This is a genomic window from Paraburkholderia sp. J76, assembly GCF_905220295.1.
Lineage (GTDB): Bacteria > Pseudomonadota > Gammaproteobacteria > Burkholderiales > Burkholderiaceae > Paraburkholderia.
Genome location: NZ_CAJMZJ010000018.1, coordinates 112,315 through 154,860 on the forward strand (window position 1 = coordinate 112,315; position 42,546 = coordinate 154,860).

Here is a 42,546-nt window from a genome sequence, read left to right on the forward strand (position 1 = left end):
GTGGTGTCGATCTCGGCGGCATCGGCCTGAGCCAGCGTTTGCAACTCGCGTTCGAGATCGATAAGGACACCTTCCAGATCGGTCGCCTCGCTTATCACGTAGCGAATCTGGTTTTTCACGTGCACGCTCTTCGCGAACGGGCAGAGATTCAGGCCAATCACGGCGCGCGTGAGCCAGTGGCGGGTGGCTTCGAGAATGGCGGCGTGTTCGGGGGACGGAGCAGCGGTTTCGTTCATCGTGTCATTTTACGGGCGGCTGGCGCCCGGACATGCCGCGTCGATCAACAGTTTTGCCATGCGGGGCGCCGCGAGAATCGCGCCGCACCCCGGCCCGAAAGTCTGGCTCGCGGCATAGACGCCTTCGACGAGCAGCGCGAGTTCCTCGGCGAGCGCAACCGGATCTTTGACTCGCGCTTCCTGCGCGAGCGCCGTGAGCCGCGCCATGAGCCTCGTCTTGTTGTTGTCGACGCTGCGCCGCGCGGGATGGGTGGCGTCGGGAAATTCGGTCGCGACATTCACAAACGGGCAACCGCGATAGTCCGGTGCCGAGGCGCGCCGCGCAAGGTCCTCAAAATATTGCACTAACTGCTTGGCCGGTTCGCCCGGATGCTTCGCGAGACTTTCGTCGAAGCGCTCGAAAAAGCGCGCATCGCAGCGCTGTAGATAGGCGACTACGAGATCGTCCTTCGATGAAAACTGCCGGTACAGGCTCATCTTGTTGACGCCCGCGCGCTCGACCACGGCCTCGATGCCGACCGCGCGCACGCCCTCGCGGTAGAACAGTTCGTCGGCGGCGCGCAGCAAATTCTCTTGCGCGCGCGCGCCGGCCGTCTGCGCGCGGGGGCGGGGCGTGCGCGCAGCGGCGGGAGAGGTTTCGTCGTGGCCTTCGTGTTTCATGAGGGCATCTCGTGATCAGGGGAACACTTGACATGTTACCGAGCGGTCACTACTATCGCAACACACTTGTGACCGATCGGTAACAATAGGGCGATGGCGAATCGTCGCAGCTTGCGGTCATACCAACGAAAACAATTGGCGTGTCGAAAACCGGACGCGCCTGGGCAGGAGCACCAATGAACTGGGCAGCGAGGCGATTAGTCGGGCGTTTCCACTACGGATGGCTCGTCGTGGCAGTGGTGTTTCTGGTGCTGCTGGCGGCGGCCGGCACGCGCGCGACGCCCAGCGTGATGATGGTGCCGCTCGAACATCAGTTCGGCTGGAGCCGGGCGACGATCTCGCTCGCCATCTCGGTGAACATCGCGCTTTATGGGCTGATGGGCCCGTTTGCGGCCGCGGCCATGCAACGCTTCGGCGTGCGGCCCACGCTGCTCGCGGCGCTGGGCACGATGGCGGCGGGCGTGGCGCTTTCCGCGCTGATGACGCATCCCTGGCAGATGATCCTGATCTGGGGCGTGATGGTGGGCGGCGCCACGGGCGTGGCGGCCCTCTCGCTCTCGGCCACGGTCGTCACGCGCTGGTTCCACTCGCACCGCGGGCTTGCCATGGGCATCCTCACGGCGAGTTCGGCTACAGGTCAGCTCGTGTTCCTGCCGCTTCTCGCGGCGATCGTGGAGAAACACGGCTGGCAGTCGGTGGTGCTCGTGGTCGCCGCGGCGGCCACGCTGGTGCTGCCGCTCGTCCTTTTCCTGTTGCCCGAGCGGCCCGCAAGCGTGAATCTGCGTCCCTTCGGCGAGGACGAAAGCACGCCCGTCGCGCCGCCCGCGCCGCAGCAAAATCCGCTGAAGATCGCCTTCGACGCGCTCTTCTCCGCGAGCCGCACGCGCGACTTCTGGCTGCTCTTTTTCAGCTTCTTCATTTGCGGCGCGAGTACGAACGGCTATGTGGGCACCCACCTCATCGCCATGTGCGGCGACTACGGCATGACCGAAGTGCAGGGCGCGTCGCTGCTTGCAACGATGGGCATTTTCGACCTGTTCGGCACGACGCTCTCGGGCTGGCTTTCGGACCGCTTCAATAGCCGCTTGCTGCTGTTCTGGTACTACGGGCTGCGAGGACTTTCGCTGATCTACCTGCCGCACGCATTCGGCATCGACTTTTTCGGGCTGCCGATTTTCGCGGTGTTCTACGGCCTCGACTGGATCGCGACGGTGCCGCCCACCGTGCGACTCGCCACCGACGTCTTCGGCAAGGAGCGCGCGCCGATCGTGTTCGGCTGGGTGGTAGCGGGGCATCAGCTTGGCGCGGCATTCGCGGCGTTCGGCGCGGGCCTGCTGCGCTCCAGCCTCGGCACCTACACGGTGGCGTCGATGATTTCCGGCGGTTTGTGCCTCGTGGCCTCGTTCCTCGTGCTGCGGATCAACCGGGGGCCGCGCGCCGTCGGCGTGCAAACGGCGTGACCAGGCGCTTGTGCGCCACTCTGGAACCCGGCGGGCGACGGATGAGCGTCGCCCGGTGCGTTTGAGCGCGTTTCACGCGCTGCGGTTATTCTAGTGACCCCGGGCACGCCGCCCGCCACCCCAAGGACACACAAGGCATGACGAAGCACAAACCCGCACCGACAGCCGTGCCCATTCACGAACTCATCGCCGGCCGCTGGAGCCCGCGCGCCTATTCGAGCGAGCCGGTGAGCCGCGAGGCGCTGCACGCGGTGATCGAGGCGGCGCGCTGGGCGCCCTCGGGCTACAACCTTCAGCCGTGGCGCTTTATCGTGTTCGACCGCAGCGCCGACGAAATCGCGTTCAAGCGCGCATTCGCGACGCTCGTGCCGTTCAACCAGCAGTGGAACGCGCCGGCGCCCGTGCTGATCGCCGTGACGGCGCATACGCTCAACTCGAAGGGCGAAGTGAATCGCACGGCGCAATACGATGCGGGCGCAGCGGCGATGTCGCTCGTGCTCCAGGCGCATGCGCTGGGTCTCGCCGCCCACCAGATGAGCGGTTTCGACGTGCAGGCGTTCCGCAAGGAATTCGCGCTGCCGAACGACGTGGAGCCGCTCGCGATCATCTCGATCGGCCATTACGGCGAAGCCGAGAAGCTGGAACCGGTGCTGCGCGACCGCGAAAAGGCGGAGCGCACGCGTTCGGCGGTGGGCGAGATCGCCTACGCGAACGCGTGGAAGCAGCCCTACAAGGGCTGAGCCGAAGGTCGCCCCGCGCTGCTCGGGCTGCGGGCTTCCTTCCGGAGTGAAGACGCGCGGCATGGTCCGCGTCTTTTTATACGGGGCGCCATCATGGGCCTGCGGTTGCCCCGTTTCGCCCTTTCGTGCTACAAAGCCGATCCCCCCGACCTTTCCTCTCCTGCGCGCGCATTCGCTGCGGCGCGCTCTTGCCATGACCAGCTTCTGCGCGATTGACTTCGGTACCTCCAATTCGGCGGTGGCGCTCCCGGCAGCGGCCGACGGCGCAATGCGCCTCGCGCCGGTGGAAGGCGCGCACACCACCTTGCCCACGGCGGTGTTCTTCAACGTCGACGAACACACGCGCGAGTTCGGGCGTGCGGCGCTCGCATCCTATATCGACGGCTTCGACGGCCGGCTGATGCGCTCGATGAAGAGCATCCTCGGCTCGCCGCTCGCCGAGAGCACGACCGATCTGGGCGACGGCAGCGCCATGCCCTATACCGAGATCATCACGATCTTCCTGGAGCACCTGAAGCGCAGCGCCGAACGTTGCTCGGGCGCGCCGGTCACGCGCGCCGTGCTGGGCCGCCCGGTGTTCTTCGTCGACGAAGACCCGCGCGCCGACCAGCTCGCGCAGGACCAGCTCGAAGCGGCGGCGCGCCGCGTGGGCTTTCGCGAGATCGAGTTCCAGTTCGAGCCGATCGCGGCGGCATTCGACTACGAGTCGCGTCTCGCGAAAGAAGGGCTCGTGCTCGTGGCCGACATCGGCGGGGGTACGTCGGACTTCTCGCTCGTGCGCGTGGGGCCGGACCGCATGACGCGGCTCGAGCGCAAGGACGACGTGCTCGGGCATCACGGCGTGCACGTGGCGGGCACCGATTTCGACCGCCGCGTCGAACTCGCGACCATCCTGCGCGAACTGGGCTACCAGTCGCTCGATCCCGAAGGCCGTGAGGTGCCGAACCGTATCTACTTCGATCTGGCGACCTGGCACCTCATCAACACGATCTACACGCCCAAACGCGCGACCGAGCTGAAGCTCATGCGCCATCTGTATCGCGACGCGCGCCATCACGACCGTCTGATGCGGGTGATCGACGAGCGACTGGGCCACGCGCTCACGGCGCGCGCCGAGGAGGCGAAGATCGGCGTTTCGGCGGGCGGAGAGACGATGATCGACCTCGAAGCCGTCGAGGCGGACCTTCGCCTGGCATTCGGCGACGCGCAGCTCGTCGAGGCGGGGCGCGAGGAGACGCGGCGCATCGTGCAGGCCGCGCGTGAGACGGTGCAGGCCGCGGGTGTGGCGCCGGCGCAGGTGAGCGCGCTTTACTTCACGGGCGGCTCGACCGGCCTCCTGTTCCTGACGCAGGCCCTGGCGGAGGCGTTCCCGCAATCGCAGGCCGTGTTCGGCGACCGTCTTGCCAGCGTGGCAACGGGCCTGGGCATTCACGCGCAGCGCCTTTTCGGCTGAGCGCGCCAGGCGCTAAAGCGCTTTTAGAAAACACCGGTCAAGAAAAAACCCCACCTTCGCGAAGAAGAGTGGGGTTTTTAGGTAAGCTTGCCAGACAGGTACTACGCAGGCATTCCGCAGAAGCCGCGCTCAGTCCTGAAAGCCGTAGCAGACCAATGAGCGCAGTACTTAGACCGGCTTGATGTTGGCAGCTTGCTTGCCCTTCGGACCCGTGCGGACTTCGAATTGAACCTTTTGGTTCTCTTGCAGCGTCTTGAAGCCGTCAACCTTGATTTCCGAGAAGTGCGCGAACAGGTCTTCGCCGCCGCCGTCCGGAGTGATGAAGCCAAAGCCCTTTGCGTCATTGAACCACTTGACGGTACCGGTTTCCATATTACTTTCCTAAAAATGAATGAAGTGGCCGAAGCCTGAGATGTGCACGAAAATCAAGGAAGGGGTATGGGACCAGCCGGAGTACCGTTGATGGGCGAACTACGAAAGACCAATTCACACTCGCCGCTTGAAATCCTGCCCGAACTTTATACGGCTAAATGGCAGGAAGGTCAACTAGCTCCCCGGGAAAGTTCGTATTTTTTTGCCGCAGGGTCGAAACGAACCCTTACAAAGCTTGATAAGCAAATGACTTTTTTGTATTAAGCCGATATTTTTGGCGCCCTTCGCTGGTGCAACCGGTTAAACTACGCGCCGCACCGGAGTTGCGCCTGCGGGCGCAATCTTTTGTGTGGAGGTACGACAACCGCAGGAAACCCGCCCGCAAAAACAGACGGGATAAATGCGGTGTGTCGAGCAGCTCTTGAAACAGGAGAAGACGTGAAAAGTTCTATTCAACGGAACATCGGCCCGTTCGCGCTGATGTTCACCGGCCTCGGGTCGATTATCGGTTCGGGCTGGCTGTTCGGCGCGTGGAAGGCGGCGAAAATCGCAGGTCCGGCGGCCATCTGCGCCTGGATCATCGGCGCCGTGGTCATTCTGGCCATCGCGCTCACCTACGCCGAACTCGGTGCGATGTTCCCTGAGTCGGGCGGTATGGTCCGCTACGCGCGGTACTCGCACGGCGCACTGGTGGGCTTCATCAGCGCGTGGGCCAACTGGATCGCCATCGTCTCGGTGATCCCGATCGAAGCCGAAGCCTCGATCCAGTACATGAGCACCTGGCCCTACGACTGGGCGCACGCGCTCTTCGTCGACGGGTCATTGACACACTCGGGGCTCGGTCTCTCGGCGATTCTCGTGATCATCTACTTCATGCTCAACTATTGGGGTGTGAAGCTGTTCGCGCGCGCCAATAGCGCGATCACGATCTTCAAGTTCATCATTCCGGGCTTGACGATCATTGGCCTGATGGCGGGAAGTTTCCACCACGAGAATTTCGGCCAGACCACGACGTTCGCGCCGTATGGCTGGTCGGCGGTGTTCACGGCGGTGGCGACGAGCGGCATCGTGTTCGCGTTCAACGGCTTCCAGAGCCCGATCAACCTCGCGGGTGAAGCGCGCAATCCGGCGAGGAGCGTGCCGTTCGCGGTCATCGGCTCGATTCTCTGCGCACTCGTGATCTACGTGCTGCTGCAGATCGCGTATATCGGCGCGGTCAATCCCGCCGACGTCGCGAAGGGCTGGAACACGTTCAACTTCAAGTCGCCGTTCGCGGAACTCGCGATCGCGCTGAACCTGAACTGGCTCGCGATCCTGCTCTACGTCGACGCATTCGTGAGCCCGAGCGGCACCGGTACGACTTACATGGCGACGACCTCGCGCATGATCTACGCCATGGAGCGCAACAACACGATGCCGAAGATGTTCGGCAACGTGCACCCGTTCTACGGCGTGCCGCGTAACGCGATGTGGTTCAACCTGGTCGTCTCGTTCATCTTCATGTTCTTCTTCCGCGGCTGGAGTTCGCTCGCGGCGGTGATCTCGGTGGCGACGGTGATCTCGTACCTCACGGGTCCGATCAGCCTGATGGCGCTCAAGCGCGCCGCCACGGACATCGAGCGCCCGCTCTCCGTGCCGTTCATGAAGGTAATCGCGCCGTTCGCATTCGTCTGCGCGTCGATGATCCTGTACTGGGCGAAGTGGCCGCTGACCGGCGAAATCATTTTGCTGATGGTCGTCGCGCTGCCGGTGTACTTCTACTTCCAGGGCAAGCAGGGCTTCGAAGGTTGGGGCCAGGATCTGAAGGCTGCGTGGTGGCTGTGCGCCTATCTGCCGATCATGGCGCTGCTCTCGCTCCTCGGCAGCAAACAGTTCGGCGGCAGCGGTCTGCTGCCCTACGGCTGGGACATGCTGGTCGTCGCGCTGATCTCGCTCGTGTTCTATTACTGGGGCGTGCATTCGGGTTACCGCTCGCCGTACCTCGATGAACGCCAGGAGCACGACGAAGTCCTCGAAGGCATCGGCGCGCACTAAGTGTCGAACTGAGCGTCGCGTAATACAGAAAACCCGCCTGAAGCCATTCAGGCGGGTTTTTTCATGTCTGAAGCCAGCGCTGCGGCTTTACTGCACGGCGCTGCCGAATACGTAATTCGTCATCGCGAGCGCGCGCTGGTAAGTGCCAAGCGATTGCACGCCGAGCGTGTAGTCGTCGTCGGCTGCGCCGAGCGCCGCGAAGACGGGCAGCAGGTGTTCGTCGGTCGGGTGCATTAGCAACGCATGCGGGCCGCGCTGGCGATAGTCGAGCAGCGCTTCGATGTCGCGCGCGGCGAGGCGATTCTCGAACCACTCCGTGAATTCGGCCACGCGCGGGTCGGCGTCTTCCGGGCGCGCCGAAAAGTCCGCCTCGCGCAGGTTATGCGTGATCTGGCCCGAGCCGATCACCATCACGCCGTCGTCGCGCAGCGAGCGCAGCGCGCGGCCCAGCGCGAAGTGATGCGCGGCGTTGGCGCGCGGCTGAATCGAAAGCTGGGCCACGGGCACATCGGCCTGCGGGAACATCAGCAGCATCGGCACCCACGCACCGTGGTCGAGCCCATGCGCTTCTTCATCCACGGCAACGCCGTGCTCGCGCAGCAGCGCCGCTGCGCGCTGCGCCACCTCGGGCGCGCCCGGCGCGGGGTACTGGATCTCGTAGAGTGCGCGCGGGAAGCCGTAGAAGTCGTGGATCGTCTCGGGTTGCGCCGCCGTGCTCACCACGGGCCGCATCGTGCCCCAATGCGCGGAGAGCATGAGCACCGACTGCGGACGCGGCAAATGCTCCGAGAGCACCGTGAAACCGCCAGATGGCAGCGACGGGTCGATCGGCAGCGTAGGCGCGCCGTGCGAGAGGAAAAGGGTAGGCGTGCGAGTGGTCATGATCGTCGGCAGGCCGCGTCGTGCGCGGCCCGAAAGTATCGTGGTGCGATCAATATAGGACCCTACCGTCGCGAATTAAACGGGCAGAAGGGGAATTGATTGTGTCGCCGACGTTGATAATCGGCTGGCGGCGAGAGGCGTTGCGGCCGCTTATTCGTCGGCGCTGCGCAGTCCTGGCCACGCCGGCGAGAGCGCCGGTCCGAGCGCGAACAGGTCGAGCACGCGCGCGACCGTGTGATCGACCATCTCTTCGATTGAAGCGGGCTGGTTGTAGAAGGCCGGCAACGGCGGGAAGATCACGCCGCCCATTTCGGTCACGGCCGTCATGTTGCGCAGATGCGCGAGATTGAACGGCGTTTCGCGCACGAGCAGCACGAGACGGCGGCGTTCCTTGAGCGTGACGTCGGCGGCGCGCGCGATCAGGTTGTCGGAAAGACCGTGGGCGACGCTCGCGAGCGTCTTCATCGAGCAGGGCGCGACGATCATGCCGTCGGTCGCGAAGGAGCCCGACGCGATGGTCGCCCCGACGTCGCGCACGGAATGTACGACATCCGCACGCGCGTGCAGATCGTCCTTGCCCAGTTGCAGCTCGTGCTGGATGTTGAGCCAGCCCGCGGCCGAAACGAGCAGATGGGTTTCGACGCCGCCCAGCCGCCGCAGCATGTCGAGCATGCGCACGCCGTAGAGCGCGCCCGTGGCTCCCGTGATCGCGACGATCAGCCGGCGTTGCGGCAGTTGTGCGGCAGCGGGGGAGGCGGGGAGGACGGTATTCACGTCAGGCGGGAGTCGAAGCGAAGGTGGGAAGGCGCCTCATGAAAAGCGCCGGCGCGGCTTGCCGTGGCTCGGGACGGCGCGGGCGCCGCGTAGCGCCCGATGCCGCCCCGTGGAGCAATTACGCCGCGGCGAAGAGCTGCTGCAGTTCGCCGTTCTGGTACATCTCCATCATGATGTCCGAGCCGCCGACGAATTCGCCCTTCACGTAAAGCTGCGGAATGGTCGGCCAGTTCGAGAATTCCTTGATGCCCTGGCGGACTTCGTCGTCCTCGAGCACGTTGACGGTCTTGAACTGATCGACGCCACACGCCTTCAGGATCTGCACCGCGCGACCGGAGAAGCCGCACATCGGGAACTGCGCGTTGCCCTTCATGAAGAGGACGACGGCGTTTTCGTCGACGATCTGCTTGATGCGTTGTTGGGTGTCCATGACTGACCTTGCGATTGAATTGATGCGGAATACGTTGGATTGCAGGATGAAATGATAGCGGATTTCGCCTGAGCGGGCCGGGCGCTACCGGGAGCGCTCCTGGCCGGAGGGCGGCAGCAGACGGCCTCCGCTGATGCGCTCGATGCCGGCCAGATCGCGCTCGGAGCGCACCTGGGCGAAACCGGCGCTTTCCAGCAACGCCCGCACCGCCGCCGCCTGGTCGTAGCCGTGCTCCATCCAGAGCACGCCGCCCGGCGCGAGCCACGCGGATGCGCCCGCGACGATCGCGCGCAGGGCGGTGAGACCATCGGCTTCGTCGGTGAGCGCCCCGCGCGGCTCGAAGCGCAGGTCGCCTTGCTCCAGATGCGGATCGCCGCTCGCGATATACGGCGGATTGCTCACGATCGCCTCGAATCGCAAGGCCGGGTCGAGCGTGTCGTACCAACTGCCCGCGACGAACGCGAGCGCTGCGCCGGGACGCCGCGCGTCGAGCAGCTTCGCGGCGTTGCGCGCGGCGACTTCGAGCGCGGCCGCAGAGCGATCGACGGCCCAAACGCGCGCGTCCGGACGCGCCGAAGCGAGCGCCACGGCAATCGCGCCGCTGCCGGTGCCGAGGTCGAGCACGCGCGGCCGGGCAATGCCTTCGAGCGCCGCGAGCGCGGTTTCCACCAGCAACTCGGTATCGGCGCGCGGAATCAGCACGTCGGGCGTCACGTCGAAGTCGAGGCCGTAGAACTCGCGCGCGCCCACGAGTTGCGCGATGGGCTCGCCTCCCACGCGCCGCGCTTCGAGTGCGCGGTAGGCCGCTGCGGGGCTGGCTTCGAGCGCCTCGTCGCCGCGCGTGATGAGTTCGGTGCGCCGCCACCCGAGCACGTGCATCAGCAGGATGCGTGCTTCGAGGGCGGGCAGCGGCGAGGCGCGCAGCAGAGCCTCGGCGGTAACGGCTTCGCTCATTGTCGACGCGCGCTCAATCCGCGTCGCCCAGCGATGCAAGCTGCTCGGCCTGATGCTCGGACACGAGCGCGCCGATCAGCTCGTCGAGGTCGCCGTCCATGATCCCTTCGAGGCGATACAGCGTGAGATTGATGCGGTGATCGGTGAGCCGCCCCTGCGGAAAGTTGTAGGTGCGAATGCGCTCCGAGCGGTCGCCCGAGCCCACGAGGCTCTTGCGCGTGGCCGCTTCCTTCGCGTGCTGCTCCTGATACTGCTTGTCCTTGATGCGCGCGGCGAGCACCTTGAGCGCGCGGTCCTTGTTCTTGTGCTGCGAGCGGTCGTCCTGGCACTCCACGACGATGCCGGTGGGAAGGTGCGTTACGCGCACGGCCGAATCGGTCTTGTTGATGTGCTGGCCGCCCGCGCCCGAGGCCCGGAACGTGTCGATGCGCAGGTCGGCGGGATTGATCTCGACTTCGCCGATCTCGTCGGCTTCGGGCATCACCGCGACCGTGCACGCCGACGTGTGGATGCGGCCCTGCGTTTCGGTCGCGGGCACGCGCTGCACGCGATGGCCGCCCGACTCGAACTTGAGCGTCGAGTACGCGGCCTCGCCCGCGATGCGCACGATCACTTCCTTGTAGCCGCCGAGATCCGACTCGCTTGCCGACATCATCTCGATTTGCCAGCGGCTGCGCTCCGCGTAGCGCAGATACATGCGCAGCAGGTCGCCCGCGAAGAGCGCCGATTCGTCGCCGCCCGTGCCCGCGCGGATTTCGAGGAACACGTTGCGGCCGTCGTTGGGGTCCTTCGGCAGCAGCATCATCTGCAATTCGTGCTGAAGCTGGGCCATGCGCTCGCGCGCGGCCTTCATCTCGTCTTCGGCGAAGTCGCGCATCGAGGCGTCGGACAGCAGATCTTTGGCGGCGCCCTCGTCGTCTTTGGCCTGACGCCACTGGCCGTAGTGCTCGACCACGGGCCCCAGTTCAGCGTGCTCGCGCGTGAGCTTGCGGTACTGATCGCGGTTCGAGGTCACATCGGGACGGCTCAACAGGTCGTTCAGCTCGGCCAGGCGCGTAGTCAACTGGTCGAGCTTCGATTGCATGCTCGTTTTCATCGGGCGGTGCGGAGCGGGCTCCGGATAGAACTGCGAGAAAGAAGAAGAGGGCGGGCGGCCCGCTCGTGCGGGGCACGCACGGCGCGCGCCCGGGCGCGAGCGCCGCTAACGGTCCGAAGAACCGGAAAAGTCGGACGAGTCGGAGGCGTCCGGCGAATCCGCGGAACGCGAGGCGGCGCCGTCGACCTTGACGGGCTGGCCGTGGCGGTAGAAGCCGCCCATCAGTTCGATGAGCGAGTCGCGCTGATCGCCGCTCGACGTGTTGAGCGCATGCGTCGGACCGTGGATCAGCTTGTTGGTGAGCGACTGCGACAGCGCTTCGAGCACGGCCGCCGGGTCGTCGCCGCGCGCGAGCATCTTGCGGGCGCGTTCGAGTTCGGCGCGGCGCAGCGCGTCGGCCTGCGTATGCATGTGGCGGATGACCGGCACGATGCTGCGCGAGTCGAGCCACTGCATGAAGTTCGCCACGCGCGATTCGATGATCGTTTCGGCTTGCGCCACGGCGGCCTGGCGCGAAGCATTGCCTTCGCGCACGATCGTGCCGAGATCGTCGACGGTATAGAGGAACACGTCTTCGAGCTGGGCGACTTCGGGCTCGATGTCGCGGGGCACCGCGAGGTCGACCATGAAAATGGGGCGGTGACGCCGCGCCTTCACCGCACGCTCGACAGCGCCGAGCCCGATGATGGGCAGCGTGGACGCCGTGCACGAAACGATGATGTCGAACTCGTGCATGCGCGTGGGCAAGTCGGAAAGCGGAATGGCGCGGCCGCCGAAACGTTCGGCAACGTAACGCCCGCGCTCGGCGGTGCGATTGGCGACCACCAGTTCGCGCGGCTGCTGCGCGGCGAAGTGCGCCGCGCACAGTTCGATCATTTCGCCCGCGCCGATGAAGAGCACGCGCTGGTTGGCGATCTTGTCGAAGATGCGCTGCGCGAGACGCACGGCAGCGGCGGCCATGGAAACCGACTGCGCGCCGATTTCGGTCGAGCTGCGCACTTCCTTCGCCACGGCGAAGGTACGCTGGAACAACTGGTTCAAATAGGTGCCGAGCGCGCCAGCCTCGGTCGCGGTGCGAACCGCGTTCTTCATCTGGCCGACGATCTGGGTTTCGCCGAGCACCATCGAATCGAGCCCCGAAGCCACCCGGAACGCATGACGTACCGCTTCGGACTGCGGCAGCGTATAGACGTGCGGCGCAAGTTCCTCTTCGCGGATGCCGTGATAGTGCGAAAGCCAGCTCACGGCGGCGTCGCGCGAGCTTTGCGCGTCGGTCGCGCAGTACAGCTCGGTGCGGTTGCAGGTGGAGAGAATGGCGGCTTCCGGCGCGCTCAGTGAACGCTTGCCGGACCACGCTTCCTTGAACAGGGCGAGCGCGGGCTTGATCTGTTCGAGCGGAAACGCCACGCGTTCGCGCAAGGCGACGGGCGCGGTGTGGTGATTGATTCCGATCGTTAGAAGCTGCATACCATGGGGGCGAGATTTAGGCGGATATTATAACTTTTCCTCGCTTCCGACATTCGCGGCGACAGAGTCCGACATTCCGGTGGTTGATATGGGGAGCCTTTCGAGCTGGTAGCCGAAGCCGTACAACGTGGTCAAACGCCAGCCGTGCTCGGGTCCGAGCTGTAATTTGCTGCGCAGCCGCGAGGCGTGCGTGTCCAGCGTGCGCGACCGAACGTCGCGGTTCAGGTTCCACACCGTTTCGAGGATGCGCGCCCGAGAAACGGGGCGCGATGCGTTGGTGAACAACAGCAGCGCGAAGCGGTATTCCTTGGGCGTGAGCGTGACGGTCTGGCCCCGAAACGACACTTCGTAGCGGCCCGAATCGAAGAGGTAGTCCCCAAAACCATGACGCGCGCGGTTGCGCGGCCGGCGCACGCCGGCGCGGCGCAGGAGGGCGTCGATGCGCGCGAGCATTTCCGGGCCGCGCACCGGTTTGGCGATGCAATCGTCCGCGCCGGCCTGCAGGCTCGCGACGATTTCGCTCTCGTGCGGCGCGAGCATCAGCGCAATGGCCGGCAGACCGGGGAGCAGCTTGCGTGCTTGGGGGATGAGGTCGTCGGCGCCGGCGTCGCCGCACCACCATGCCGCGATCAACAGGTCGAAGGTTTCGTCTTCGAGCGTTTCGAAGAGTTGCGCGCCGAGCGGGAAGTGGTGGCATGCGTGCCCACCCGCAATGAGCAGGCGGACGATCGTTTCAGCCTGACGGGCGTCTGGTTCGACAAGGGCGATTCGCATACGAGAGAGTGCGGCTGGGGTGGCCCGGACGCGCTTGCGTTGCGCCATCCTGCCCCCTACACTCAAGCGCTACGCGGGAAGCGCCGAGCCGACCGTTTTCCAGTTTTAATAGAGACTAACCAAGTTACAAATGCTAGCTCCCGTGCTTCGGCAGTCCTATCAGACTTATCTGAAAACCTATAGGACAAGTCTTTAATGGGCTGGCCTGGTATCGCCCTGCTTGGTCTGGTGGTGGGCTGTGCGGGATGGTGGCTCCATCCGTTGCGCCGCGCCGCGCGTCCTTCGCTCGCGCTGGCGGTCGTCGCCGGCGTGCTGGGCGCGACGCTCGCGAACGCGGCGGGCAGCGCGACCGGTCTTTTCTACGATGGTGAACTGCTCCAGTGGCCGCTTTGCACGGCGCTCGCGCTCCTTTTCGTGGGCGTGTGCGTGGCGGTGCGCGCGCGACGAAGCTAGCCCGAGACATCGCCCCGGTTATCCGCTTGGAATTCTTCGCAGGTGAAAACATGAACGCCCGACTCCCCGAAACCTCTTCCATTCCCGAACGCATCGCCGCCTTGCGCGCCGCGATGGCGCGCGCCGGCGTGGACGCCGCCCTCGTGCCGTCCGCCGATCCGCATCTGTCCGAATACCTGCCGCGCCGCTGGCAGGGGCGCGAGTGGCTGTCGGGCTTTACCGGCTCGGTGGGCACGCTCGTGGTGACGAAGGATTTCGCGGGCGTCTGGGTGGACAGCCGCTACTGGGTGCAGGCCGGGCAGCAACTCGCGGGCACCGGCATCCAGCTCATGAAGATGATGGGCGGCCAGCAGAGCGCGCCGCACATCGACTGGCTCGCGCAGAACGTCAGCGCGGGCGGCGCGGTGGCCGTGGACGGCGCCGTGCTCGGCGTGGCCTCGGCGCGCGCGCTGGCCGACGCGCTCAAGGCGCGCGACGTCGCGCTGCGCACGGACCTCGATCTGCTCGACGACGTCTGGCAGGGCCGCCCGTCGCTGCCGCTCGAGCCCGTGTACGAGCACGTCGCGCCGCACGCCGACACGAGCCGCGCCGGCAAGCTCGACCAGGTGCGCCGCGCGATGCAGGAAAAGGGCGCGCAGTGGCACTTCGTCTCCACGCTCGACGACCTCGCCTGGCTCTTCAACCTGCGCGGCGCGGACGTGAACTACAACCCCGTGTTCGTCGCGCACGCGCTGATCGGGCCGGACGACGCGACGCTCTTCGTCGCCGACGGCAAAGTGGGCGACGCGCTCGTGCAGTCGCTCGCGAAGGACAACGTGCGCGTCGCACCGTATGCCGAGGCCGCCGCCGCGCTCGCGGCGCTGCCCGCCAAGGCCGCGCTGCTCGTCGATCCGCGCCGCGTGACGTATGGCTTGCTACAGGCGGTGTCGTCGGCGGTGAAGCTGGTGGAGTCGGTCAACCCGAGCACGTTTTTCAAGTCGCGCAAAACCGCCGCCGAAGCCGCCCACGTGCGCGCGACCATGGAGCAGGACGGCGCGGCGCTTGCCGAATTCTTCGCGTGGTTCGAGGCGGCGCTGGGCCGCGAGACCATTACCGAGCTGACCATCGACGAAAAGCTTTCCGCCGCGCGTGCGCGCCGCGCGGGCTTCAAGTCGCTCTCGTTCGCGACCATCGCGGGTTTCAACGCGAACGGCGCGATGCCGCACTACCGCGCCACGGCCGAATCGCACAGCGTGATCGAAGGCAACGGCCTGCTGCTCATCGATTCGGGCGGCCAGTACCTCGACGGCACCACCGACATCACGCGCGTCGTGCCCGTGGGCACGCCGAGCGCCGAGCAAAAGCGCGATTTCACGCTCGTGCTCAAAGGCATGATGGCGCTCTCGCGCGCGAAGTTTCCGCGCGGCATCCGCTCGCCGATGCTCGACGCCATCGCGCGCGCGCCAATCTGGGAAGCGGGCGCCGATTACGGTCACGGCACGGGCCACGGCGTGGGCTACTTCCTGAACGTGCACGAGGGCCCGCAGGTCATCTCGCACTACGCGCCGGCCGAGCCGTGGACCGCGATGGAGGAAGGCATGATCACTTCGGTCGAGCCGGGCATCTACCGGCCGGGCAAGTGGGGCGTGCGCATCGAGAATCTCGTGCTCAACCAGCCCGCCGAAACCACCGAATTCGGCGACTTCCTGAGCTTCGAGACGCTCACGCTCTGTCCGATCGATACGCGTTGCATTGATCTCGCGCTCTTGCGCGCGGATGAGCTCGAATGGCTCAATGCGTACCACCAGACGGTGCGCGTGCGCGTGGCGCCCCATGTGAGCGGCGACGCGCTCGCGTGGCTAAAAAAGCGCACTCAGCCGATCTGATTTCCCGGTATTCAGACAAGCGGAGCGAGATACGCATGACGATCAAGGCAGTGGTATTCGATTTCGGCGGGGTGCTCGTGGACTGGAGTCCCGAGTATCTCTATCGCAAGCTGATTCCCAACGACGACGAACGCCGCTGGTTTCTCACGCACGTCTGCAAGATGGATTGGGTGGTGCGCCAGGACGGCGGCGAGCCCATCGCCGTGGGCACCGACGAACTGGTCGCGGCGTTTCCCGCGCATGAAGCGCTCATTCGCGCGTTCTACGAGCGCTGGCACGAGATGATCGGCGGGCTGCTCGCCGGAGGCGTAGCGACGTTCGAGCGGCTGGAGGCGGCGGGCATGCCGATCTTCGGCCTCACGAACTGGTCCGCCGAGACGTTTCCGTGGGCGTGGGAGCGCTTCGGCATCCTGCGGCGCTGCCGCGACATCGTTGTCTCGGGCCGCGTGAAGCTCGTGAAGCCCGATCCGGCAATCTTCCACGAGATGTTTCGCCGTATCGAAGCGCAGTTGCCGGGCGTAAAGCCCGCGGAACTCGTTTTCATCGACGACAACGCGCACAACGCCGCCGCCGCCACGGCGCTCGGCTGGCACGGCGTGCACCACACGAGCAACGCCGCCACCGACGCGAAACTGCGCGAACTCGGCCTGCCGGTCTAACCCCGCCGAAGCTGGCCCCCGCGCGTTATTTCGATGCGGGCGCCGGCGCCGCCGGCTGCAGCAGACTGCGCAGCGCATCGGCGATGCCCTTCGCGGTTTGGCCGGCACCCTTCGCCACGCCCTCCGCGCTCACGCCGAGCGCCTGCGCAAAGCCCGCGCGCAGCTCCGTTGTCAGGTTTTCGTTCAGCCTGAACTTCGGGTCGCGCAGGTTGCCGTCGAGTACGAAATGCAGCGTGATCTCGCCCTTGTGCGCTTTCAACGCGGCTACGGCGGCGCGCGTCGGAATCGACAGGAAGGTATCCACGGCGTCGCCGCTTTCCGCAAGTTGCAGGTTGTGCAGCGTAACGGTGCCCGGCGCGTGCAGGTGATAACCGCGCACGGTCGAGGTGAGATCGAGGTCGAGCGTGCCGCCCGTCACGTTGGCCTTGGCTCCAGCTTTTTTCAGCAGATAAGGATCGAGCGTGCGCACATCGACGCCGCGCAGCGTCGTGTGGAGTTGCGAGTCCTTGCTCGCGATCTGCATCCAGCCGTTGAACGTCACGCGCCCCGTGTGCTGCGGGCCGACGACATTGCCCGTGACCGAAACGCGAGTGGGCTCCGTCAGCGCGGGCAGATGGATGTTGTCGACGCTTGCCTGCGCGCCGTTCACCGTGACGCGCCACGGCGGATTGCTGGCCGCCCGGTCGTAAAAGTCGAATACGCCGTTTTCGAAAGCGATATGGTCGATGATCTTTTCCGGCGGCAGACCGCTTTCTCCCTGCGCGCCGCCCGCGGACGTACTTTGCGACATCTCTTCGCGCAGATTCGGCAGGATCAGGGTCGAGCCGCTTGCCTGGCGCAGCACCGTCAACGTGAAGTCGCTCACGGTGATCTCGCGAATATGCACGCGGTGCGAGAGCAGCGCGCGCAGGTCGGGCGTGATCTTGATGCGCGCGGCGCGCAGCGTGTCGGGGGTGGGCCAGTTGGGCGGCGGCCGCAGGTGTACGTCGGTGAGTTCGACGGACGAGAGATCGAACGCCACGTTCACGCTGGCGGCCGTGCCGACAGGCGCAAGCGCGCGCTCCACGTAGGCTTTCGCCTCGCGCTGCAGCGCGTAGAGCGTGCCGAGCGCCGCGAGCGCGAGCACCGCGACGACGATCGCCACGATGAGGAGAACACGGTTGCGCAGCGGCATCGCCATACGGAATTCCTTTCGTGGACGGCCGGAGTTCAGGCTCGGAGTTTGGGTCTTACGTGACCCTGGGTGCCACCAAGCGTAGCGCTTTCAAGCAACCGCCATGCCGCGCGTGCCGCTGGAACGGCAACGGCGGCACGCGGGCCGCCGTTGTTGCCGCCGTTGTCGCTATCGATCCAGCGCGCCAGCCGGCCGAGCGGTTGCCGGTTAGCGGCTGATCGGCTTGTAGCGCAGACGCTTCGGACGCGCCGCTTCCTCGCCCAGACGCTTGATCTTGTCGGCTTCGTATTCCTGATAGTTGCCGTCGAAGAACGTGACCTGCGAGTCGCCTTCGAACGCGAGGATGTGCGTCGCGATACGGTCGAGGAACCAGCGATCGTGCGAAATCACCATCACCGAACCCGCGAATTCGAGCAGGGCGTCTTCGAGCGCGCGCAGCGTTTCGACGTCGAGGTCGTTCGACGGTTCGTCGAGCAGCAGGACGTTGCCGCCCGAAATCAGCGTCTTGGCCAGATGCAGACGGCCGCGCTCGCCGCCCGAGAGATTGCCGACGATCTTCTGCTGATCGCCGCCCTTGAAGTTGAAACGGCCGATATAGGCGCGCGACGGCGTTTCGTACTTGCCCACCGTCAGCACGTCCGCGCCGCCCGAGATTTCCTCGAACACGGTCTTGCTGGAAGCCAGCGCGTCGCGGCTCTGATCGACGTAAGCGAGCTTGACCGTCGGGCCTTGCACGATCTCGCCCGAGTCCGGCTGCTCCTTGCCCGTGAGCATGCGGAACAGCGTGGACTTACCGGCGCCGTTCGGCCCGATGATGCCGACGATCGCGCCCGCCGGAATCTTGAAGCTGAGGTTGTCGATCAGGAGACGATCGCCATACGACTTGCTGACGTTCTTGAATTCGATGACTTCGTTGCCCAGACGCTCGCCCGCCGGAATGAAGATTTCCTGCGTTTCGTTGCGCTTCTGGTAATCCGAACTCGACAGTTCCTCGAAGCGCGCAATACGCGCCTTCGACTTCGCCTGACGGCCCTTCGGGTTCTGGCGCACCCACTCCAGTTCCTTCTTGATGGCCTTCTGGCGCGCCGATTCCGTCGCTTCTTCCTGCTTCAGGCGCTCTTCCTTCTGGTCGAGCCAGCTTGAATAGTTGCCCTTCCAGGGAATGCCGTGGCCGCGGTCGAGTTCGAGAATCCACTCGGCGGCGTTATCGAGGAAGTAGCGGTCGTGGGTCACGGCGACGACGGTGCCCGGGAAGCGCGTCAGGAACTGTTCGAGCCACTCGACCGATTCGGCGTCGAGGTGGTTGGTCGGCTCGTCGAGCAGCAGCATGTCGGGCTTTTCGAGCAGCAGCTTGCACAGCGCGACGCGGCGCTTTTCGCCGCCGGAGAGATTGCCGATCTTCGCGTCCCAGGCCGGCAGGCGCAGCGCATCGGCGGCGATTTCGATCTGCTGTTCCGCGCTGCCGTCGGTCGTGGCGAGAATGGCTTCGTACTTCGCCTGTTCTGCGGCGAGGGCGTCGAAGTCGGCGTCCGGCTCCGCGTAGGCGGCGTAAATTTCGTCGAGCTTCTTCTGCGCGTTGAACACGTCGCCCAGACCTTCTTCCACGGCTTCGCGCACCGTCTTTTCCGGATCGAGCTGCGGTTCCTGCGGCAGATAGCCGATGTTGAGGTTGGGCATCGGCGTGGCTTCGCCTTCGATGTCCTTGTCGACGCCAGCCATGATCTTGATGAGCGTGGACTTGCCCGAGCCGTTCAGGCCGAGCAGGCCGATCTTCGCGCCCGGGAAGAACGACAGCGAGATGTCTTTGAGGATCTGGCGCTTGGGCGGCACGATCTTGCCGACCCGGTTCATGGTGAAGACGTATTGGGCCATGAGTGTGTCTTTGGAAAACGGAAAAAAGGGGAGCGCCCGGCGCGACTGCGTTGCCCGAACCTCGAATGGGGTGATGCTTCAACGCGCTATTGTAAAGCGCGCGCGGGATATCGTGATTTGATGGCGAAGCCCGCTTTCGAGCGGGCTTTTTTGTCGGCGCTTTGAGACCTGGGCGGCGCGCGATGCGCGCTCACAGCCACTGCGCGACGCCGCCGTGGCGCGAACAAGTGCCGCTGTGGTGGCGGCTGAAACTGTATGTGCCGTCGCGGCATTGCGCGCTCGCGCCTTCGGGCGCGCGGCCCGAGCGCGTATGCGCGGGCGAGTGAACGGCTTGACCGTCGCGGTTCACATAGCCGCGATGGTTGTCGAGATCGGATTCGTCGGGCGCGGCGTAGGTGCCCGGCGACGGCTGGAACGCGAAGGCCGGCGCGGCGAGGCACAGCGCGAAGGCCGCGGCGGCGAGCCGCGCGGAAAGTCTCGTTGTCATTGTTCTTCTTGGTGGGCGCGGCGGTTCGCGCGCGAATCGCCGCTGTAAAAAAGCCCGCTCGAAAGCGGGCTTGCGCATTGCCTTTAGACGTTGAACAGGAAGTTCATCACGTCGCCGTCGTGCACGACGTATTCCTTGCCTTCGGCGCGCATCTTGCCGGCTTCTTTCGCGCCGGTTTCGCCCTTGAACTGGATGTAGTCGCCGAACGCGATGGTCTGCGCGCGGATGAAGCCGCGCTCGAAGTCGGTATGGATCACGCCCGCGGCCTGCGGGGCCGTATCGCCCACGTGGATCGTCCACGCGCGCACTTCCTTCACGCCCGCGGTGAAGTAGGTTTGCAGGCCGAGCAGCTTGAAACCCGCGCGGATCACGCGGTCGAGCCCCGGCTCTTCCATGCCCATGTCGGCGAGGAACGCGATCTTGTCTTCGTCGTCGAGATCGGCGATTTCGGCTTCGATCGCGGCGCACACGGCCACGACCGGCGCGCCTTCGGCTTCGGCGTGCTTGCGCACGGCGTCGAGGTACGGGTTGTTCTCGAAGCCGTCGTCCTTCACGTTCGCGACGTACATCGTCTTCTTCGCCGTAATCAGGCAGAACGGCTTGAGGAGCGCCTGTTCGTCCTCGTTCAGGTCGAGCGCGCGCACGGGCTTGGCCTGATCGAGCTGCGCGCGCACTTTTTCCAGCACGGCGACGAGTTTCGCGGCTTCCTTGTCGTTGCCCGATTTGGCCGCCTTCGAGTAGCGCGTGAGCGACTTTTCGACGGTGCCGAGGTCGGCGAGCGCGAGTTCGGTGTTGATGACTTCGATGTCGGAGAGCGGATCGACCTTGCCCGCCACGTGGATCACGTTGTCGTCCTCGAAGCAGCGCACGACGTGCGTGATCGCATCGGTTTCGCGGATGTTCGCGAGGAACTGGTTGCCCAGACCTTCACCCTTGCTCGCGCCCGCCACCAGACCCGCGATATCGACGAACTCGACCACGGCCGGCACGACGCGCTCAGGCTTGACGATGTCCGAGAGCGCCTTCAGACGCGGATCCGGCACTTCGACCACGCCGACGTTCGGCTCGATGGTGCAGAACGGGTAGTTTTCGGCCGCGATGCCCGCCTTGGTCAGCGCGTTGAAAAGGGTGGACTTGCCGACGTTAGGCAAGCCGACGATGCCGCATTTGAGGCTCATGAAAATCTCTGCATGTCAGGGTGGTGACGTGCGGCTCGCCGCGCGCGAAGCGCCCGAGCCGGGCGTCTCGCGAAAGCGGGAGCGGCGGGCGGGGCGGCGCAGGTGGCACGTCGGGGGGCGTGACGCGGAGTCACGAAAACCGTAATTGTAACCTCGTCCGGGTAAGGGCTCGCGGCGGCCGTCGCCGCGCGCCGGACGCATCGGCGCGCCAACTCTTGCTGCGCCGCAACACCGCGCCCATCCGACCCTGTCGCAAAAGCGCCCGCGGCTATAATGCGCGCATGACTGCAAGCAACCAGACCTTTGATGTCGCCGTGATCGGCGGCGGCCTCGTCGGCAAGTCGGCGGCGCTCGCGCTCACCTTGAGCGGCCTGCGCGTGGCGCTGCTCGCGCAGCCATGCGCGCCGCTGCCTGCCGGCGCCATGTTCGACGCGCGTGTGTACGCCTTCTCGCGCAGCTCGCAGGCGCTGTTCGAACGGCTGCGGGTCTGGCAGGCCGCCGACGCCGTGCGCCTCACGCCCGTGTACGACATGCACGTGTTCGGCGACGCCGCGGCGGAACTGCACTTCTCAGCGTACCAGGCGTCGGTTGCGCAGCTCGCGTGGATCGCCGAATCGTCGGTCATCGAGCGCGCGCTCGACGCCGCGCTCCACTTCCAGCCCAATCTCGCGTGGATCGACGCGCGCGCCGAAACGCTCGACGTGAAGCCCGACGCGGCCGTGATTGGCCTCGCCAATGGCCGCACGATCGAAGCCGATCTCGCGATCGGCGCGGACGGCGCGCATTCGTGGGTGCGCGCGCAAATCGGCTCGAAGGTCGAGCGGCGCGATTACCGCCAGACCGGCGTGGTCGCCAATTTCCGCGCGCAAAAGCCGCACGGCGAAACGGCGTACCAGTGGTTCCGCGAGGGCGAGATCGTCGCCTTGCTGCCGCTGCCGGATCAGCACGTGTCGCTCGTGTGGTCGGCGCAGACCGAACACGCCGACGCGCTGCTCAAGCTCGAACCGGAGCAGCTCGCCGCTGAAGTCGAGCGCGTCTCGCAAAGCCAGTTGGGCGCGCTCGAATGCGTGACGCCCGCGCGCGGCTTTCCGCTTTCGCTCCAAACCGTCGACCGGCTCGTTGCGCCGCGCGTCGCCCTGGTCGGGGACGCCGCGCATCTGATTCACCCGCTCGCGGGCCAGGGCGTGAACCTCGGTTTGCGCGACGTGGCCGCGCTCGTCGACGTCGTCACGAAAAAAGAGGCGTTCCGCGACCTCGGCGACATCGTGCTGCTGCGCCGCTACGAACGCAGCCGCCGCGAGGACATCCAGAAGCTCGTCGTCGCGACCGACGGCCTGCAACGGCTCTTTTCGTTCCCCGGCACGCTCGCCCGCGCGGTGCGCAATACGGGCATGGCGTTCGTGGGCGCGCAGCCGCTGCTCAAGCGCTGGCTCGTCGCCTCGGCGCTCGGCTAATCTCCGCGGTTTTTCCGGCGCAGCTTAGAATGGACGTATTGGCCGCGCCCGCAGCGCGTCCCCGCCGCCCCGGCCTTCAATGGAACTCTGTGCGCGCCGTCTTTCTCGCGGCGCGCCTGAATCAGGAATGCATCCCATGCAAACGCGTATTCGATTTGCCGCGCTCGTGATCGCGGTAGCCGCCTCGGCGCTCGGCTGCTCGGCCCAGGCCGACCAGACCACCGACAAGATCAAATCGGCGCTGCAAACGCGTCTGGGCATCGACGCCGGCGACATCAAGGGCATCAGCAAGGCGCCCATGCCCGGCCTCTACGAAATCAATCTCGGCACGCAGATCGTCTACAGCGACGCCAACGGCGACTACGTGCTCAACGGCGAACTCATCGACACCAGGGCGCACCGCAATCTCACCGAGGCGCGCCTGAACGAAATCAACAAGGTCGATTTCGCGAAGCTGCCGTTCGCGAACGCGGTCAAGGTCGTGAAGGGCGACGGCAAACGCAGGATGGCCGTGTTCTCCGACCCGAATTGCCCGTACTGCCATCAACTCGAAAGCACGCTGAAGTCCATCGACAACGTGACGGTCTATACCTTCCTGTATCCGGTGCTTTCGCCCGATTCGACGGCGAAGGCCAAGCAGATCTGGTGCTCGTCGGACCGCGCGAAGGCGTGGGAGTCGTGGATGGTGGACCGCAAGGCGCCCACGGCCGCCGGCACCTGCGACACCGCCGCCATCGACAGCAATCTCGCGCTCGGCCAGAAGATGAACGTGACGGGCACGCCCACCGTGATCCTCGCCGACGGCACGCGTCTGCCGGGCGCGGTTAGCAGCGACCGGCTCGAAAAGGCGCTGAGCGCCGCTCACTGAAGCAAAGCCCCGATCCGCCGGCCGCCTTCGCGGCCGGTGCTTTTTTGCCCGGCGCTTTTTGTGCGTTTTTGTCTGCCGGGCACGTCTGCCGACCGAATTTTTCACCATTCCCGCCGATGAAGCCGATCCGATACACCATCGTCCCGAAGAATCCTGCCGCGCATCTGTTCGAGGTGACGCTCACCGTGGAAGACCCCGCGCCTGAGGGCCAGCGCTTCATGCTGCCCGTGTGGATTCCGGGCAGCTACATGGTGCGCGAGTTCGCGCGCAACATCGTTACGCTGCGCGCCTTCAACGACGCAGGCCGCAAGGTGCGCGTGACCAAGACCGACAAGCATTCATGGCAGGCCGCCCCGGTCAAAGGCGCGCTCACGCTGCGCTACGAGGTGTACGCGTGGGACATGTCGGTGCGCGCGGCGCACCTCGACGACACGGTGGGCTTCTTCAACGGCACGAGCGTGTTTCTCGCGGCGCTCGGCCATGAGCAAGCGCAGCACGCGGTCGATATCCAGCGTCCGGACGGGCACGCGTATCGCCACTGGCGCGTGGGCACGGCGCTCACGGAAGCGCGCGGCACCAAGCGCTACGGCTTCGGCGAATACACGGCCACGAATTACGACGAGCTGATCGATCATCCGGTCACGCTGGGCGAATTCACGCTCGCGAGCTTCAAGGCGCACGGCGTGCCGCACGACATCGTGATCGCGGGCCGCGTGGTGGCGCTCGACACCGAACGTCTCGCCGCCGACCTGAAGAAGATCTGCGAAGCGCAGATCGCACTGTTCGAGCCGCGCACGAAGCGCGCGCCGATGGAGCGCTACGTGTTCATGACCCAGGCGGTGAGCGATGGGTACGGCGGCCTCGAGCATCGCGCATCGACGGCGCTCATCTGCAATCGCACCGATCTGCCGGTGAAGGGCAAGCCGGAGACGTCGGACGGCTATCGCACCTATCTCGGCCTGTGCAGCCACGAATATTTCCACACGTGGAACGTCAAGCGGATCAAGCCGGCGGCGTTCGTGCCGTACGACCTCACGCGCGAGGACTACACCTCGCTGTTGTGGCTGTTCGAGGGCTTCACCTCGTACTACGACGACTTGATGCTCGTGCGCAGCGGCCTCATTCCCGCAGACGAATACTTCGGCCTCCTTGGCAAGACGATCGCGGGCGTCCTGCGCGGCGCGGGACGCCTGAAGCAGAGTGTCGCGGAAAGCTCGTTCGACGCGTGGGTGAAGTACTACCGGCAGGACGAGAACGCATCGAATGCGATCGTCAGCTATTACACGAAGGGCTCGCTCGTGGCTTTGGCCTTCGATCTGTCGATTCGTGCGCAGACGAACGGCCGCAAATCGCTCGACGACGTGATGCGTTTGCTGTGGCAGCGTTACGGGCGCGACTTCTATCGCGGCAAGCCCGCGGGCGTGGGCGAGGACGACGTCGAGGCGCTGATTGCCGAGGCGACGGGCGTGGAACTGGGCGCGCTCTTCAGCGACGCCGTGCGCGGCACGCGCGACCTGCCGCTGGCGGCGCTGCTGGAGCCGTTCGGCGTGGCGCTCGAAGGGGAGCCGGAGCGCGGCGCGAAGCCGTCGCTTGGCGCGCGGCTGCGCGGAGGTGCCGAGGCGACGCTTGCCGTGGTCTATGAAGGCGGCGCGGCGCAGAAGGCGGGACTTTCGGCCGGCGACGCGCTCGTCGCGCTCGACGGTCTGCGCGTCACGGGCTCCAATCTCGACGCGCTGCTCTCGCGCTATCAGCCGGGCACGAAGGTCGAAATCCATGCGTTTCGCCGCGACGAGCTTCGCGTGGCGCGTCTGACCCTCGACGCGCCCGAAGTCGCGCGCTACAGGCTCGCCGCCTCCTCCGACAAGCGTGCGCCAGCGCGCGGCTTGCGCGAGCGCTGGCTCGCGGCGTAAGACTCGCTGCACCAAACGGCGTGGGCGAGCGATCCCACGCCGTTTTTTCGTGCCGACGATTGTTCTATCGCTGCAACAATCCGTCATCGGCGGACTACTTTTTCGGGACGCGGTAAAAAAACACAATGCCTTCACTCGCGCAACATTGCGCAACCGAGACCGAAGGAGCCACCATGACCACGATCCTGCAAATCAATTCCGCCGCCCGCTCGCAAGGCGCCCAGTCGACGCTGCTCGTCAACGAATTGACGGCCAGGCTGCAACAATCGAATCCGGGCGCGCAAGTCGTCACGCGCAACCTGCAAGCCGATCCGCTGCCGCACCTCGACGACGCCGTGCTCGGCGCCTTCTTCACGCCGGCCGAGCAGCGCACACCGGAGCAGCAGGCCATCGCCGCGCGCAGCGACGCGCTGATCGCCGAACTGCAGGCAGCGGACGTCATCGTGATCGGCGCGCCGCTCTATAACTTCGGCATCTCGTCGCAACTCAAGACGTACTTCGACTGGATTGCACGCGCCGGCGTTACGTTCCGCTACACCGCGAACGGTCCCGAAGGCCTCGTGACTGGCAAGAAGGTGTTCGTCGTTTCGGCGCGCGGCGGCAAGTATCAAGGCACCCCGCACGACAGCCAGACGCCGTACCTGAAGTCGTTCCTCGGCTTCCTCGGCATGACCGACGTGAACTTCATCTACGCCGAAGGCCTGAACCTGGGCGCGGACGCGGCCAGCGCGGCGCTCGCCAGCGCGCGTGAGGCGATCGCCGCAGTGTAAAGCCGCGCGATTGGCCGATTAGCCGATCGACGGCGATCGACGGCTGCAAAAACAAAACGCCACGAGAGCGATCTCGTGGCGTTTTTTCGTTGCGCGGCGCAAGGCGCAAGGCGCAAGCGGCGTTCAAGCGAGCACGAGGCCTTCCTCCGGCAAACGCCAGTCGATCGGCTGGCGGCCGTGCGCGCGCAGATAGTCGTTGGCCTGGGCGAAATGCCCGCAGCCGAGAAAGCCGCGATGCGCGGAAAGCGGCGACGGATGCGGCGCTTCCAGCACGCAATGCGCGCCCGAGAGCAGCGCGCGCTTGTTCTGCGCATGCGCGCCCCACAGCATGAACACGAGATTCTCGTGACGCGCGGCGAGTTGCTCGATCAGCGTATCGGTGCAGCGCTCCCAGCCTCGCTTCGCGTGGCTCGCGGCGCTTGCGCGCTCGACGGTGAGCACCGTGTTCAGCAGCAGCACGCCCTGGCGCGCCCAGGCGTCGAGACAGCCGTGCGCCGGCGCCTGGATGCCGAGGCTCGACGCGATCTCCTTGAAGATGTTGCGCAGCGAAGGCGGCGGGCGCACCGCGGGCGGCACCGAGAACGCCAGGCCATGCGCCTGCGGCGTGCCGCGATCCTCGCCGTGGTACGGGTCCTGGCCGAGGATCACGACCTTCACGTCGTCGGGCGAGGTGAGGCGCAGCGCGCGGAACACATCGGCGGGATAGACGGTCTTGCCGTCGGCGCGCGCTTCGTCGACGAAGCGGCACAGCGGCGCATAGGCGTCGCTCGCGATGAAAGGCGCGAGCAACTCGCGCCAGGCGGCGGGCAGCGCGTCGAACTGGTCTTCGAGGCGCGTGGTGCCGAGGGCGGCCGGCGGCGCGGCGGATTCGTTGGGCATGGCGGAGGCGGGTATATCGGCAGTCAGCACGGCGTGCGTGCGCACGGGCGCCGGAAATTCGTCGGCGTCGAACAGCGAAAAGATCGTGATCTGACGCGGATCGACTTCGGGCAGCGGCGGCTCGTCGAGCGTGGCTTGAGCCGTGCCGGACGGATCGTCGTCGAACAGCGAGGCTTGCACCGGCAGCGCGACGCTCGGGCGTTTCGTGGAGGTCATGGGCGGCAAGTGTCGCAGCAATTGCGCGGCGATTCAATCCGGCGCCGCGTCGTTTTCAGCCCTCGAGCAGCTTGTATCCGCGCTGGGCCTTGCTGATGTCGTCGGGCGCGAGGCCCGGCAGCGCCTTCGCCAGTTCCGCCGCAAGCGTGTGCAATGCCGCTTCGTCGCCCGCCTTCAGTTCGAGTTCGATTTCGCAGATGGGCGCGCGGCGCGTCTCACCGTTCACATTCGCGGTGACTTCGCCCTGATCGACGGCCGCTTCCACCTGCGCGCCATCGACCTCGAGCATCCACAGCGTGCGCGTGAAGTCGGTGCGAAAGAGCGGAATCAGGCTCGCGGCCGCGTCGGAAAGCGCCGTCGAAACACCGGCTTCGTCGCACTCGTGCAGCAGCCTGTCGACTTCGAGCGCTTCGCCCGCCACCGGCATTTCCCATTCGTGCCGCGCGTGCAGCCCGTTTTGCGCCGCGCCCACGGTCTTGAACGTCTGCAGCCAGCCTTCGGGCGCGCGGCGCAGGCGCAGCGCGCTTTTTGCGCGAGCGAGCGCGAGCGCCGGCGTGTCGAAGTAAATGTTTTCGAGCTTGATGGCGTGACCGGGCTTACCGGCGCGCGTTTCGAAAAGACGCAGCGCCGCATCCACCTGATCGCGCGGCAGAGCGAGCTTGATTTCGCGTTCGATACCCATCGCGTCGCGCGCTCAGAAGAACATGCGGGCGAGTTCCGCGCCCGGCTGCGCGGCGCGCATGAACGCTTCGCCCACGAGGAACGTGTGCACGGAAAGCGCGCGCATTTTCTCGACGTCCGCACGCGAGAGAATGCCCGATTCGGTCACGACGATGCGGTCTTCGGGCACGTCGTCGAGCATGCCGATGGTCGTATCCAGCGTGGTTTCGAAGGTGCGCAGGTTGCGGTTGTTGATGCCGATGAGCGGCGTCTTCAGCGTGAGCGCGTGCGTGAGTTCCTCGCGGTCGTGCACTTCCACGAGCACCGCGAGGCCGAGCGAATGCGCGAGCGCTTCCAGGTCGCGCATTTCGCCGGGCTCCAGCGCGGCGGCGATCAGCAGGATCGCGTCGGCGCCCATCGCGCGCGCTTCGACGATCTGATACGGATCGACGATGAAGTCCTTGCGCAGCACCGGCAGATTGCACGCGGCGCGCGCGGCTTCGAGGTACGCCACGCTGCCCTGGAAAAACTGCACGTCGGTGAGCACCGAGAGGCAGGCCGCGCCGCCTTCGGCGTACGACCTCGCGATTTCGGCGGGCTGGAAGTTTTCGCGCAGCACGCCCTTCGACGGGCTCGCCTTCTTCACTTCGGCGATCACGGCGGCCTGGCCGTTGTCGTGCTTCGCGCGCAAGGCGCCGACGAAATCGCGCAAGTCGCGCGTGCTCGCTTGCAGGCGCAGTTCTTCGAGCGGGGCGCTCTGCTCGGCAGCGCGTACTTCTTCGCGCTTGACCGCAATGATCTTTTCGAGGATGTCACTCATGATGTTCGGAGGCAAAAACGGTGCGGGATCAGCGTTTGAACTGTTGCGTGAAGCGTACCAGTTCGTCGACTTTGGCGCGCGCGCGGCCGCTGGCGAGCGTTTCGCGCGCAAGCGCGATGCCTTCGGCGATGGAGTTCGCGACGTTGGCGGAGTAGAGCGCCGTGCCTGCATTCAGCGCGACGATCTCGCGCGGCGTGCCCGCTTCGTTCGAGAGCGCGCCGAGCAACATGGCCTTCGACTCGTCGGCATTTTCGACCTTGAGCGAGCGGTTCGAGATCATCTGCATACCGAAGTCTTCGGGGTGGATCTCGTACTCGCGAATCTTGCCGTCCTTCAGTTCGCCCACGAGCGTGGCCGCGCCGAGCGACACCTCGTCCATGCCGTCCTTGCCGTACACCACGCACACGTGTTTCGCGCCCAGACGCTCCATCACGCGCACCTGAATGCCGACGAGGTCGGGGTGGAACACGCCCATCAACTGATTCGGCGCGCCGGCAGGATTCGTCAGCGGCCCGAGGATGTTGAAGATCGTGCGCACGCCCAGTTCGCGGCGCACGGCGGCGATGTTCTTCATCGCGGGATGATGGTTGGGCGCGAACATGAAGCCCATGCCCGTTTCGGCGATCGACGCGGCCACCTGGTCCGGCTGCAGGTCGATGTTCACGCCGAGCGCTTCGAGCACGTCCGCGCTGCCCGACTTGCTCGACACGCCGCGGTTGCCGTGCTTGGCGACCTTCGCGCCCGCCGCGGCGACCACGAACATCGACGCCGTGGAAATATTGAAGGTGTGCGAACCATCGCCGCCGGTGCCGACGATGTCGATGAAGTTCGAGTTGTCCTTCACCTCGACGTGATTCGCGAACTCGCGCATGACCGTCGCGGCGGCCGTGATCTCGCCGATGGTTTCCTTCTTCACGCGCAGGCCGGTGATGATGGCGGCCGAGAGCACGGGCGAAAGCTCGCCGCGCATGATGAGGCGCATGAGGTGAAGCATCTCGTCGTGAAAAATCTCGCGATGCTCGATCGTGCGCTGGAGCGCTTCCTGCGGGGTAATCATGATGGTCGCCTCCGGTTACGCGCTCTTGGTTTGCTTCAGAAAGTTCTCGAACAGCGCGTGGCCGTGCTCCGAGAGAATCGATTCGGGATGGAACTGCACGCCTTCCACCGCAATCTCGCGGTGACGCACGCCCATGATTTCGCCGTCGTCGGTCCATGCGGACACTTCGAGGCAGTCGGGCAGCGATTCGCGCTCGATTGCAAGCGAGTGATAGCGCGTGACGTTGAAGTGCTTCGGCAGGTCGGCGAACACGCCTTTGCAGTCGGTTTCGATCTGGCTCACCTTGCCATGCATGATGGTTTTCGCGCGCACGACACGGCCGCCGAACGCTTCGCCAATGGCCTGATGCCCGAGACACACGCCGAGAATCGGCGCCTTGCCTGCGAATTCACGTAGCACGTCGAGCGTGATGCCCGCGTGCTGCGGGTTGCTCGGTCCCGGCGAAAGGCAGATGCGCGCGGGGTTGAGCTGCTTGATCTCGTCGAGCGTGATTTCGTCGTTGCGATACGTGCGGACGTCTTCGCCGAGTTCGCCGAAGTACTGGACGATGTTGTAGGTAAACGAATCGTAGTTGTCGATCATGAGCAACATGGTCTTTTCTCCGCTCAGAAGTCGCTGTCGAGGCCGTCCTGCACCTGCTCGGCGGCGCGCAGCACGGCGCGCGCCTTGTTCTCGGTTTCCTGCCATTCGGACTCGGGCACCGAATCCGCCACCACGCCCGCGGCCGCCTGCACGTACAGATTGCCGTTGTGGATGAGGCCCGTGCGGATCGCAATGGCGAGATCCATTTCGCCGTTGAACGAGAGGTAGCCCACTGCACCGCCGTAGAGGCCGCGCTTCACCGGCTCCAGTTCATCGATGAGTTCCATCGCGCGCACCTTCGGCGCGCCCGAAAGCGTGCCGGCCGGGAACGTGGCGCGCAGCACGTCGAAATTGTTCATGCCGGGCTTGAGCTTGCCTTCCACCGAACTCACGATGTGCTGCACGTGCGAGTACTTTTCGATGATCATCTTGTCGGTCACGGTCACCGAGCCGATTTCGGCGATGCGGCCCACGTCGTTGCGCGCGAGGTCGATCAGCATGACGTGCTCGGCGATTTCCTTGGGGTCGTTGAGCAGTTCCGTGGCGAGTTCGGCGTCGCGCTCGGGCGTGTTGCCGCGCGGGCGCGTGCCCGCAAGAGGACGGATCGTCACGATGCGATCCTCGCCGCGCTTTTCCTGGCGCACGAGAATTTCCGGCGACGCGCCCACCACGTGGAATTCGCCGAAGTTGTAGTAATACATGTATGGCGACGGGTTCAGCGAACGCAGCGCCCGGTAAAGCGAAAGCGGATTGTCGCGATACGGCTTCGTGAGGCGCTGGCCCACCTGCACCTGCATGAGTTCGCCCGCCGCGATGTATTCCTTCGCCTTGCGCACGGCCGCGAGGTAATCGTCCTTCTTGAATTCGCGGAACGTTTCGGTGCGCACGCTCGCGCTCGTGACCGGCGGCTGCACGGTAGTGCGCAGGCGTTGCTTGAGTTCACGCAGGCGGTGCTTCGCCTTCGTGTAAGCCTCGGGCGTTTGCGGATCGGCGTAGACGATCAGGTAGAGCTTGCCCGCGAGATTGTCGATGACCGCGACTTCCTCGGTCAGCAGCAACTGGATGTCGGGGAGGCCGAGGTCGTCGGTCGGGCAGGTATCGGCGAGCTTTTTCTCGATGTAGCGCACCGCGTCATAGCCGAAGTAGCCGGCGAGGCCGCCGCAGAAGCGCGGCAGGCCCGGACGCTGTGCGACCTTGAACCGCGCCTGGTACTTCGCGATGAATTCGAGCGGATCGCTCTCGTGCGTCTCGATCACCTGGCCGTCGCGCACGACTTCCGAGACGCCATTGCGCGTGCGGATCAGCGAGCGAGCGGGCAGGCCGATGAACGAGTAGCGCCCGAAGCGCTCGCCGCCCACCACGGATTCCAGCAGGAAAGAGTTGGCGCCGCCGCGCTCAGCCTGCGCGAGCTTCAGGTACAGCGAGAGCGGCGTTTCGAGATCGGCGAGCGCTTCGGCGATCAGCGGGATGCGGTTGTAGCCCTCGTTGGCGAGAGACTGAAATTCGAGTTCGGTCATGTTCCGATCCTGTTCGTGCTGCCGGTCGCGGCGGGTGCGGGCCCAGTGCGGCTCAAAACGGGGCGCGCGGTGAGCGCGAGGCGTTTGTTTTCGAGTGCTAGATGGCCGCTGGCGCTCGCTCGTGCGGCCCGATAAACACATGGAAAGCGCTTGCCGGGCCGGCGTGCGGTAAATCGGCGGAAGGCGGGGCGTAGCCGCTCGCGCCTTGCGCAGCTCGCCGCGAACGGCGAAACGACACGCAAGGACAACGAAAGCCCACGGCAGACCAGCCGACGGATTACCGCAACAGTTTAGAGTCGAGACACGCGCGAGTGCGCAGCGAAGTAAAAAACGGTGCTGAAGCCAAACGAATACGCAACTTCAGCGAACCTCGGGTGAGGTTAGCGCGACCAGCGACGCCAGGGCCAGGCTCCCCGGTCGATCGTGCTCAGACTCCGTTTTTTATTCAGAAACATGAGGATAGTTGACGTTCAGTTGAGAACTTAAGTCAGATCATTGTGCGCTGCGACCGCCTTGGCGGCATCGAGCAGCGTGGCAACTATACCATCCGATTCGATTTTGTGTACAGGCTGGCCGTGGTTGTAGCCGTAGGGCACCGTGAGCGTGGCCATGCCGGCCGCGCGGCCCGCAATCGCATCGTTCTCCGAATCGCCGATCGCCACGGCCGCTGCGGGTGGCACGCCCAGGCGCTCGCACGCCGTGAGCATCGGCAGCGGGTCGGGCTTCTTCATCGCCAGGCTGTCGCCGCCGATCACCACGTCGAAGTACTTCGCGAGGCCATATTGCTGCAAAAGCTCAACGGCGAAACGGTGCGGCTTGTTGGTCACGCACGCGAGCTTGATGTCCTGGTCGCGCAGCGCGGCGAGGCCCGCTTCGACCTCCGGATAGAGATGCGTGTGGCGGCCGTTGATCTTCGCGTACTCGTCCTGGTAGAGCGCGAGCGCTTCGTCGAAGCGCGCCTCCACGTTGTCGGCGGCGAAGCGCGGCGCCAGCACGCTGCGAATCAGGTGCTCCGAGCCCTTGCCCACGTAGCCCATCACTTCTTCGCGCGTGGTTTCTTCGGCGTCGAGCTGCGCGAGCATCCCGTTCAGGCCGGCCGCGAAGTCGTCGGCGGTGTCGACCATCGTGCCGTCGAGGTCGATCAGCGCCGCCTCGATGCGCGGCGCGGTGATTTTGACGGGGGCGTTCATTTCGCGGTTGCGGCGCTTGCCACGTTCGCGAGCTGCGCGCGCATTTCGTCGATCACCGTCTTGTAGTCGTGCTTGCCGAAGATCGCCGAGCCCGCCACGAAGGTGTCCGCACCTGCCGCAGCGATTTCGGCGATGTTGTCCACCTTCACGCCGCCGTCCACTTCGAGGTGAATCTCGCGGCCCGTGCGCGCTGTGTAGGCGTCGATCTTCGCGCGCGCCTCGCGCAGCTTGTTGAGCGCCTCGGGAATGAACGACTGGCCGCCGAAGCCCGGATTCACCGACATGATGAGGACGAGGTCGAGCTTGTCCATCACGTGGTCGAGATAGTTCAGGGGCGTGGCCGGGTTGAACACGAGGCCCGCCTTGCAGCCGTGGTCGCGGATCAGCGAGAGCGTGCGGTCGATGTGATCCGAGCCTTCCGGGTGGAAGCTGATGAGGTTCGCGCCGGCCTTGGCGAAATCGGGCACGATGCGGTCGACCGGACGCACCATCAGATGCACGTCGATGGGCACGCTCACGTGCGGGCGGATCGCCTCGCACACCAGCGGGCCGATGGTGAGGTTCGGCACGTAATGGTTGTCCATCACGTCGAAATGGATCCAGTCGGCGCCGGCAGCGACGACGTTGCGGACTTCCTCGCCAAGACGCGCGAAGTCGGCGGAGAGGATGCTGGGGGCGATGCGGAATTGCGTCATGGCGGCCATCGGAAAGCTGTCGGAAAAACCGCATTTTACCGTCAGTAGCCGACGCTATCGCGGCGGCTGGCGGGTGTGGCGCCGGGTTGCGGGTGCGGGTTGCATCAAGCAGAATGCCAAACCATGTGCCGCGCATCGCGGCGCGCTCGCGAGCGCCTTGCTGCGCGGGCGTCTCAAGTCAACGGACCCGGCACCCGCGCCCAAGCGAATGGAACAAGGATGAGCCAGTACGAATTCAGCGTGACGTCGCAGGTGCGCTACCTGCCCGAAGAATCGGACCCGGAGCGGCGGCAATATGCCTTCGCGTACACGCTGACCATTCGTAATACCGGTCAGGTGAGCGCCCAGTTGATCGCGCGCCACTGGGTGATCACCGATAGCGAAAATCACGTGCAGGAAGTCAAGGGGCTCGGCGTGGTCGGCCATCAGCCGCTTCTGAAGCCGGGCGAGCAGTTCGAATACACGAGCTGGGCCGTGATCGCGACCCCCGTGGGCACCATGCGCGGCGAGTACTTTTGCGTGGCCGAAGACGCCGAGCGCTTCGAGGCGCCGGTACCGGAATTCGTGCTGCGCATGCCGCGCACGCTGCATTGAACCGCGCGATTGAACCCCAGGGCGAATCTGGGGTCTGCTAGTCCTGACGCCGATTGTCCTGCGAGGCTTGTTTCTTCCTGCCCGAGGCGGTCCACACAACGATGAAAATCAGCAGGAACAGCGCAAGGAGCGCTTCCAGACCAAACATGAGCATCGGGTATTCGTCGAGCAGTTCTGACATGGTGGCATCCATCGAGAGCCAATATTGTAGGCGTGATTTTGACGCCGATTCCGGTCTCGATGTCTCGGTGATGCCGGGATTCACAAAGGCGCGATATCGCGCGGGGTCGGCGCTTCGGCGCGGGGGTGTCCGCGTAGTTGCCCGCGTAGCTGCCCGCGCAGTTACCCGCATGGGTGGCTGGTTGGGCGCCGTTTCGCTGGCGGCTTTGCTGGCCGCATGTGGGGGGCCGAGCTACGTGCGCAACGCGCCGCCCAAGGGGACGCCCACGCTGCCCTCGCAACTCGCCGCGCAGCGTCTCACGCCTGTCGCGTGGCGGCAGGTGCCGGGATGGCAGGACGATTCGCTGATCGGCGTGACCGCGGCGCTGCGCGCGAACTGCACGCGCCTCGCGCGCGATCCTCGCTGGCAGCGCGCGTGCTCGGCCGCCTCGCAACTCGACGACCTCGACGCTTCGAGCGCGCGTACCTTCTTCGAAACGTTTTTCACGCCCTATCAGTTCGCCAATAACGACGGCACGCTGGACGGCCTCGTGACCGGCTACTACGAGCCGCTGCTGCACGGGTCGCGCACGCGTCACGGCATCTATCAGACCGCGCTGTATCGCTGGCCGTCCGGCTATCGTCCGGGCGCTGCGATGCCCGCGCGCGCGCAACTCGAACGCTCGGGCGTACTCAACGGCAACGAGCTGGTGTGGGTGGACGACCCGATCGAAGCGTTCTTCCTGCAGGTGCAGGGCTCGGGGCGTGTCGTGATGGAAGACGGCAGCGTCATGCGTGTGGGCTTTGGCGGCACCAACAACCAGCCGTACAAGTCGATCGGGCGCTGGCTGCTCGACCGCGGCGAACTCACGCCCGCGCAGGCGACCATGCAGGGCATCAAGGCGTGGGCGCGCGCGAACCCGACGCGCGTGGACGCGCTCCTCGACACCAATCCACGCTTCGTGTTTTTCCGCGAAATGAGCGGTTCCGAGGGCGATACGCAGGGCGGTGCCGATGGCCCGATCGGTGCGCTTGGCGTACCGCTCACGCCGGAGCGCTCGATTGCTGTCGATCCGTCGTCGATTCCGCTCGGCACGCCGGTCTTTCTCCAGACCACGCGGCCGCTCACGAACACGCCGCTCAACCGGCTCGTGTTCGCGCAGGACACGGGCACGGCGATCAAGGGCGGCGTGCGCGCCGACTACTTCTGGGGCCTCGGCGACGACGCCGGCGATCTTGCCGGGAAGATGAAGCAGGGCGGCCGCATGTGGCTGTTGTTCCCGAACTCGTGATCGCGGCTGCATTTGCCGCGGGCACGTGGAGTGAAAAAGCCGGCGCCGTGGTCAGTGCGCCGGCTTTTTCTTTGCTGCGGGTTGGCGTTGGGTTTGTCAGGCGCCGCCGTTATTTCGGCCGCTTGTCGATCACGCGTTTCGCCTTGCCGACCGAGCGCTCGATACCGTTCACTTCCAGCACGTTCACTTTGCACGTCACGCCGATCAGCGCCTTGATGTCGTAAGCGAGCGCCTGGCTCGCCGCGTCGAGCGCGCCATAGTCGGGCGCGGCTTCCGGGCACGGCTCGCAGTTGAGCGACATCACATCCATCGGACCTTCCTTCGTCAGGACGATCTGATAGTGCGGAGCGAGGGCCGGCTGCTTGAGCAGCAGTTCCTCGATCTGCGTGGGAAAGACGTTCACGCCGCGAATGATCAGCATGTCGTCCGAGCGGCCCGTGATCTTTTCCATGCGGCGCATGGTGCGCGCCGTACCCGGCAACAGACGCGTGAGGTCGCGCGTGCGGTAACGGATGATGGGCAGCGCTTCCTTGGTGAGCGAGGTGAAGACGAGTTCGCCGAATTCACCGTCGGGCAGCACTTCGCCGGTTTCAGGGTCGATGATCTCGGGGTAGAAGTGATCTTCCCAGATCGTCGGGCCGTCTTTCGTCTCCGCGCATTCCGAGGCGACGCCCGGGCCCATCACTTCCGAAAGACCGTAGATGTCGACCGCCGTGATGCCCATGCGCTCTTCGATGGCCCTGCGCATGTCGTTGGTCCACGGCTCCGCGCCGAAGATGCCGATGCGCAGCGAGCATGTGGCCGGGTCGATACCCTGGCGCTCCATTTCGTCGGCGATCGCGAGCATGTAGCTCGGCGTAACCATGATGATGTCGGGGCGAAAGTCCTGGATAAGCTGCACCTGCTTCTCGGTCTGGCCGCCGCCGAACGGAATCACGGTGAGGCCCGCGCGTTCCGCACCGTAATGTGCGCCAAGGCCGCCCGTAAAAAGACCGTAGCCGTAGCTGATATGCACCTTGTCGCCGCGCTGTGCGCCCGCGGCCCGCACGGAGCGCGCGACGAGATTCGCCCAGGTGTCGATGTCGCGCGCCGTGTAGGCCACCACGGTCGGCTTGCCCGTCGTACCCGAGGACGCATGGATACGCGAAATCTGGTCCTGCGGCACGGCGAACATGCCGAAGGGATAGTTGTCGCGCAAATCCTTCTTCGTGGTGAACGGGAAGCGCGCGAGATCGGCGAGGGACTGGACCTGCGACGGATGCACGCCGGCTTCGTCGAACTTGCGGCGATAGACCGGCGAATTCTCGTAAGCGTGATTCAGCGACCATTTGAGGCGCTCGAGCTGCAGCGCAGCAAGCTCGTCGCGGCTCGCCTTTTCGATGGACTCGAGCGGCAGCGTGGTACTCATGGGTGTCTCCTGGATCTTAGGAACTTTACTCGTGACGCGTGGGGAATCGAGAAGGGGAAACCCGCTTCACGTTGCGACTGGAATGACATTGCCGCGAATCTGCGCGGATTTGCCTCGAAAAAGCGCGACGGTTTCGCCCGCGCGGTTCGTCACGCGGATGTCGTACACCCCGTTGCGTCCCGATAGCACCTGTTCAACGGCTTCGGCGGTCAGCACTTCATCGCGCAGAACCGGACGCAGAAACTCGATCGAGCAGCCGGCTGCGACGGTGTTGATGTTGTAGGAATTGCACGCGAAGGCGAATGCCGAATCCGCGAGTGAGAAAATCATCCCGCCGTGGCAGGTTTGATGACCGTTGAGAAACTCGGGCCGCACGGCCATGGAGAGCCGCGCGTAACCGGCGCGCACTTCGATAAGCTCCATACCGAGCGCGCGGGTGCAGCCGTCGGATTCGTACATCGCCTGTGCGGTCGCGCGGGCGAGTTCGTCGGCCGACACACTGTTTTCCTGCGGCAGTTGCGAGAATTGCGTGGACATCTCAGCGGCCCTCGAAGTGCGGTGCGCGTTTTTCGATGAAGGCTTGCACGCCTTCCGCATAGTCGTAAGACGCGCCCAGTTCGCGCTGCAGATCGCGTTCGAGATCGAGTTGCTGGTCGAGCGTGTTCGTGGCCGATGCGCGCAACGCTTCGCGCGTGGCGACGAGGGCGCGCGTGGGTTGCTGCGCGAGACGTGCGGCGAGCGCGCCGGCCGTTTGCGCGAGTTCCGCGTCGTCGGTCACCTGCCAGACGAGGCCCCAGCTCTCCGCCTTTTCCGCGCTGAGTTTTTCGCCGGTCATGGCGAGCCCGAGCGCGCGCGCCATGCCCACGCGCCGCGGCAGAAACCACGTGCCGCCGGAATCGGGCACGAGGCCGATTTTCACGAACGCCTGAATGAAGCTGGCGGAGCGCGCGGCGAGCACGAGGTCGCAGGCGAGCGCGAGATTCGCGCCCGCACCGGCCGCGGTGCCGTTGACGGCTGCGATCACGGGCATCGGCAGCGCTTGCAGGCGCTTGATCAGCGGATTGAAATGCTCGTCGATGAGGTCGCCGAGATCGGTCATCGCGCCGGGCGTGAAGTCGAGATCGGCGAGATCCTGTCCCGCGCAGAAGCCGCGGCCAGCGCCCGTCAGCACGAGGGCGCGCGCGCCCGCTGCGGCGATTTCGTCGAGCGCGGCGACAAGCTCGCGGTGCATGGCGCGCGTGAAGCTGTTGAGCTTGTCCGGACGGTTCAGCGTGATCGTGGCCACGCGAGTGGAAGCGTCGATTTCGACGCGGATCGCATCGTAGGGCATCGGGTGTCTCCTGTCCCATGCAAAGCTGTCTGGAACCGCCGAACGTATCGCCCGGCGGCCGGTCGATACTGCGCTCGTTACGCCTCGACGCGTTCGATCGCGAGGGCAATCCCCTGGCCGACACCGATGCACATCGTGCAAAGCGCGAAGCGTCCGTTCGTGCGTTCCAACTGGTGGAGCGCGGTCGTGACGAGACGCGCGCCCGACGCGCCAAGCGGGTGGCCCAACGCAATCGCGCCGCCATTCGGGTTCACGCGCGGATCGTCGTCGGCAATGCCGAGTGCGCGCAGCACGGCGAGGCCTTGCGAGGCGAATGCCTCGTTGAGTTCGATCACGTCGAACTGGTCCAGCGTCATGCCAAGCTGCTTGAGCAGTTTCTGCGTAGCGGGCGCGGGGCCGATGCCCATGATGCGCGGCGCGACGCCAGCGGTCGCCATGCCCAGCACGCGTGCGCGGCGACGCAGGCCGTACTGCTTCGCGGCCGCTTCATTGGCGAGCAACAGGGCGCAGGCGCCGTCGTTGACGCCCGAGGCGTTGCCCGCGGTGACCGTGCCGTCCGGCTTCACGACACCCTTGAGCCTGGCGAGCGATTCGAGCGAGGTTTCACGTGGGTGCTCGTCGAGCGTCACGCGAACCGGGTCGCCCTTCTTTTGCGCAATCTCGACCGCTACGATTTCCTGCGCGAGCGTCCCGTCTTTCTGCGCGCGCGCTGCTTTCTGCTGGCTGCGCAGCGCGAACGCGTCCTGATCGGCTCGGTTGATGCCGAATTCTTCCGCGACGTTTTCCGCCGTTTCCGGCATCGAATCGACGCCGTACTGCTGCTTCATCAGCTTGTTGACGAAGCGCCAGCCGATGGTCGTGTCGTAGATGGCGGCTTCGCGCGAGAACGCCGACGCCGCCTTGCCCATGACGAACGGCGCGCGCGTCATGCTTTCCACGCCGCCCGCGATCATGAGGCGCGCTTCGCCGGCCTTGATCGCGCGCGCCGCACTGCCGACAGCGTCGAGGCCCGAACCGCAGAGCCGGTTGAGCGTGCCGCCCGGCGCTTCGGTCGGCAGGCCCGCGAGCAGCGCGGCCATGCGCGCGACGTTGCGATTGTCTTCGCCGGCCTGGTTGGCGCAGCCGTAAAGCACGTCGTCGAGCGCGCTCCAGTCGACGCCTGGATTGCGCTCGACGAGCGCGCGGATGGGCACGGCGGCGAGGTCGTCCGCGCGGACATCCTTGAGGGCGCCGCCGTAGCGGCCGAATGGGGTGCGAATCGCGTCGCAGATGTAGGCTTCGGTCATCTCGGGTTCCTGCGGCGTGAGCGCAGAAGTGCACTCACACCTTGCATGCTAGTGGGAGGGACAATCGGGCGCCATTCGGCCGAACGGCATAGGCCGTTCAGCCGGCTACCGCGGGGGCCGCTTTCGGTTCAACATGAACGCGGCTCTGAACTACGCGGAAGCGGTTTGCCACGAAGGCGGCGTCGGCGAGCGCGGCGTTCGCCGCGGGATTCGCGCCGGTGCCATGGAAGTCCGAGAATGCAGCCGACTGGTTCACGAATACGCCGCCCGTGAGGTTGATCGAGAGCGCCACGCCGCCGGTGATGGCCGCTTCGTGTGCAGCTTCGATCACGGCGTCGTCCGTGCTGTAGACCGAGAGCGTGAGCGCGCCGTGGTCGCGCGCGGTAACGCCTGCCAGTTCGAGCGACTGCGCGGTCGAATCCGTGGCGATCACGAACGAGATCGGGCCGAACCATTCGCGCGTGAACTGGGCGGCGTCGCGGGCTGCGTCTAGCGACAGCACGAGCGGCGTGCGCACGCGTGCGCCGGCGAATTGCGGGTGCTCCAGCGTCTGGCTGTCGGCGAGCACGGTGCCGAGCTTGCGGGCTTCGTCGATGCGGGCCGTCACGCCTTCGTTCTGGATTGCGCCGAGCACTTCCACGGCGCGCGCCGGGTCGGACACGAACTTCTGGACCGCGCCGGCAATGGCCTGGGCGACGGCCTCGAAGCTCATTTGACCGTCGGCGGTGCGGATGCCGTCGCGCGGCACATAAATATTCTGCGGGGCCGTGCACATCTGGCCCGAGTAAAGGGAGAGCGAAAATGCAATGTTGCGGGCTACGGCCTTCAGGTCGTCGACGGAATCGATCACGATCTGGTTCACACCGGCCTTTTCCGTGTAGACCTGCGCCTGATGCGCGTTGCGCTCGAGCCAGTTGCCGTTTTGCGTGCTGCCCGTAAAGTCGATCAGCTTGATCTCGGGGCGCAGTGCGAGTTGCTGTACGAGCGCGCCGTCGTTGGGATCGGTTGCGAGCAGCGTCACGACGTTCGGATCGAAGCCGGCTTCACGCAGGACTTCTTGCGCAATGCGCACGGTGATCGCGAGCGGCAGGATCGCGCCGGGGTGCGGCTTGACGATCACGGTATTGCCCGTAGCGAGATCGGCGAAGAGGCCGGGATAGCCGTTCCAGGTCGGGAACGTGCAGCAGCCGAGCACGAGGCCGGTGCCGCGCGGCACGATGGTGAAGCGCTTTTGCATCGCGAGCGGCGGGTTCTTGCCTTGCGGCTTTTCCCAGTGCGCGTCCGCGGGAATGCGGCGCAGCTCGGCGTACGCGTAGGCGACGGCTTCGAGCGCGCGGTCCTGGGCGTGCGGGCCGCCTGCCTGGAAGGCCATCATGAACGCCTGGCCGGTCGTGTGCATCACGCTGAACGCGATCTCGAAGCTCGCCCGGTTCAGGCGTTCGAGTATCTCCAGGCTCACGCCCGCCCATGCCTGGGGGCCGGCCGCACGCCAGTCGCGCTGGGCTTTCTGTGCGGCTTTGATCAACTCGTCCGGCGTCGATTTCGGGTAGCGCGTGCCGAGCGCGAAGCCGAACGGCGACGCCTCGCTGCCGACGGTTTCGCCGGTCGACGGCTGATCGAGTTCAAAGGTGCGATTCAGGTGGGCCTTGAACGCGGCTTCGCCATCTGCGCTAGCGGTTTCCCCGTACACTTTGGGGCTAGGCATTTCGGCGAACGGGCTCCAGTAGCCACGGGTCTCGATGGCGGCGAGCGCTTTTTGAAGCGCGCCCTCGTGCTTGGCGAACAGCGAATGGGTCATGGCTCAACGTTGATAGAGAGGATGGACGGGGCCCGTGTCAATTAATTGACCGACCGGTTGGTTGGGCAATGTTAGCATTAGTCAAAGTTCGGCGTAAAAAATTTTTTGGGGACTTTCTTTATATGGAAGGAGGAGCTATGGGGTACGAAAACATCCTGGTAGAGACGCGGGGCAAGGTCGGACTGATCACGCTGAACCGGCCCAAGGCGCTAAACGCACTGAACGATGCGCTCATGGACGAACTGGGTGCCGCACTCAAGGCGTTCGACGCGGACGAGGGCGTTGGCGCGATCGTCATCACGGGTAGCGAAAAAGCGTTCGCCGCGGGCGCCGACATCGGGATGATGGCGACCTATACCTTCATGGATGTGTACAAAGGCGACTACATCACGCGCAACTGGGAGACGATCCGCTCGATTCGCAAGCCGATCATCGCTGCGGTTGCGGGTTTCGCGCTCGGTGGTGGCTGCGAACTGGCCATGATGTGCGACATGATCTTCGCCGCAGACACGGCGAAGTTCGGCCAGCCGGAAATCAAGCTGGGTGTGATTCCGGGAGCGGGCGGTACGCAGCGTCTCCCGCGCGCGGTGTCGAAAGCAAAGGCAATGGACCTGTGTCTGACCGCGCGGATGATGGGCGCGGAAGAGGCGGAGCGAGCCGGGCTTGTATCGCGAGTGATTCCAGCGGCGGATTTGCTGAACGAAACGCTCGCGGCGGCGACGACGATCTGCGAATTCTCTTTGCCCGCGGTCATGATGGCGAAGGAGTCGGTGAACCGCGCTTATGAAACTACGCTTGCGGAGGGCGTGCACTTCGAGCGCCGCATGTTCCATTCGCTCTTCGCGACGGAAGACCAGAAAGAAGGGATGGCGGCTTTTGTCGAGAAGCGCAAGCCCGCATTCAAGAACAAGTGACGCTTCGGCGGCATCCGCTTGATGAGGGCGGGTCGAATATTTCTCGCCGCCCCCTTGCGCCGTGCCGCGCGGAGCGCTAAGATTCGCCCCCTTCGCTGTTCGATGTCCCTGTGACGGATGCAGCGAG

The 42,546-nt window shown here is 65.5% G+C and carries 42 protein-coding genes (1 of these 42 only partly in view); 15 read left to right on the forward strand and 27 right to left on the reverse strand.

The features are described 5' to 3' along the window. On the reverse strand, positions 1 to 236 hold the beginning of the coding sequence (locus tag U5768_RS28130; protein WP_322033598.1) for a DUF1415 domain-containing protein. Its footprint begins 334 nt before the window's first position; the window shows 236 of its 570 coding nt (coding positions 1-236); the start codon lies at positions 234 to 236; the stop codon falls past the left edge of the window. 9 nt (positions 237 to 245) lie between these two features. After that, a complete protein-coding gene (locus tag U5768_RS28135; RefSeq protein WP_322033599.1) occupies positions 246 to 896 on the reverse strand; it encodes a TetR/AcrR family transcriptional regulator in 651 nt (216 codons plus the stop codon). A 176-nt stretch (positions 897 to 1,072) separates the two neighbouring features. Between U5768_RS28135 and U5768_RS28140 the strand changes: the two genes are divergently transcribed. The 3 genes from U5768_RS28140 to U5768_RS28150 all read left to right on the forward strand — a co-directional run bounded on the left by U5768_RS28140 (position 1,073) and on the right by U5768_RS28150 (position 4,549). Continuing rightward, positions 1,073 to 2,356, forward strand: coding sequence for an MFS transporter (locus U5768_RS28140; RefSeq protein ID WP_322033600.1), 1,284 nt, complete (start codon positions 1,073 to 1,075; stop codon positions 2,354 to 2,356). A gap of 137 nt (positions 2,357 to 2,493) precedes the next feature. Further along, on the forward strand, positions 2,494 to 3,096 hold the full coding sequence (locus U5768_RS28145; protein ID WP_322033601.1) for a nitroreductase family protein: 603 nt from the start codon (positions 2,494 to 2,496) through the stop codon (positions 3,094 to 3,096). A gap of 193 nt (positions 3,097 to 3,289) precedes the next feature. Beyond that, a complete protein-coding gene (locus U5768_RS28150) occupies positions 3,290 to 4,549 on the forward strand; it encodes an Hsp70 family protein (RefSeq protein WP_322033602.1) in 1,260 nt (419 codons plus the stop codon). A gap of 168 nt (positions 4,550 to 4,717) precedes the next feature. On the opposite strand, the gene U5768_RS28155 is transcribed toward U5768_RS28150, so the two are convergent. Beyond that, entirely contained in the window at positions 4,718 to 4,921 is a 204-nt protein-coding gene (locus U5768_RS28155; protein ID WP_027797379.1) for a cold-shock protein, read from the reverse strand. Between the two features lie 438 nt (positions 4,922 to 5,359). Between U5768_RS28155 and U5768_RS28160 the strand changes: the two genes are divergently transcribed. After that, positions 5,360 to 6,955 carry an APC family permease gene (locus U5768_RS28160; RefSeq protein ID WP_322033603.1) on the forward strand — a complete coding sequence of 532 codons (1,596 nt, stop codon included), beginning with the start codon at positions 5,360 to 5,362 and terminating at the stop codon, positions 6,953 to 6,955. An 87-nt stretch (positions 6,956 to 7,042) separates the two neighbouring features. Here the strand turns inward: U5768_RS28160 and U5768_RS28165 are convergent, their stop codons facing one another. From U5768_RS28165 to U5768_RS28195, 7 genes are all read right to left on the reverse strand, one after another. After that, complete coding sequence (locus U5768_RS28165; protein WP_322033604.1) at positions 7,043 to 7,837, reverse strand: class III extradiol ring-cleavage dioxygenase; 795 nt, start codon at positions 7,835 to 7,837, stop codon at positions 7,043 to 7,045. A gap of 150 nt (positions 7,838 to 7,987) precedes the next feature. Next, positions 7,988 to 8,611 carry a UbiX family flavin prenyltransferase gene (locus U5768_RS28170; protein WP_322033605.1) on the reverse strand — a complete coding sequence of 208 codons (624 nt, stop codon included), beginning with the start codon at positions 8,609 to 8,611 and terminating at the stop codon, positions 7,988 to 7,990. A gap of 118 nt (positions 8,612 to 8,729) precedes the next feature. After that, positions 8,730 to 9,041: a Grx4 family monothiol glutaredoxin gene (gene grxD / locus U5768_RS28175; protein ID WP_042272160.1), complete on the reverse strand. Its 312-nt coding sequence runs from the start codon at positions 9,039 to 9,041 to the stop codon at positions 8,730 to 8,732. A gap of 84 nt (positions 9,042 to 9,125) precedes the next feature. Beyond that, on the reverse strand, positions 9,126 to 9,995 hold the full coding sequence (gene prmC, locus U5768_RS28180) for a peptide chain release factor N(5)-glutamine methyltransferase (RefSeq protein ID WP_322033606.1): 870 nt from the start codon (positions 9,993 to 9,995) through the stop codon (positions 9,126 to 9,128). 13 nt (positions 9,996 to 10,008) lie between these two features. Next, positions 10,009 to 11,091, reverse strand: a complete 1,083-nt coding sequence (prfA, locus tag U5768_RS28185; protein WP_322033607.1) for a peptide chain release factor 1 — start codon at positions 11,089 to 11,091, stop codon at positions 10,009 to 10,011. Between the two features lie 105 nt (positions 11,092 to 11,196). Continuing rightward, positions 11,197 to 12,558: a glutamyl-tRNA reductase gene (gene hemA, locus U5768_RS28190; protein WP_415913985.1), complete on the reverse strand. Its 1,362-nt coding sequence runs from the start codon at positions 12,556 to 12,558 to the stop codon at positions 11,197 to 11,199. Positions 12,559 to 12,585: 27 nt separating this feature from the next. Continuing rightward, positions 12,586 to 13,332, reverse strand: coding sequence for a response regulator transcription factor (locus U5768_RS28195; RefSeq protein ID WP_322033639.1), 747 nt, complete (start codon positions 13,330 to 13,332; stop codon positions 12,586 to 12,588). A gap of 195 nt (positions 13,333 to 13,527) precedes the next feature. Here U5768_RS28195 and U5768_RS28200 point away from each other — a divergent pair, with 195 nt between their 5' ends. Genes U5768_RS28200 through U5768_RS28210 form a run of 3 tightly spaced genes read left to right on the forward strand, consistent with a single transcriptional unit; the run spans position 13,528 to position 16,309 of the window. Beyond that, a complete protein-coding gene (locus U5768_RS28200; RefSeq protein ID WP_322033608.1) occupies positions 13,528 to 13,785 on the forward strand; it encodes a hypothetical protein in 258 nt (85 codons plus the stop codon). A 50-nt stretch (positions 13,786 to 13,835) separates the two neighbouring features. Then, a complete protein-coding gene (locus tag U5768_RS28205) occupies positions 13,836 to 15,650 on the forward strand; it encodes an aminopeptidase P family protein (protein ID WP_322033609.1) in 1,815 nt (604 codons plus the stop codon). A gap of 35 nt (positions 15,651 to 15,685) precedes the next feature. Then, positions 15,686 to 16,309 carry an HAD-IA family hydrolase gene (locus U5768_RS28210; RefSeq protein ID WP_322033610.1) on the forward strand — a complete coding sequence of 208 codons (624 nt, stop codon included), beginning with the start codon at positions 15,686 to 15,688 and terminating at the stop codon, positions 16,307 to 16,309. Positions 16,310 to 16,334: 25 nt separating this feature from the next. Here U5768_RS28210 and U5768_RS28215 read toward each other — a convergent pair whose 3' ends face one another. From U5768_RS28215 to ychF, 4 genes are all read right to left on the reverse strand, one after another. Beyond that, entirely contained in the window at positions 16,335 to 17,489 is a 1,155-nt protein-coding gene (locus U5768_RS28215; RefSeq protein ID WP_322033611.1) for a DUF748 domain-containing protein, read from the reverse strand. A gap of 201 nt (positions 17,490 to 17,690) precedes the next feature. Next, entirely contained in the window at positions 17,691 to 19,355 is a 1,665-nt protein-coding gene (gene ettA, locus U5768_RS28220) for an energy-dependent translational throttle protein EttA (RefSeq protein WP_322033612.1), read from the reverse strand. Positions 19,356 to 19,545: 190 nt separating this feature from the next. After that, positions 19,546 to 19,842 (reverse strand): DUF3761 domain-containing protein, encoded by a 297-nt coding sequence (locus tag U5768_RS28225; RefSeq protein ID WP_322033613.1) that lies wholly within the window; start codon positions 19,840 to 19,842, stop codon positions 19,546 to 19,548. A gap of 83 nt (positions 19,843 to 19,925) precedes the next feature. Then, positions 19,926 to 21,020: a redox-regulated ATPase YchF gene (gene ychF, locus U5768_RS28230; RefSeq protein WP_322033614.1), complete on the reverse strand. Its 1,095-nt coding sequence runs from the start codon at positions 21,018 to 21,020 to the stop codon at positions 19,926 to 19,928. 281 nt (positions 21,021 to 21,301) lie between these two features. On the opposite strand from ychF, the gene U5768_RS28235 reads away from it, so the two are divergent. From U5768_RS28235 to U5768_RS28250, 4 genes are all read left to right on the forward strand, one after another. Further along, positions 21,302 to 22,474, forward strand: a complete 1,173-nt coding sequence (locus U5768_RS28235; RefSeq protein ID WP_322033615.1) for a UbiH/UbiF family hydroxylase — start codon at positions 21,302 to 21,304, stop codon at positions 22,472 to 22,474. Positions 22,475 to 22,610: 136 nt separating this feature from the next. Further along, complete coding sequence (locus U5768_RS28240) at positions 22,611 to 23,342, forward strand: DsbC family protein (protein ID WP_322033616.1); 732 nt, start codon at positions 22,611 to 22,613, stop codon at positions 23,340 to 23,342. Positions 23,343 to 23,458: 116 nt separating this feature from the next. Continuing rightward, positions 23,459 to 25,252 carry a PDZ domain-containing protein gene (locus U5768_RS28245; protein WP_322033617.1) on the forward strand — a complete coding sequence of 598 codons (1,794 nt, stop codon included), beginning with the start codon at positions 23,459 to 23,461 and terminating at the stop codon, positions 25,250 to 25,252. Positions 25,253 to 25,425: 173 nt separating this feature from the next. Next, the gene (locus U5768_RS28250) at positions 25,426 to 26,022 is read left to right on the forward strand and encodes an FMN-dependent NADH-azoreductase (protein ID WP_322033618.1); all 597 of its coding nucleotides are present in this window, start codon (positions 25,426 to 25,428) and stop codon (positions 26,020 to 26,022) included. 123 nt (positions 26,023 to 26,145) lie between these two features. On the opposite strand, the gene U5768_RS28255 is transcribed toward U5768_RS28250, so the two are convergent. From U5768_RS28255 to rpe, 8 genes are all read right to left on the reverse strand, one after another. Beyond that, positions 26,146 to 27,117 carry a uracil-DNA glycosylase gene (locus U5768_RS28255; protein ID WP_322033619.1) on the reverse strand — a complete coding sequence of 324 codons (972 nt, stop codon included), beginning with the start codon at positions 27,115 to 27,117 and terminating at the stop codon, positions 26,146 to 26,148. A 55-nt stretch (positions 27,118 to 27,172) separates the two neighbouring features. Continuing rightward, positions 27,173 to 27,799, reverse strand: a complete 627-nt coding sequence (locus U5768_RS28260; protein WP_322033620.1) for a CYTH domain-containing protein — start codon at positions 27,797 to 27,799, stop codon at positions 27,173 to 27,175. Between the two features lie 12 nt (positions 27,800 to 27,811). After that, a complete protein-coding gene (gene trpC / locus U5768_RS28265) occupies positions 27,812 to 28,597 on the reverse strand; it encodes an indole-3-glycerol phosphate synthase TrpC (protein ID WP_322033621.1) in 786 nt (261 codons plus the stop codon). Positions 28,598 to 28,625: 28 nt separating this feature from the next. Beyond that, entirely contained in the window at positions 28,626 to 29,657 is a 1,032-nt protein-coding gene (gene trpD / locus U5768_RS28270) for an anthranilate phosphoribosyltransferase (RefSeq protein ID WP_322033640.1), read from the reverse strand. A gap of 12 nt (positions 29,658 to 29,669) precedes the next feature. Continuing rightward, on the reverse strand, positions 29,670 to 30,245 hold the full coding sequence (locus U5768_RS28275) for an aminodeoxychorismate/anthranilate synthase component II (RefSeq protein ID WP_322033622.1): 576 nt from the start codon (positions 30,243 to 30,245) through the stop codon (positions 29,670 to 29,672). Positions 30,246 to 30,259: 14 nt separating this feature from the next. Next, positions 30,260 to 31,753, reverse strand: coding sequence for an anthranilate synthase component I (gene trpE, locus U5768_RS28280; RefSeq protein ID WP_322033623.1), 1,494 nt, complete (start codon positions 31,751 to 31,753; stop codon positions 30,260 to 30,262). 482 nt (positions 31,754 to 32,235) lie between these two features. Continuing rightward, positions 32,236 to 32,943, reverse strand: coding sequence for a phosphoglycolate phosphatase (locus tag U5768_RS28285; protein ID WP_322033624.1), 708 nt, complete (start codon positions 32,941 to 32,943; stop codon positions 32,236 to 32,238). After that, positions 32,940 to 33,638 (reverse strand): ribulose-phosphate 3-epimerase, encoded by a 699-nt coding sequence (gene rpe / locus U5768_RS28290; RefSeq protein ID WP_322033625.1) that lies wholly within the window; start codon positions 33,636 to 33,638, stop codon positions 32,940 to 32,942. Before rpe ends, U5768_RS28285 begins: the two co-directional genes overlap by 4 nt. Here rpe and U5768_RS28295 point away from each other — a divergent pair. From U5768_RS28295 to U5768_RS28310, 3 genes are all read left to right on the forward strand, one after another. Further along, a complete protein-coding gene (locus tag U5768_RS28295; protein WP_322033626.1) occupies positions 33,637 to 33,861 on the forward strand; it encodes a hypothetical protein in 225 nt (74 codons plus the stop codon). The two genes, rpe and U5768_RS28295, sit on opposite strands and share 2 nt — an antisense overlap. Continuing rightward, positions 33,858 to 34,232, forward strand: a complete 375-nt coding sequence (gene apaG, locus U5768_RS28300; RefSeq protein WP_028208771.1) for a Co2+/Mg2+ efflux protein ApaG — start codon at positions 33,858 to 33,860, stop codon at positions 34,230 to 34,232. Before U5768_RS28295 ends, apaG begins: the two co-directional genes overlap by 4 nt. Before the next feature lie 101 nt (positions 34,233 to 34,333). After that, entirely contained in the window at positions 34,334 to 35,683 is a 1,350-nt protein-coding gene (locus tag U5768_RS28310) for a murein transglycosylase A (protein WP_415913986.1), read from the forward strand. Between the two features lie 109 nt (positions 35,684 to 35,792). Here U5768_RS28310 and paaK read toward each other — a convergent pair whose 3' ends face one another. From paaK to paaN, 5 genes are all read right to left on the reverse strand, one after another. Continuing rightward, positions 35,793 to 37,091 carry a phenylacetate--CoA ligase PaaK gene (paaK, locus tag U5768_RS28315; RefSeq protein WP_322033629.1) on the reverse strand — a complete coding sequence of 433 codons (1,299 nt, stop codon included), beginning with the start codon at positions 37,089 to 37,091 and terminating at the stop codon, positions 35,793 to 35,795. A 66-nt stretch (positions 37,092 to 37,157) separates the two neighbouring features. Next, a complete protein-coding gene (gene paaI / locus U5768_RS28320; protein WP_322033630.1) occupies positions 37,158 to 37,628 on the reverse strand; it encodes a hydroxyphenylacetyl-CoA thioesterase PaaI in 471 nt (156 codons plus the stop codon). A 1-nt stretch (position 37,629) separates the two neighbouring features. Further along, positions 37,630 to 38,421 (reverse strand): 2-(1,2-epoxy-1,2-dihydrophenyl)acetyl-CoA isomerase PaaG, encoded by a 792-nt coding sequence (paaG, locus tag U5768_RS28325; protein ID WP_322033631.1) that lies wholly within the window; start codon positions 38,419 to 38,421, stop codon positions 37,630 to 37,632. A 77-nt stretch (positions 38,422 to 38,498) separates the two neighbouring features. Next, positions 38,499 to 39,707: a 3-oxoadipyl-CoA thiolase gene (pcaF, locus tag U5768_RS28330; protein ID WP_322033632.1), complete on the reverse strand. Its 1,209-nt coding sequence runs from the start codon at positions 39,705 to 39,707 to the stop codon at positions 38,499 to 38,501. Between the two features lie 97 nt (positions 39,708 to 39,804). Then, the gene (gene paaN / locus U5768_RS28335) at positions 39,805 to 41,505 is read right to left on the reverse strand and encodes a phenylacetic acid degradation protein PaaN (RefSeq protein ID WP_322033633.1); all 1,701 of its coding nucleotides are present in this window, start codon (positions 41,503 to 41,505) and stop codon (positions 39,805 to 39,807) included. 137 nt (positions 41,506 to 41,642) lie between these two features. Here paaN and U5768_RS28340 point away from each other — a divergent pair, with 137 nt between their 5' ends. After that, positions 41,643 to 42,419 carry an enoyl-CoA hydratase gene (locus U5768_RS28340; protein WP_322033634.1) on the forward strand — a complete coding sequence of 259 codons (777 nt, stop codon included), beginning with the start codon at positions 41,643 to 41,645 and terminating at the stop codon, positions 42,417 to 42,419. The last annotated feature ends 127 nt before the right edge of the window (positions 42,420 to 42,546 follow it).

Bases quoted from the DNA above. Each gene is read 5' to 3' on its own strand.
- prfA (WP_322033607.1), bottom strand. From the start codon at position 11,091: ATGAAAACGAGCATGCAATCGAAGCTCGACCAGTTGACTACGCGCCTG.
- U5768_RS28140 (WP_322033600.1), top strand. From the start codon at position 1,073: ATGAACTGGGCAGCGAGGCGATTAGTCGGGCGTTTCCACTACGGATGG.
- ettA (WP_322033612.1), bottom strand. From the start codon at position 19,355: ATGGCCCAATACGTCTTCACCATGAACCGGGTCGGCAAGATCGTGCCG.
- U5768_RS28135 (WP_322033599.1), bottom strand. From the start codon at position 896: ATGAAACACGAAGGCCACGACGAAACCTCTCCCGCCGCTGCGCGCACG.
- pcaF (WP_322033632.1), bottom strand. From the start codon at position 39,707: ATGACCGAAGCCTACATCTGCGACGCGATTCGCACCCCATTCGGCCGC.
- paaI (WP_322033630.1), bottom strand. From the start codon at position 37,628: ATGTCCACGCAATTCTCGCAACTGCCGCAGGAAAACAGTGTGTCGGCC.
- U5768_RS28310 (WP_415913986.1), top strand. From the start codon at position 34,334: ATGAAAATCAGCAGGAACAGCGCAAGGAGCGCTTCCAGACCAAACATG.
- paaK (WP_322033629.1), bottom strand. From the start codon at position 37,091: ATGAGTACCACGCTGCCGCTCGAGTCCATCGAAAAGGCGAGCCGCGAC.
- U5768_RS28340 (WP_322033634.1), top strand. From the start codon at position 41,643: ATGGGGTACGAAAACATCCTGGTAGAGACGCGGGGCAAGGTCGGACTG.
- trpC (WP_322033621.1), bottom strand. From the start codon at position 28,597: ATGAGTGACATCCTCGAAAAGATCATTGCGGTCAAGCGCGAAGAAGTA.
- U5768_RS28295 (WP_322033626.1), top strand. From the start codon at position 33,637: ATGGCGGCCATCGGAAAGCTGTCGGAAAAACCGCATTTTACCGTCAGT.
- prmC (WP_322033606.1), bottom strand. From the start codon at position 9,995: ATGAGCGAAGCCGTTACCGCCGAGGCTCTGCTGCGCGCCTCGCCGCTG.
- paaN (WP_322033633.1), bottom strand. From the start codon at position 41,505: ATGACCCATTCGCTGTTCGCCAAGCACGAGGGCGCGCTTCAAAAAGCG.
- ychF (WP_322033614.1), bottom strand. From the start codon at position 21,020: ATGAGCCTCAAATGCGGCATCGTCGGCTTGCCTAACGTCGGCAAGTCC.
- U5768_RS28240 (WP_322033616.1), top strand. From the start codon at position 22,611: ATGCAAACGCGTATTCGATTTGCCGCGCTCGTGATCGCGGTAGCCGCC.
- U5768_RS28195 (WP_322033639.1), bottom strand. From the start codon at position 13,332: ATGCGAATCGCCCTTGTCGAACCAGACGCCCGTCAGGCTGAAACGATC.
- U5768_RS28145 (WP_322033601.1), top strand. From the start codon at position 2,494: ATGACGAAGCACAAACCCGCACCGACAGCCGTGCCCATTCACGAACTC.
- hemA (WP_415913985.1), bottom strand. From the start codon at position 12,558: ATGCAGCTTCTAACGATCGGAATCAATCACCACACCGCGCCCGTCGCC.
- U5768_RS28260 (WP_322033620.1), bottom strand. From the start codon at position 27,799: ATGGGTATCGAACGCGAAATCAAGCTCGCTCTGCCGCGCGATCAGGTG.
- apaG (WP_028208771.1), top strand. From the start codon at position 33,858: ATGAGCCAGTACGAATTCAGCGTGACGTCGCAGGTGCGCTACCTGCCC.
- U5768_RS28255 (WP_322033619.1), bottom strand. From the start codon at position 27,117: ATGACCTCCACGAAACGCCCGAGCGTCGCGCTGCCGGTGCAAGCCTCG.
- U5768_RS28150 (WP_322033602.1), top strand. From the start codon at position 3,290: ATGACCAGCTTCTGCGCGATTGACTTCGGTACCTCCAATTCGGCGGTG.
- paaG (WP_322033631.1), bottom strand. From the start codon at position 38,421: ATGCCCTACGATGCGATCCGCGTCGAAATCGACGCTTCCACTCGCGTG.
- rpe (WP_322033625.1), bottom strand. From the start codon at position 33,638: ATGACGCAATTCCGCATCGCCCCCAGCATCCTCTCCGCCGACTTCGCG.
- U5768_RS28245 (WP_322033617.1), top strand. From the start codon at position 23,459: ATGAAGCCGATCCGATACACCATCGTCCCGAAGAATCCTGCCGCGCAT.
- U5768_RS28200 (WP_322033608.1), top strand. From the start codon at position 13,528: ATGGGCTGGCCTGGTATCGCCCTGCTTGGTCTGGTGGTGGGCTGTGCG.
- U5768_RS28275 (WP_322033622.1), bottom strand. From the start codon at position 30,245: ATGTTGCTCATGATCGACAACTACGATTCGTTTACCTACAACATCGTC.
- trpE (WP_322033623.1), bottom strand. From the start codon at position 31,753: ATGACCGAACTCGAATTTCAGTCTCTCGCCAACGAGGGCTACAACCGC.
- grxD (WP_042272160.1), bottom strand. From the start codon at position 9,041: ATGGACACCCAACAACGCATCAAGCAGATCGTCGACGAAAACGCCGTC.
- U5768_RS28235 (WP_322033615.1), top strand. From the start codon at position 21,302: ATGACTGCAAGCAACCAGACCTTTGATGTCGCCGTGATCGGCGGCGGC.
- U5768_RS28250 (WP_322033618.1), top strand. From the start codon at position 25,426: ATGACCACGATCCTGCAAATCAATTCCGCCGCCCGCTCGCAAGGCGCC.
- U5768_RS28285 (WP_322033624.1), bottom strand. From the start codon at position 32,943: ATGAACGCCCCCGTCAAAATCACCGCGCCGCGCATCGAGGCGGCGCTG.
- U5768_RS28165 (WP_322033604.1), bottom strand. From the start codon at position 7,837: ATGACCACTCGCACGCCTACCCTTTTCCTCTCGCACGGCGCGCCTACG.
- U5768_RS28210 (WP_322033610.1), top strand. From the start codon at position 15,686: ATGACGATCAAGGCAGTGGTATTCGATTTCGGCGGGGTGCTCGTGGAC.
- U5768_RS28205 (WP_322033609.1), top strand. From the start codon at position 13,836: ATGAACGCCCGACTCCCCGAAACCTCTTCCATTCCCGAACGCATCGCC.
- U5768_RS28155 (WP_027797379.1), bottom strand. From the start codon at position 4,921: ATGGAAACCGGTACCGTCAAGTGGTTCAATGACGCAAAGGGCTTTGGC.
- U5768_RS28225 (WP_322033613.1), bottom strand. From the start codon at position 19,842: ATGACAACGAGACTTTCCGCGCGGCTCGCCGCCGCGGCCTTCGCGCTG.
- U5768_RS28215 (WP_322033611.1), bottom strand. From the start codon at position 17,489: ATGGCGATGCCGCTGCGCAACCGTGTTCTCCTCATCGTGGCGATCGTC.